A 57,003-nucleotide genomic window follows, 5' to 3' on the forward strand; every position below is an offset into this window, starting at 1 on the left:
CGACCCGCAGCACTCAGATCCCTCATGGGTGAAAACCTGGCGCAACATCAAGCCGATCATGGATAACTTCCCGGAATATCTGCCGAACCCGTATCTGCAGTATTACCTGATGCCAAATCAGATTGTTGAGCATCAAAACCCGGATTATACCCGTGCCAACGAAGTGATGAACGGGCGCGAGAAAAAGCTGTTTGCAGCCGCCGAAGAGTATAAGCGTACCGGGATTTTGTCCGATGCCTTCCACGTCGGCGTGCACGGCGAGTTTATTGTCGATGTGGCCCGTTCGCTGGCGTTCAACCTGCGTCAGCGCCATCTGGTGATGGTCGAAAACCGGGGGGCGATCACTAACCTGCCGTACGACGCGGTAGTGGAAGTCCCGGCCTATATTACCTCCGAAGGGCCTGAGCCGATCCGCGTGGGCCAGGTGCCACTGTTCCACCAGACGTTGCTGCAACAACAGCTCGCCTCTGAGCAACTGCTGGTAGAAGCGACCATCGAAGGCAGCTACGAAAAGGCACTGCAGGCATTCACCCTGAACCGTACCGTGCCGACGATGGAACATGCAAAAGCCATTCTCGATGAGATGATCGAGGCCAACCGCGACTACTGGCCCGCGCTGCAAAAAGCCTGGCAGGACGGCGAAGCGGTGAAAAAATAGGGGGTTGCTCGCGAGTTGAACGTGGTTTGCTTGTCGGTGTCAGATAAAACACCGACAATCCTTTTTTAAGGAAAAAATGGAGGCACCCATGTCCACCTCATATTTTGTCGCAGCCGACTGGCTTCTCGAACATAGCGACGACCCGGAAGTGCAAATCCTCGACGCGCGCATGGCCCCGCCAGGGCAGGAGCATCGCGACGTTCCCGCTGAATACCGCGCCGGACATCTTCCGGGCGCGGTCTTTTTTGATATCGAAGCCCTCTCCGATCACACCTCTCCCCTGCCCCATATGATGCCGCGCCCGGAAGCTTTTGCCGTGGCCATGCGTGAGCTGGGCGTGAGCCGCGATAAACATCTGGTGGTTTACGATGAGGGCAATCTGTTCTCCGCTCCGCGCGCATGGTGGATGCTGAAAACCTTCGGCGTAGAGAATGTGTCTATTCTGGCCGGTGGCCTGGCAGGCTGGCAGCGCAATGAACTGCCGCTTCAGCAGGGGGATGTCGCTCTGCCGGAAGGCGACTTTGACGCGACGCTGGACCCAAACGCCGTGAAACGTCTCACCGACGTTCTGCTGGTGAGCCACGAGAAAACGGCGCAAATTGTCGATGCCCGACCGGCGCCACGCTTTGCAGCCCAGGCTGATGAACCCCGTCCAGGCCTGAAACGCGGACACATTCCCGGCGCACTCAACGTGCCGTGGGGCGATCTGGTATTTGAAGGCGAGCTGAAAACCACCGATGAACTGAGCGAGATTTTTGCCCGCCAGGGGGTGGATTTGCATAAGCCTGTGGTTGCCAGCTGTGGCTCCGGCGTGACCGCCTGCGTGGTGATTCTGGCGCTGGCAACGCTCGGCGTGACCGACGTGACGCTGTACGACGGTGCATGGAGTGAATGGGGCGCCCGGGACGATCTGCCGATTGAACCTGCTCAGTAATGGATAACCGACTGGCAACACTGCTCACGCGCGGGGAGTCCCTGACCCGCGCGGAATATCGCGTCCTGGCCCATCTCACGGAGCATCCGCTGCTGGTGGGCAATATCACGGTACGCGAGCTGGCGCAGGCGACCTTTGTCTCGACGGCCACTATTATGCGCCTATGTCAGAAGCTGGGGTTTAGCGGCTTTAGCGAATTCATCTGGCACTGCAAACAGCTGCTGACCGACACACCGCACATTGCGGCGCAGGCGCAGGATTTGCCTCACCTGCCCGCCCTGTTCAGCCAGTTTATCGCCAACTATCAGCAGACGTTTCAGTGGGTCACGGAAGAGAAGCGCCGTCAGTTTGCCACGCTGCTGCGCGAGAAAGAGAGTTTCTTTCTCTACGGTGCCGGGTTTTCCTATTTGTTCGCGGAGTACCTGACGAAAAAGCTGCAGGTGCTGGGCAAAACGGCCTTTATCTCCGGGCCGGGCGACAGCCGGAATATTTTTCTGAGCAACGCCGCGCGTTACCAGGTGTTTATCGCGGTGTCGCGCAGCGGTGAAACAGAGCAGGTGCTGGATAAAGCGCGGATCGCCAAAAACGTCGGCATGACGGTGATTGCCTTTACCCGTGCGTCAGCGAATACGCTTGCCGGGATGGCGGATTTGCATTTCGCATTGTATGACGAAGCCGTCCATTATGCCGCCGAGGCCGCAGGCGTGACGTCATTTGAATCGAATCTGGTTTTGCTGATGGATTTGTTACTGCTGGAAGCAACGGGGTGAGTGCTCACCCCGAGAATATTAAATAATGCGGGTGGTTTTCAGATCGCGCAGGAATCCGCCCCAGCGACGTTCATAGAACGGCGTGATGTGCTCGGTAATAAAGTGGCTAATGCCCTTCTCACCTTTCACGACCTGGCAGATATCAATCGGCTCATCGCCCGGCAGCGTGTCGGTCGCAACGCTTCCCGCCGCCTGAATGATCTCGTCGATGTCGCCATCGGCTTCAATCCCAATCAGTAGCACGGGCTGTTCTTCTGCGCTCTCTTTGATAGAGCACAGAAACGCGCGTTTCACCGGCTTGATGGTTTTAAACAGAGTGGTCAGAGAGTCGATCATCTGCGTCGGAGGCTCAGCCACTTCAGACAACAGCAGCGTTTCGCCACCCTCCAGCACTTCCTGCGTGCTGAGCGGGTTGCCCTCTTCGCCAATCAGATGGCTGATTTCACGCGGGGTAAACTCTTTCCCGGTCGGCAGTTTGGCGTTGAGGAAGAGCGTTTCACCGAGCGTCATTTCAAACAGCGTGCGCACGGGCATGACGACAAACGCCTGTTCGTCTTCCACCGCTTGCTGCAGGGCTTCCAGCGAGGTGAAAAACGGGATAACAGACGTGCCGTCGTCTTTTTCCCAGTGCAGCAGATCCAGCGCGCTGTCTTCCACAACCTGCTCGCCTTCAGCCGCCGTTCCCGGAACCCAGACGGTGGACTCCAGCAGGGTACGGAAAAATGCCGGACGGTGGGCTGGCTCAGTGGCCGCCTGCTCCAGCAGGGTTTCTAATTCGTTTTTGGTTTCGGACATAGTTTCGTTACGTTAATCGCCCGGCGGCGCAGCGCTTGCACGGGCCTACGGGGTTTGTAGGCCGGGCAGCGGCTACGCCACCCGGCAGGACGACTACTCAGCAGTCAACAAATTCGCAATCGTACGCACACCCAGACCGGTAGCGCCCGCAGACCACTGTTCCACGCCCGCTTTGCGGTAGGTGGCGGAGCAGTCGATGTGCAGCCAGCCTTCGTGATAGTTCTCAACGAAGTGGGACAGGAAGCCTGCGGCGGTGCTTGCGCCAGCCGGATACGCTGCGCTTGCGGTGTTGTTCAGCTCGGCAAAGTTAGACGGCAACTGGCTGCGGTGGAATTCCGCCAGCGGCAGACGCCAGAAAGGTTCGTTCTCAGCGGCGGCGCTCGCCAGCAGGCGTGCGGCCAGTTTGTCGTCGAAGCTGAACAGCGCGTGATAGTCATTACCCAGAGCGGTTTTCGCCGCCCCCGTCAGGGTCGCCATATCGATGATCAGCTCAGGTTTCTGCGCAGAGGCATCAATCAGACCATCCGCCAGCACCAGACGGCCTTCGGCGTCGGTGTTCATCACTTCGACATTTTTACCGTTACGGTAGCGAATGATATCGCCCAGCTTGAACGCATTACCGCTCACCATGTTGTCTGCACAGCACAGGTACAGTTTTACGCGCTTGTTCAGACCGCGGGTGATGGCGAATGCCAGTGCGCCGGTAATGGTTGCCGCGCCACCCATGTCGGACTTCATCGAGTCCATAAACGCGCTCTGCTTCAGGCTGTAACCGCCGGTATCAAAGGTAATGCCTTTGCCGACCAGACACGCGTAAACCGGCGCTTCTTTGTCGCCGGTCGGGTTGAAATCGAGAGCCAGCAGCACCGGTGGTCGCTCAGAGCCGCGACCCACGGTGTGAATCCCCATGTAGTTTTGCTCGCGCAGATCTTCACCTTTGGTGATGCGATAAGACATTTTATCGCCCGCGACTTTGCACAGCAGATCGACTGCGCGCTGCGCCAGCTGTTCAGGACCCAGCTCTTCCGCCGGAGCGTTAATGGTGTCGCGCACCCAGTCGATGATGGTCAGACGGTTTTCCAGCTCTTTCTGCGCGGATTCGTCGAGGTTTGCCCACTCGACTTTACGGGTGCCTTTCGGGCCTTTGTAACCCGCCCAGAATGCCCAGCTGCGATCCGTATCCCAGCCTTCTCCGGCCAGAGTGACATGCTTGATGCCCAGGCCGTCAATTTTACGCGCGGCGCGCTGGATCAGACCCAAATCGTCGGAATCGTTCAGATGCAGGGTGATGCCGTCATTGTTGATGCTGTAGGTGGCTTTGTCGCCCCAGCGTGCGTCAGCAGGCTGTGTAGAGAGCGTAATTTTCATCGCTTCGGTCATTTTATTTTTCCTTATTCGCAACGAGCAAACGGGCCGCCAGAAGGCAGCCCGTATGATCTTTCTTTCTGTTAGTCTGCTTCATCTAACCAGACTAACAGAATCGCCTCCAGAATTTTTTCATTGGATGCGCTGGGATCATCGTCAAAATCTTCCAGATCGCAGATCCACTGATGCATATCGGTGAATCGTACGGTCTTCGGATCCAGATCCGGGTTGGCGTCGTACAGCGCCTCGCCGATTTCGCGGCTGTCGGTCCACTTCAGTCCCATACTACCCCCTGTTAATGCTCACGCGCATGGTTGATAGTGTAACGCGGGATTTCGACCACCAGGTCTTCATCGGTGACGCGCGCCTGGCAGCTTAAACGGCTGTCTGGCTCCAGACCCCATGCTTTATCCAGCATGTCGTCTTCGTCTTCGGTGCTTTCCGCGAGGGAGTCAAAACCTTCACGCACGATGCAGTGGCAGGTGGTGCAGGCACAGGATTTTTCACAGGCGTGTTCCACTTCGATACCGTTGCGCAGGGCAACGTCGAGGATGGTTTCGCCGGTCTCAGCTTCCAGAACTGCACCATCCGGACAGAGGTCCGCATGAGGCAGAAAAACAATCTTTGGCATATTAAACCTCGTCCACGGACTGGCCTTTCAGCGCGACACGGACAGACTGGTCCATGCGGCGAGCGGCGAAATCCTGGGTTTGTTTATCAACTTTTTTAATCGCTTGTTCTATTGCGTCAGCGTCATCGCCAACCGCCACTGCGCGTAGCTGCGCAACGGCGTCGTCAATGGCCTGGCGCTCTGCGGCACTTAACAGCGCGGCATCGGCAGTGAGTGCGCCTTCCAGACTTTCCAGCACGCGCGCGGCTTCCACTTTCTGTTCCGCCAGCATACGTGCCTTCACATCCTGTTCGGCATAGCTCATTGAATCCTGAATCATGGAGGCGATTTCGCCGTCGGTCAGACCGTAAGACGGTTTCACCTGGATGGATGACTCCACGCCGGTCGATTTTTCCATCGCCGTGACGCTGAGCAGACCATCGGCATCCACCTGGAAGGTGACGCGGATATGCGCCCCGCCCGCTGGCAGTGCAGGAATACCGCGCAGCGCGAAGCGCGCCAGCGAACGGCAATCCTGGACCAGCTCGCGCTCGCCCTGCATCACGTGGATAGACATCGCAGTCTGGCCATCTTTGAAAGTGGTGAACTCCTGCGCGCGCGCCACGGGAATAGTGGTGTTACGGGGGATCACTTTCTCGACCAGGCCGCCCATGGTTTCCAGCCCCAGAGAGAGCGGAATCACATCGAGCAGCAGCATTTCGCTGTCCGGCTTGTTACCGACCAGAATATCCGCCTGAATCGCGGCCCCAATCGCCACCACTTTATCCGGGTCGATGGAGGTGAGCGGCGTGCGACCAAAGAATTCACCCACGCGTTCACGCACCAGCGGTACGCGCGTTGAGCCGCCGACCATCACCACTTCCAGCACTTCGCTCGCGTCGACGTTGGCGTCTTTCAGCGCACGACGACAGGCCAGCAACGTGCGTTTTACAAGCGCAGCAATCAGTTCGTTGAACTGCTCGCGGGTGATTTCGCCGCGCCAGCCCGCCACGTCAACGGTGACAGACTGTGCATCGCTAAGCGCAATTTTAGCGTCGATAGCGGCATCCAGCAGTTCGCGCTGAACGCGCACGTCGCTGCGATCGGGAATGCCCGCCTGCTCGCGAATGTAATCCGCCAGCAGGTGGTCGAAGTCATCGCCGCCGAGGGCTGAATCGCCGCCGGTCGCCAGCACTTCAAATACGCCACGGCTGAGGCGCAGAATGGAGATATCAAAGGTGCCGCCGCCGAGATCGTAAACGGCAATCACCCCTTCCTGGCCGGAATCGAGACCGTAAGCAATCGCCGCAGCGGTTGGTTCGTTGAGCAAGCGCAGCACATGCAGGCCCGCCAGACGCGCAGCGTCTTTCGTGCCCTGACGCTGGGCGTCGTCGAAATAGGCTGGCACGGTGATAACAACGCCATCCAGTTCGCCTTCGAGCGTCTCGGTCGCGCGCGCCGCGAGCGCTTTGAGAATATCGGCAGAGACGCGAACCGGGTTGAGCAACCCGGCGTCGGTGGCAATCATCGGCAGGCCGTTAACACTGGCCTGAAGCTGATACGGCAGATGCGGGTAACGCGTTTGAATATCGGCCAGCGAGCGGCCCATCATCCGTTTTACCGAACTGATGGTATTGGCCGGATCTTTCGCGGCATTGGCGCGCGCGTCATATCCCACCGAATGGCCCTGCTGCTGGTAGTAAACGACAGAGGGCAGCAGATGACGCCCTTCGGCGTCTGCCAGCGTTTCCGCCTGGCCGCTGCGTACGGTCGCTACGAGGGAATTGGTGGTGCCTAAATCAATGCCCACCGCCAGACGACGCTGGTGCGGTGCGGCGCTCAGACCAGGCTCACTAATTTGTAATAAGGCCATGTTAAGCTTCCAAAATCAGAAATCGAGCAGCTTTTCTTCGAGTTGTTCAGCACTGCTTCGCAGTTTATCGAGAAAACGCAGCTTGCGTACAGTATCTGCCGCTACGTCCCACGTCTCGTTATTCAGTTGTTCAACCATCTGCTGATGGCGGGTATCGAACATCGCTTTCACCCGTTTGATGAAGCTTTCAAGACGCACTTCGTCTTTCGCCTGTTCGATCTCATCCAGCTCTTCGCGAAGCTCCAGCTGTTCCATCAGGAAAGCGGTGTCGCGTACCGTGTGTTGTTCACTTGCTAGATCAAAACCGTGCAGCGAGAGCAGATATTCCGCACGCGCTAAGGGGTTGCGCAGCGTTTGCCACGCCTGATTAATGGTGGCTGACTGCGAAACGGCAGCCAGTTGCTCCGCCTGGGACCCGCTGGCAAATTTATCAGGATGGAATTGACGTTGCAGATCCTGAAAACGAACCGTCAGGGCCTGGATATCGATCGGGTACTGGGCGGGCAACCCGAAGAGGGTGAAGTAATCCATAACAATCTCAGGGTTAGCCAGTTAGAACAAACCCCACACGTAGCCAGGCCACGGTGGGGTTTCGGTTAACGCGCAGTTAAACGTGGAAGCTTTCGCCGCAACCGCACTCGTCTTTTACGTTCGGGTTAGTGAATTTAAACCCTTCGTTCAGGCCTTCTTTAACGAAGTCCAGCTGAGTGCCGTTGAGGAATTGCAGGCTCTTGCCATCGACTACTACCTTCACGCCTTTGTCTTCAAACACGGTGTCATCAGTCGCCGGTGCATCAACAAATTCCAGTACATAAGCCATCCCGGAACAGCCGGAGGTACGTACGCCCAGTCGCAGGCCAAAGCCTTTACCACGGTTCGCCAGAAAGGCGCTTACTCGCGCGGCAGCGCTGTCGCTAAGGGTAATCGACATAACAAAACCTCAACTCTTCTTATTTCGCTTCACGTTTGCTTTTGTAATCCGCAATAGCGGCTTTGATCGCGTCTTCTGCCAGAATAGAACAGTGAATTTTCACCGGTGGCAGTTCGAGTTCGTCAGCAATATCGGTATTTTTAATTGCCTGTGCTTCGTCCAGAGACTTGCCCTTCACCCACTCGGTGACCAGGGAGCTGGAAGCGATAGCAGAACCGCAACCGTAAGTCTTGAAACGCGCGTCTTCAATGATACCTTCATTGTTGACTTTAATCTGCAACTTCATCACGTCGCCACATGCTGGCGCGCCAACCATGCCGCTACCAACGCTTTCGTCGCTGTTGTCGAAAGAGCCAACGTTGCGTGGGTTCTCGTAATGATCAATAACTTTTTCGCTGTAAGCCATGTTGAATTCTCCTTCGTACCGATTAGTGATGTGACCATTCAATGCTGTTCAGATCCACGCCCTGTTTGAACATTTCCCACAGTGGAGAAAGGTCACGCAGACGGCCAATGGAGTTACGAACCAGCTTGATGGTGTAGTCAATCTCTTCTTCGGTAGTGAAGCGACCTAAAGAGAAACGGATAGAACTGTGTGCCAGCTCGTCGGTCATGCCCAGTGCACGCAGCACGTAGGATGGCTCGAGGCTTGCAGAAGTACAGGCAGAACCGGAAGAGACCGCGAGGTCTTTCAGCGCCATAATCAGCGATTCGCCTTCAACATAGTTGAAGCTGACGTTGAGAATGTTCGGAGCGCCCTGCTCGAGATCGCCGTTCAGATACACTTCTTCCATATCTTTCACGCCGTCCCACAGACGGTTACGCAGCGTGCGCAGGCGCGCCATCTCGCTTTCCATCTCTTCTTTCGCGATACGGTAGGCTTCGCCCATGCCCACGATCTGGTGAACAGGCAGAGTTCCTGAACGCATGCCGCGCTCATGACCGCCGCCGTGCATCTGTGCTTCGATGCGGATACGTGGTTTACGACGAACGTACAGCGCGCCGATACCTTTCGGACCATAAATTTTGTGGCCGGAGAAGGACATCAGGTCCACTTTCAGCTGGCTCAGATCGATAGGCAGTTTGCCCACGCTCTGGGTCGCGTCAACGTGATAGATGATGCCGCGCGCACGGCAGAGTTCGCCGATAGTCGCGATATCCTGAACCACGCCGATTTCGTTATTAACGTGCATGATGGACACCAGAATGGTGTCGTCACGCATTGCCGCTTCGAGCTCTTTCAGGTCGATAATACCGTTGCTCTGAGGGGCGAGATAGGTGACGTCAAAACCTTCACGCTCAAGCTGGCGACAGGTGTCCAGCACGGCTTTGTGTTCGGTTTTGCTGGTGATAATGTGCTTGCCTTTTTTCTGATAGAAGTTGGCAGCGCCTTTGATCGCCAGGTTGTCGGATTCGGTTGCACCGGAGGTGAAAACAATTTCACGCGGGTCGGCGCCAACCAGCTCAGCAATCTGATTACGGGCGATATCAACCGCCTCTTCAGCATGCCAGCCAAAACGGTGAGAACGGGAAGCTGGGTTACCAAAGTTTCCGTCCAGGGTCAGACACTGCATCATTTTCTCGGCAACACGCGGGTCCACCGGCGTGGTTGCGGAGTAATCGAGATAGATCGGTAATTTCATTGCTCTATAAACTCCGTACATCGCTTCAATGCAAGGAATCAGGCTAACCGGCTGGATGTACGGCCGAGTACACGGGGCAACGGGTGCCCCGGCCTGATTCGAAAAATCTTATCGTTTTTTTACGCGCGCAGTTTAACGTCGATTGCGTCTTGCGCGCGGGTGCTGCGTTGGTTTTCGTGATTATGCTGGCGGCCAGACACTTCCATAACTTCCTGGTTATTAACCAGTTCACCGAGGGTGATGTTATTCAGGAAGCCGGTCAGACGGTCGCTCAGATCGCGCCACAGCGCATGGGTCAGGCATTTATCGCCGCCCTGACAGCCGCCTTTGCCCTGGCAACGGGTCGCATCAACAGACTCATCAACAGCACTAATGACTTCGCCAACTGCAATACTGCCCGCGTCTTTACCCAGCAGATATCCGCCGCCTGGGCCGCGAACGCTGGAAACCAGTCCATTTTTACGCAATCTGGAGAACAGCTGTTCCAGATAAGAGAGGGAAATACCCTGACGTTCAGAAATATCAGCCAACGGAACCGGGCCCGATTCAGAGTTGAGCGCAACGTCCAGCATCGCGGTCACAGCATAACGCCCTTTAGATGTCAGTCTCATGTCTTACTTAACCTCAAACTCGCCCCTGCCCGGGGTTTTTTATTGTAAAATGGGGGGTATTGCATAGCAGGGCCAAGTCTGACATTCCCGACTAAATTGGTCAACTATTTACTTGACTGTTTTAGTCAAGTATTTAGCCTTATGTGCGCTCTACGCCTTGTCGGGTGGCGCTTTGCTCACCCGACTGACCAGAACGTCGGCCCGCTCAAGCGAAGCGCAGCCGGGCAATCAGGCGTTACTGTTGCTTATTCTTCTGCTCAATAATCGACGCCAGCATCCCGCGCAGAATGTTCAGCTCCTGCGTTTCCGGGCGGGCGCGGGTAAACAGACGGCGCAGCTTGTTCATCACCTGGCCTGGATGCGACGCGCGAATAAAGCCCGTCGTCAGCAGCGTTTGCTCAAGATGTTCGTAGAAACGCTCTAAATCGTCCACCAGCGGATACGCGGCGTCTTCTTCCTGCTCCGGGGTGACGCCTTTTTCCTGGGTCGCCAGCCACGCCATACGCACTTCGTAGGCAATAACCTGCACCGCCATCGCCAGGTTCAGGGAGCTGTATTCCGGATTCGCGGCAATCGCCACGTGGTAATGACACTTCTGCAGCTCGTCGTTGGTCAGGCCAACGCGTTCACGGCCAAACACCAGTGCGATCGGCGCCTGCTGGGCTTCAGCAACGCTTTTCAGGCCACATTCGCGCGGATCGAGCATTGGCCACGGCAGCGTACGTGAACGTGCGCTGGTGCCGACGACCAGGCTACAGCCCGCCAGCGCTTCATCAAGGGTATCGACGATCTGAGCATTGCCGATCACGTCGCTCGCCCCTGCTGCCAGTGCAATGGCCTGCGAGTCTGGTTTAACCAGCGGATTGACCAGCCACAGATTGGTTAAACCCATGGTTTTCATTGCGCGGGCGACAGAGCCCATATTGCCGGTGTGCGATGTTTCGACCAGTACGATTCGGATGTTTTGCAGCATAATTAGTTTTGTCTGAAGCCAGTGTCTGAAGAATATTCGGCCATATTATCATAAACGAGAGACATGATCCGAACTCGCTGCTATACTCTGGGCCGTTTTCGTTTCCCCTGTTCTTTAACATCCAGTGAGAGTAACCGATGCAACATCCTATGTTGACCATCGCCGTGCGCGCAGCGCGCAAGGCGGGTAATGTAATTGCCAAACACTACGAAACTCCAGATTCTGTAGAAACCAGCCAGAAAGGCAGCAATGACTTTGTGACTAACGTCGATAAAGCCGCAGAAGCGATTATTATCGAAACCATTCGCAAATCTTACCCGCAGCACACCATCATCACCGAAGAAAGCGGTGAACACGCAGGCGAAGATCAGGATGTTCAATGGGTAATCGATCCACTGGATGGCACCACCAACTTCGTTAAACGCCTTCCTCATTTCTCTGTTTCAATCGCTGTACGCATCAAAGGCCGTACTGAAGTGGCCGTTGTTTACGATCCAATGCGTAACGAACTGTTCACGGCTACCCGTGGTCAGGGCGCACAGCTGAACGGCTACCGTCTGCGTGGCAGCAACTCTCGCGATCTGGATGGCACGATTCTGGCGACCGGTTTCCCGTTCAAGGCGAAACAGCACGCTCAGACCTACATGAAAATCCTCGGCAAGCTCTACACCGAATGCGCGGATTTCCGTCGCACCGGTTCTGCTGCGCTGGATCTGGCCTACGTTGCCGCTGGCCGCGTTGATGGTTATTTCGAAATCGCGCTGAAGCCGTGGGATTTTGCTGCAGGCGAGCTGATTGCCCGTGAAGCAGGCGCACTGGTTTGCGATTTCACCGGCGGTCACAACTACATGCTGAGCGGTAACATCGTGGCCGGTAACCCGCGTGTCGTGAAAGCTATGCTGGCAAACATGCGTGACGAACTGAGTGAAGCGCTGAAGCGTTAATTCCGTCTGTTGTGCCCGGTGGCACTGCACTTCCCGGGCCTACGATCCTGTAGGCCGGATAAGTGCAGTGCCATCGTTCGTTTTATAACGGCCGCAACCCCCGCCCTACCGGCACTGCACTGATCCACATCGTCACCGCCGCCACCAGTAAAATCACCCCGCCCGCTAACGCCAGCGTCGTCCAGCCAACCTGACGCCACAGTACCGGCGTTGTGTTGCCGCTCAGTTTGACCGCCAGCTGGCGAAAACTGTGGACCAGCAATGCCAGCGAGGTAATCGTCAGTGACGTTCCCGCCGCCATCGCCAGCGCGGAGACCACGCCCCAGCTAAATACACCAATCACCTTACTGAACAGCAGCACCATGATCGCCCCGGAACAGGGCCGCATTCCCATCGACAGAATAATCATCAGCCGCGCGCGCCAGTCATCTGTGCCCTGTAGCTGCTCCTGCGTCGGCAGATGTTGATGCCCGCAGCCGCAGTGTGCGTCGTGAACATGATGCGCCGTGAAGGCTTTAAACGTTGGTTTTCGTAGTAATGCCCGCAGTCTTTTGATCGCCCGCCAGCAGAGCAGCACCCCCAGCACGCCCACCAGCGCATAACTGCCCTTCTCCAGCCAGAAGCTGCTCATGTGCAGCTGTCGGGCAGGCAGTTGCAGCACCGTCAGCACCACAACCACCAGCGCAATCGCCACCAGCCCCTGCAACAACGAAGAGGCAAGCGTTAAACCGATACTCGATTTGAGCTTTGAAGGGTGAGTCGCAAGCCAGGTGGTGATGACGATCTTCCCGTGCCCTGGCCCCAGGGCATGCAGCACACCGTACAAAAAGCTGAAGATCAGCAGCGAGCCGCCCGCTTTGGTCGGGTTTTCCGCCACGGCCTTGAGCAGCCCGCTCATTTGCTGATTCACGTCGCGCTGCCAGAGGATGCTTTTCATCATCACCTGCGGCCACGCCTGCCAGAGCCATAACGCCCCGATGGCCGCTAAGATCAGAAACAGTGCCAGCGGCCACAGGTGCAGCCAGCGGCGTTTTTTGCTGAGTGAAGTGGAGATCACTGACATTGCACGGTCACCTGCTGCGCAAACTGTTTACCCAAATCCATGTCTTCCGGCGGCGCATCCGCTTTATCGAGAGAGAGCGCAAAATTCATCGTCTCTTCGCTGGGTTTTGGCGTATGGACCGCAATCTTGCAACGCTTTTGCAGCGCCGCGGGCAGCGTTGCGTCTTTGTCTTCGGCATAACTCATGTCGACGTAGTAGCTCGGGTCAAAGGTTGAAAACGTATACTTCTGCCCAGCCAACGGCTGAGGTTCGGCCAGCGGCAGAATAAAGGTTAACACCGCCTGGTGTCCGTCGCGCTCCATGCCGTAGGTCGTGGGGCGATTAAGAAATTTCACTTTCTGGCCGTTGTGCCAGAACTCGGTGAAATAGTGCTGACCGAGTACATTGGCCATCACTTCCGCCGCCAGTTTTTTCCAGATCTCATCGCCCGGTTTCGCATCGCCCGCGTCATAGAGTAGATCGGCTGATGTAATTTCATCCATCGTCCAGCGCATTTTCAGCCCGCTCAGATGCGTATCGTCTGCGACAATCTCCGTCTGCAGGCTGATAAAACTGTGAGGATGCGCGACGGCGGCAGAAGATAAAACCGCCAAAAATAGCGCCGTGGCGCTGTGTTTAACTATTTGCATCGATTCCTCACGTCAAAAATTCTGTGATGTTCTCCCGCATTCCTGACGGAAAGACCCACGGGTGCGCTTTCCTGCGCACATCCTTTAGCTATTCTTATCGAATACTCCTACTGGATACCCGACAGATGATGACGACCCTCGAAAACCCATCTGTGCTTTCCAGTTCGCAGCGCCGCTGCCAGGTGCTTTTGATGCTTTACCTGCCAGGTATTGCCGTGACCCCGCAAAGTATTGTTGATATCAATGGGGTGGACGACGACATTGCACGGCAAGATATAGCCGAGACACGCGATGAGATCCAGCGCTATCACCGGCTGAACATCGTGACGCATCATGACGGCAGCTACCGAATTGAAGGTACGACGCTCGATCAACGTTTATGCCTGCTGCACTGGTTGCGACGGGCATTGCGGCTGTGTCCGCATTTTATTACACAACAGTTTACCCCGGCGCTCAAAACCGAGCTTAAACAACTCGGCATTGCGCGTACGCTGTATGACGATACCAATCTGCGCGCGCTGATCAACTTCTGTTCGCGCCGCCTGCAGCGCCACTTCGAGTGCCGCGACGTGCAGTTTTTGCAGCTCTATCTGCAGTATTGCCTGATCCAGCATCATCTGGGGCAGACGCCGCAGTTCTCCGCTGTTCAGCGCCACTGGGCGCATTCGCGCGGTGAATATCTGGCAGCTCAGGAGATCGTCCGCCACTGGCAGCGCCGCGTGCGGCAAAGCCCCCATGCCGATGAGCCGCTGTTTCTGTCGCTGCTGTTTATGATGCTGCGCACGCCCGATCCGCTGCGCGATGCGCATCAACTGGATCAACGCCTGCGCCACGCCATCTCGCGAATGATCGGGCGCTTTCGCGGGCAAACAGGAATGCGCTTTAGCGACGAACAGGGGCTGACGGATCAGCTGTACATCCATCTTTCCCAGGCGCTGGACCGCTCGCTGTTTGGCGTTGGTATCGACAACAGTCTGCCCGAAGAGATCGGTCGCCTCTATCCGCGCCTGATGCGTACTACCCGGGATGTGCTGTTTGAAGTGGAGGCAGAATTTGGCCTGCGGTTTTCCGATGAGGAGATGAGCCTGGTGGCGGTGATTTTCGGCGCCTGGCTGATGCAGGAGACCGACCTGCATGAAAAACAGGTGGTGCTGTTAACGGGCGATGATAAAGCCTGCGAAGTGATGATTGAGGAGCAGCTGCGCGAGCTGACGCTGCTGCCGCTGAATATCCGCTATGTGTCGCTCCAGACGTTTCAGAAGGACGGCGCACCGCGCGAAGCGGCGCTGATTATTACTCCGTACCCTACCGCCCTGCCGCTGTTCTCGCCGCCGCTCATTCATGCCGTAGAGACGTTGAATGCGCAGCAGCAGGAACATATACGCGCCATGCTGGAATCATAACGCTTCGCTGCGCGCTGCCACTTTGGGACGAACCACCATCGCCGGCAGCGCCACCAGCGCCATCACCCAGAACACGCCGTGGCCGAGGTGCTGATAGAGGAAGCCCGCAAACACCGTCATCACGGCGATACTGCCGCCCATCGCCACCGCCGAATAGACCGCCTGGAGACGAATCACTTCGCTGCCCTGACGCGCAGCAATGTAGCGCATCGCCGCCAGATGGCACACGGTAAAGGTACCGCAGTGCAGGATCTGAGCCACAATCAGCCAGGGGAGATCGGTGGTCCAGCCCATAATGCCCCAACGCAACACACCGCAGACGGCGGAGAGCAGCAGCAGATCGCGCGCACCAAAACGGCGGAACAGCTTCTTGCTGAGAGCAAAGATAATGACTTCCGCCACCACGCCGAGCGACCAGAGATAACCCACCGCCGACGCGGAATACCCCGCCCCCTGCCAGTAGATAGCGCTAAAACCGTAGTAGGCCGCGTGAGCGCCCTGCAACAGACAGACGCAGGCCAGAAAACGCCAGCTCTGTTTAATCAGTGAACGCCAGGCGGCCCAGCCGGTGCTCTCCTGGTGACGGCTTTCGCCCTGCGGTTTCACCGACGGCTGCAGCAACATCCCCAGCAGCATTGAGGCAATACCGACGCTTAACAGCGCCAGAATCGCCCGATAGTCGTAGAGACTGACCAGTTTGCCCACCAGCGCCGAGCCAATCACAAAGGCGATGGACCCCCACAGGCGCACGCGTCCGTAGTCCATCGTCACCTGTTTTTGCCAGGTGTTCGCCAGCGCGTCCGTCAGCGGTACCAGCGGCGAAAAGAAGAGGTTAAAACCGACCATCACCACCATCAGCCACGCAAACTGCTGATTCACCCAGAAGCCCGCGAGGAACACCAGCGTCAGCAGCGCGAGGATGCGCATGGCCTTAATCAACAGAGAGGGATCGCTGACGCGCGGTGCAATCAGCAGGCTGCCCAGGAATCGCGCCACCAGGCCTGCACCCAGCAGAATGCCGATGGTTTCCGGCGTCAGGCCGATACCTTTGAGCCAGACGCTCCAGAAAGGCAGAAAAATACCGTAGCTAAAAAAGTAGGTAAAATAGCTGAGCGCCAGCCAGCGCGTGGAATGCAAACCCATGAATCCCTCCCGTTTTGGAGGCGCTAGTCTGGCGCTAAAAAGTGGCTGACGCAAGCGGCTATTAACAGCTGATTAACAGGAATTTGCCGTTGATTCGGCGGCAATTTCTGTGGCTAAACGGGTGCGCTCATCCTGGGCTAACGCCGTTAAATCAGGTTGTCCGGCGTGATGACGGGCATTCACCGGATGGCGCTGAGGTTCGCGGCATAAGCGTGCTTCACCCGACATTCGAAACAGCATCAGCCACGGAGTTTGCGATGATATTGTGATAACCATCACATTACCTCTGACAGACAGCGCCTGTTTATTCGCTTCTGAAACGCTTACGCCGACGGATTATCGAGATTGCATTCAGGCCGCCAAAAGCGGGAAGGAGGCGAAATGCACGAGGTCATGGAGCAGACTTGCAAAGGGTTAAGCGGCTGATAATTTGGTCTTATGGCGGAGTTACCGGTTGTGTATTAGCTTTATGATAAGCCCCATCCAATAACGAGCCTGCCATGAACACTCTACGCTATTTCGATTTCGGACAGTCCCGCCCGCTGGTACTGCTGATCGCACGTATCGCGATTGTTGTGTTGTTTATTATTTTTGGTATTCCGAAAATGACCGGTTTTGATGGAACGGTGCAATATATGACCTCGCTCGGCGCACCGATGCCGATGCTGGCAGCCATTATTGCGGTGATCATGGAAGTGCCCGCCGCGATTCTGATTGTGCTTGGGTTCTTCACCCGGCCACTGGCGCTGCTCTTTGTCCTCTATACGCTTGGGACAGCGGTGATTGGTCACCACTACTGGGATATGAGCGGTGATGCGGTTATGCCTAACATGATTAACTTCTACAAGAATATCAGCATTGCCGGCGCGTTTTTGTTGCTGGCCGTAACCGGGCCGGGGGCGATATCCATCGACCGTCGCTAGATAACATAAAGGCCGCTTACGCGGCCTTTATTATTTCTGCGAGCAGAATTACGCGTAGACAGGGAAACGTGCGCAGATATCGAGCACTTTACCTTTAACACGTTCAATCACAGCTTCATCGTTGATGTTATCGAGAACATCACACATCCAGCCAGCCAGCTCTTTCACTTCCGCTTCTTTGAAACCGCGGCGAGTGACAGCCGGAGAACCGATACGGATACCGGAGGTCACAAACGGGCTCTTCGGATCGTTTGGTACGCTGTTTTTGTTAACGGTGATGTTAGCACGGCCCAGCGCGGCATCGGCTTCTTTACCGGTCAGGTTTTTATCAACCAGATCCAGCAGGAACAGGTGGTTCTCAGTGCCGCCAGAAACCACTTTGTAACCGCGGTTCAGGAACACTTCCACCATCGCTTTCGCGTTTTTCGCCACTTGTTGCTGGTAAACTTTGAACTCTGGCTCCATCGCTTCTTTCAGGGCAACGGCTTTCGCTGCGATAACGTGCATCAGCGGGCCGCCCTGAGCGCTTGGGAAGACGGCAGAGTTCAGTTTCTTGTACAGATCTTCGTCACCACCTTTCGCCAGGATCAGGCCGCCGCGCGGACCTGCCAGGGTTTTGTGGGTCGTGGTAGTGACAACGTGTGCATGTGGAACCGGGTTCGGGTAAACGCCTGCTGCGATCAGACCGGCGACGTGCGCCATATCAACGAACAGGTATGCGCCGATGCTGTCTGCGATTTCACGCATTTTTGCCCAGTCAACCACGCCGGAGTAAGCAGAGAAACCGCCGATGATCATCTTCGGTTTATGGGTCTGCGCCTGCTTCGCCATGTCTTCGTAGTCAATTTTACCGGACTCATCAATACCGTAAGGGATGATGTTGTACAGTTTACCGGAGAAGTTGACCGGGGAACCGTGAGTCAGGTGGCCACCTTGCGCCAGATTCATACCGAGAACGGTATCGCCCGGCTGCAGCAGCGCGGTGTAAACCGCGAAGTTCGCCTGAGAACCAGAGTGCGGCTGTACGTTCGCGTAGTCTGCGCCAAACAGCTCTTTAGCACGGTCAATCGCCAGTTGTTCAACGATATCAACGTATTCGCAACCGCCGTAGTAGCGTTTGCCCGGGTAACCTTCTGCATATTTGTTGGTCAGCTGAGAACCCTGCGCCTGCATTACGCGCGGGCTGGTGTAGTTCTCGGAGGCGATCAGTTCGATGTGCTCTTCCTGACGTACTTTTTCCTGCTCCATAGCCTGCCACAGTTCGGCATCATAATCGGCAATGTTCATTTCACGCTTTAACATCCGCATCTCCTGACTCAGCTAACAATAAAATTTTGGCCTGAAAAGGCTGTCCTGATAGACGACGGGCAACAGTATAACCGAATAGTGTTGCGATAACAGGTCTTGACAAAGGATTTTACGCAAACGTTTACCTACCCGCCACGCAAGGGTTTGAGGAATAAAGACCTCGCGATTTTCAATGGATTTCTTTTCAGGTTTGTGATGCAACTATTTCATCATGCAAAGAACCATTTACAAAGCAGGGATATTTTTTATAAGATGCATTTAAAATACATCATTAGAGTAACAATCGAAGGAAGTTGCTATGTTAGACGCTCAAACCATCGCTACCGTTAAAGCCACTATTCCCCTGCTGGTCGAAACCGGACCGAAACTCACCGCCCATTTTTACGATCGCATGTTCGCTCACAACCCGGAGCTGAAAGAGATTTTCAATATGAGCAATCAGCGCAACGGCGATCAGCGCGAGGCGCTGTTTAACGCCATCGCCGCGTATGCCAGCAATATTGAAAATCTGGCCGCGCTGCTGCCTGCGGTTGAGAAAATTGCCCAGAAGCACACCAGTTTCCAGATTAAACCTGAGCAGTACGATATCGTCGGCAGCCACCTGCTGGCGACGCTCGACGAGATGTTCAGCCCAGGCCAGGAAGTGCTGGACGCCTGGGGCAAAGCCTACGGCGTGCTGGCGAATGTGTTTATCAATCGTGAAGCGCAAATCTACAGCGAGCACGCGACGAAAAACGGCGGCTGGGAAGGCACGCGCGCGTTCCGTATCGCCGATAAAAAACCGCGCAGTGCCCTGATCACCAGCTTTGAATTTGAACCCGTCGACGGCAAACCAGTTGCGGATTATCAGCCGGGTCAGTATCTCGGCGTATGGCTGAAACCCGAAGGGTTCCCGCATCAGGAAATTCGTCAGTACTCTCTGACGCGTAAAGCGAATGGAAAAGGCTATCGTATTGCGGTGAAACGTGAAGACGGCGGTCAGGTTTCTCACTGGCTGCATAATCACGCCAGCGTCGGCGATGTGGTGCATCTGGCGGCACCGGCGGGTGATTTCTTTATGGCGGTAGAAGCGAACACGCCTGTCACGCTGATTTCAGCGGGTGTCGGCCAAACGCCGATGCTGGCGATGCTCGATACCCTCGCAGCGGCAAACCACAGCGCGCAGGTGAACTGGTTCCACGCGGCGGAAAACGGCCAGGTGCATGCCTTTGCGCAAGAAGTTAAAACGCTGGGTGCCACGCTGCCGCGCTTCACCTCTCACATCTGGTATAACAAACCGGAAAGCGATGACGTGTTTGATAGCGCAGGGCTGATGGATTTACGGACTCAGGAAGGGGCGTTCAGCGATCCGGCCATGCAGTTTTATCTCTGCGGTCCGGTCGGCTTTATGCAGTTTGCCGCGAAGCAGCTGGTTGAATTGGGCGTTAAAGCAGAGCAGATCCATTACGAATGCTTTGGTCCACACAAAGTGCTGTAACGCAAAAAGCCCCTTTCAGAGGGGCTTTTTATTACGCCTGGCAGTTCGCTCTACCCGGCCTGTGACATCGACGCCGGCTTAAATCGCCGCGTCGTCTTCTTCACCGGTACGAATGCGGATGACACGCGCCACGTCAAAGACGAAGATCTTGCCGTCACCGATTTTACCGGTCTGTGCCGTGCGGATAATGGTATCCACGCAGGTATCGACGATATCGTCAGTCACCACAATTTCGATTTTCACTTTCGGCAGGAAATCCACCATGTACTCTGCGCCACGGTACAACTCGGTATGACCTTTCTGGCGACCAAAGCCTTTCACTTCGGTGACTGTCATCCCGGTGATACCGACTTCCGCCAGCGCTTCACGCACATCATCCAGTTTGAAAGGTTTAATAATCGCATCAATCTTTTTCATGGTGGGTCCTTAAACGCTCGCCTGTCTGTAGCCTTGTAATCGATTGCTCACAGTATCATAGTCAGTCAAATTTTGCGGTACTACTCTTTAAAATCGTTCGCTTCCAGCTCATGCCGCGACAGCAGTTTGTAGAACTCAGTGCGGTTACGCCCGGCCATACGCGCAGCGTGGGTGACGTTACCCTTGGTGATCTGCAGCAGCTTACGCAGATAGTTGAGTTCGAACTGGTTACGCGCCTCGACAAACGTGGGCAGCGCGGTATTTTCCCCTTCCAGCGCCTGATCCACCAGCGCATCGCTGATCACCGGCGAAGAGGTAAGCGCCACGCACTGCTCAATCACGTTGACCAGTTGACGCACATTGCCCGGCCAGCTGGCGGTCATCAGGCGTTTCATGGCGTCGGTGGAAAACGCGCGCACGAAGGGTTTGTGACGATCGGCTGACTGGCGCAAAAGATGGTTCGCCAGCAGGGGAATATCTTCGGAACGTTCCGCCAGAGCGGGGATTTTCAGGTTTACGACATTAAGACGGTAGTAGAGATCTTCACGAAACTCTTTGCGCTCCATCGCTTTCGGCAGGTCGCGGTGCGTGGCCGAAATGATGCGCACATTAATATCGATATCCCGGTTGCTGCCGAGTGGGCGCACTTTGCGCTCCTGCAACACGCGCAGCAGTTTGACCTGCAGCGGCGCAGGCATATCACCAATTTCATCAAGAAACAGCGTGCCACCTTCCGCCGCCTGGAACAGCCCTTCACGGCTGCTGACCGCGCCGGTAAAGGCCCCACGCGCATGACCAAAAAGCTCAGACTCCAGCAGCTGTTCCGGCAGCGCGCCGCAGTTGATGGCGATAAAGGCATTTTTACTGCGCGGGCTGGCGTTGTGGATGGCCTGGGCCAGAATCTCTTTCCCGGTACCGCTCTGGCCGTTGATCAGCAGGCTGACGTCCGACTGGGCCACCATCCGCGCCTGCTCCAGCAAGCGGAGCATCACCGGGCTGCGGGTCACAATGGATTCGCGCCACTTCTCATCCACCGACGGCGCGGAGTGTTCCAGCGCATCGTCGATGGCTTTGTACAGCGCGTCTTTGTCCACCGGCTTGGTCAGGAAGCTAAACACCCCCTGCTGTGTGGCGGCGACCGCGTCCGGAATCGATCCGTGGGCGGTGAGGATAATCACCGGCATTCCAGGCTGCAGCTTCTGAATTTCCACAAACAGCTGCATCCCGTCCATCTCGTCCATGCGCAGATCGCTAATCACCAGATCGACCTTCTCGCGCCCCAGCGCTTTCAGTCCTTCAGCGCCGCTTTCGGCGGTGACCACGCTGTAGCCTTCGCTGACCAGACGCATTCCCAGCAGCTTGAGCAGGCCGGGATCGTCATCCACCAGCAGGAGATGGGCAGGTTTGCGGCTTGTCATGGCTTCACATCCTCTTGTTTCGGCGTCTCGCTCTCCTGCTCCGGCGTTTTCGCGGGCTGCGCAGTGCCTTTCGTATTATCCGGCAAATAGTTGCTGGACGGCTTGCGGGTGGAGAGCTGACGTTCGATATCCGTCAGGTTTTCCAGCTTGCGGGTGGTGGTATCAAGCTGGGAACGTAAGTATTGCTGCTGCTGGCGCAGGGTATCCAGTTCGCCGTCGGCGGACTGTTGCAGTTTGCTGTAGCGGAAGCGCTCTTCGGCGAGCTGCAGCTGTAGCACCTGCCCGTCACGCCACAGCTGATACAGAGGGCGGATCTGCGCCGGGATCTGCGGGCTGAGCGCATCCATCCGCGACGTATTGTTGCGACGCTCTACGGGATTAATTTTGGCATTGGCCAGCAGAATGCCGCGCTTAAAGGTGTCCTGCCAGGTGTCGTCGGCCCACTGATGCGCCTGCGCGCGCGCCACAGCTGGCGCGAGACGCTCGGCGCAATCCATGCCGCGCAGCCAGAACAGCGGGTTCGATTCGACATCATGGCCGTTGAGCTGCCAGATATCATCGCAATCGGTGGAGAGGAAATCGGCAAGCTGATGTTCAGGTAATTTATCTTCTTGTTTATCGCTGATCGCACTTTTTGGCGTGTGCGCCACGCAGCCCGCCAGCAGCAGACATGGCAGACCTAAGCGTAAAATTTTACTGGAAAACGTCGCGTTAACCGCGCGGAAAAAGACGTGTGACATACTCACCAGACTTAGATTCATTTCATTGATTTTTCCGGCTCAAGGGGCAGCTCAATGCGAAAACAGACATCAGCGCGATCGTCGTGGGAGATATATAACTCCCCGTGCATCCGCCGTATGCAATCGCGGGCAATGCTTAAGCCCAAACCGCTCCCTTTAACCGCACCTTTTCGCTGATGACTTCCCTGGAAAAAGGGCTCAAAAATCATCTTCTGTTCGTCATCCGGGATGGGACTACCGGTGTTGGCGACGTCAATACAGACCCGTGAATTGTGGGTAAAACTGCGAATATAAATGTTACCGGATTCAGTACCATAGTGCACCGCATTGGAATAAAGATTATCCAGCACACTCATTAATAGCATAGGTTCGGCAAAACAGACCGGCTCCTGGAGATCCAGGTCGGTATGCATCATTTTAGCTCGCGCAGGCAGGCTGTGGGCAGAGAGCACCATATCCACCAGCGGCTCAATCTCGACGTTTTCCAGCTCGACGGCACCGTCGGCCAGTTTGCGGTTGTAATCAAGCAGTTGCTCAATCAGCTTCTGCAGATTGCGGCTGCTGTCATCGAGAATCTCAACAATTTCTTTTTGCTCGGGGGTCAGCGGCCCCGCCACTTCGTCAGCCAGCAACTCGGTGCCTTCGCGCATACTGGCGAGCGGCGTTTTCAGCTCATGAGAGATATGACGTAAAAACTGGTGGCGCTGTGATTCCAGCCACTGAAGGCGCTCGGAGAGCCAGATGATGCGCTGACCGACGGATCGCAGCTCACGCGGGCCTTTAAACACCACGGTGTTGCCGAGGGATTTGCCCTCCCCCAGACGGTTAATCATCCGTTCGATGCCCTTCACCGGGCCGATGATCATTCGGGTAAACAGCAGCACCAGACCGAGGCTGACCAGAAACAGCACCAGCGCCTGCCAGCCAAAGAACTGACCGCGTTCGGCGATCTCCTGCTGAAGCTGTTGTCCGCGAGAGAATATAACGGTGCGCGTGGACTGCACCATCTCGGTATTGGCGTTAGCAAAGGCTTCGAGGCGTGCGGTCGCGACCTCGTCCGGCCCGCTGTTTTTGCACTGCAGCTGCGCCAGATCGTTAAGATCCTGACGCAGCGCCTGATAGAGTTTGTCGTCAGGGAGAACGCCCGCATGTGCGTCCAGCATTTCGCTGTAGCGCTTGCGCTGGTTCTGATAGACCTTCGCCAGCGTGCGGTCGTCGAGCACGCAATACTGGCGGTAGCTACGCTCCATTTCCAGCGCGGCATTGGTCATCGCCTCGCTGCGGCGGGCATCGATCAGCGTTGTGCGGTTGGTTTGCGCCGCCTGAGCGCTGAGGGCATTGAGGCTCTGCCACGCCTGCCAGGCCAGAACCAGCAAGGGTAACAGGATCAGCAGGAATGCCATCATAACGAGCTGTCGCAGGGAGCGAGGGAAAATTGACCAGCGTTTCAACGCATGACTCTCTCAATGTGGGTGTTGAGTGATGCTAACTGAGTCAGCCCGTCAGATACAACAAAGCCGGGTAAAAACCCGGCTTTGTTGCGAAAAGAGGCGGTGCCTTACTCGACGTTTCGCCCTGGGTCTGATAAAGCATCGCTATAATCAGTAGTTGGACGGCAGGCACCTTGTTGTGCGTCATTCGAAGTTTATGTAGCGCGTCCCGAAGGGGCTGACATAAGAGGGTGAATGAGCCACTGGTTAATATTATGCAACAGCCGTGCCAGAATGCAAAACAAATTATTATCATCATGATATTTAACACATTTATGGCAAAACAACGTTAGTTGCTGACTGAACGATTTCCAGGCTAAGTGTCGCTAATTAGATACACCTTCTCATCACTCTTACGCACCCATTTAAAATCAACGAGTTACATGTCTCCTTTTGGCGACACGGTTGTTATGCGTTTGTCGCATTTTTGCGACAAAAAAAGCCCGATGGCGCTAGCGCTCACCGGGCCTCCAATTTAAGCCTTTTGAAAGCCGGGCAAACACAGTGCCGCCAGGCATTGACAGGCTGATTAACCTAACTGCTTACGCGCATTGCGGAAGATACGCATCCACGGGCTGTCTTCGCCCCAGTTTTCCGGGTGCCAGGAGTTGCTGACGGTACGGAATACACGCTCCGGGTGCGGCATCATGATGGTGGCGCGGCCGCTTTCGCTGGTCACGGCGGTAATACCGTTTGCTGAGCCGTTAGGGTTTGCCGGGTAGGTTTCCGTCACTTTGCCGAAGTGATCGACGAAGCGCAGTGCCACCAGCCCTTTGCTTTCGAGCGTAGCCAGATGCGCAGCATCGCGCACTTCCACCTGCCCTTCACCGTGTGAAACCGCAATCGGCATCTGCGAGCCCACCATTCCCTGCAGCAGCAGAGACGGGCTTTGGGTCACTTCAACCAGGCTAAAGCGCGCTTCGAAGCGGTCGGACTGGTTACGCACAAAGCGCGGCCAGGCGTCGCTGCCAGGGATCAGCTCACGCAGATTCGACATCATCTGGCAGCCGTTACACACGCCCAACGCCAGCGTCTGCGGACGGTGGAAGAAGGTTTCGAACTCATCGCGCACGCGATTGTTGAACAGAATGGATTTAGCCCAACCCTCACCTGCCCCCAGCACGTCGCCGTAAGAGAAGCCGCCGCAGGCAACCAGTGCCTGGAAATCGTCCAGCCCGGTGCGCCCAGCCAGCAGGTCGCTCATGTGGACGTCGATAGCGTCAAAGCCCGCACGGTGGAACGCTGCCGCCATTTCCACGTGGGAGTTCACGCCCTGCTCGCGCAGAACCGCCACTTTCGGACGCGCACCGGTCGCAATGTAAGGTGCCGCCACGTCTTCGTTAATGTCGAAGGAGAGCTTCACGTTCAGACCCGGATCGCTGTCATTCGCTTTGGCTTCATGTTCCTGATCGGCGCACTCAGGGTTATCGCGCAGACGCTGCATCTGCCAGGTGGTTTCGGCCCACCACATACGCAACGTGGAGCGGCTTTCGCTGAACACCGCGTGACCGTCCGCTTCAATCACGAAGCGATCGCCGCTGACGGCTTTACCCAGATAGTGTACGCAATCCGCCAGACCATGCTGCGCCAGCAGCGCTTCAACGGCATCGCGGTCAGCAGCACGAACCTGAATGACCGCGCCCAGCTCTTCGTTAAACAGCGCCGCCAGACGGTCGTCGCCCAGCGAAGCGATATCTGCTTCCACACCGCAGTGGCCGGTGAAAGCCATCTCAGCCAGTGTCACCAGCAGGCCGCCGTCAGAACGGTCGTGATAGGCCAGCAGTTTGCGATCCGCCACCAGCGCCTGAATAGCGTCGTAGAAGCCTTTCAGTTGCGCCACGTCGCGCACATCTGCCGGTTTGTCGCCCAGTTGACGATAAACCTGCGCCAGCGCGGTCGCCCCGAGAGCGTTGTGGCCTTTACCGAGATCAATCAGCAGCAGGGCGTTATCTTCCGTAGCCAACTGTGGCGTGATGGTGTGACGCACATCTTCCACGCGGGCAAAAGCGGTGATAACCAGCGACAGCGGAGAGGTCATTTCGCGCTGCTCGTTGCCCTCCTGCCAGCGGGTTTTCATCGACATAGAATCTTTGCCGACCGGAATGGTGAGACCCAGCGCCGGACAAAGTTCTTCGCCGACCGCTTTTACGGCTTCATACAGACCCGCGTCTTCGCCTGGGTGCCCGGCTGCGGCCATCCAGTTCGCGGAGAGTTTGATGCGTTTGATATCGCCAATCTGGGTCGCAGCGATGTTGGTCAGCGCTTCGCCGACCGCCAGACGGGCAGAGGCGGCGAAGTCCAGCAGTGCAACCGGGGTACGTTCGCCCAGCGCCATCGCTTCGCCGTAGTAGCTGTCGAGGCTCGCCGTGGTCACCGCGCAGTTCGCCACCGGGATCTGCCATGGGCCAACCATCTGATCGCGGGCCACCATACCGGTCACCGAGCGGTCGCCGATGGTCACGAGGAAGGTTTTTTCCGCTACCGCCGGAAGGTGCAGGACGCGATTCACGGCATCAGCAATGGCGATCCCGCGCACATCCAGCGCTTTGCCCGCAGCTTTACGGGTTTGCACGTTGCGGGTCATCTTCGGCGTTTTGCCCAGCAGCACGTCAAGCGGCAGATCAATCGGCTGATTGTCGAAGTGCGGATCGTTCATGGTCAGATGCAGCTCTTCCGTCGCTTCACCAATGACCGCGTACGGTGCGCGCTCGCGGCGGCACAGTTCGTCGAACAGCGGCAACTGGTCCGGAGAGACCGCCAGCACGTAGCGTTCCTGGGATTCATTACACCAGATTTCCAGCGGGCTCATGCCTGGCTCATCGCTCAGGATATCGCGCAGATTGAAACGCCCCCCGCGGCCGCCGTCGCTCACTAGCTCCGGCATGGCGTTAGAGAGACCGCCCGCACCGACGTCGTGAATGAACAGAATAGGGTTGGCATCGCCAAGCTGCCAGCAGCGGTCGATCACCTCCTGGCAACGACGCTCCATTTCAGGGTTGTCGCGCTGTACGGAAGCAAAATCGAGGTCTGCGTCAGACTGACCAGAGGCCATCGAAGAGGCCGCCCCGCCGCCCAGACCGATGTTCATTGCCGGGCCGCCGAGAACGATCAGTTTCGCGCCGACGGTGATCTCACCTTTCTGCACGTGATCGGCGCGAATATTGCCGATCCCGCCTGCCAGCATGATGGGCTTGTGGTAGCCGCGCAGCTCTTCGCCGTTGTGGCTGTCGACCTTCTCTTCATAGGTACGGAAGTAGCCGTTCAGCGCCGGGCGACCAAATTCGTTGTTAAACGCCGCCCCGCCCAGTGGGCCTTCGGTCATGATGTCTAGCGCAGTGACAATGCGCTCTGGCTTGCCGAAATCTTCTTCCCACGGCTGTTCAAAGCCAGGAATACGCAGGTTAGAGACGGAGAAACCGACCAGGCCCGCTTTTGGTTTTGCCCCACGTCCGGTTGCGCCTTCGTCACGGATTTCGCCGCCGGAACCGGTGGCTGCACCCGGCCATGGCGAAATCGCCGTCGGGTGGTTGTGCGTTTCCACTTTCATCAGGATATGCGCAGGCTCCTGATGGAATGCATAGCGCCCTGCTTCGCGATCGGCGAAGAAGCGGCCCACCTCAGAACCTTCCATCACCGCCGCGTTGTCTTTATAGGCAGACAAGACGTGGTCAGGCGTTTGTTCCATGGTGTTTTTGATCATTTTAAACAGCGACTTCGGCTGTTCTTCGCCGTCGATAACCCAGTCGGCGTTGAAAATCTTATGGCGGCAGTGCTCGGAGTTGGCCTGCGCGAACATATAGAGTTCGATGTCGTTCGGGTTGCGGTTCAGCTTCACGAACGCATCCTGCAGGTAGTCAATCTCGTCATCTGCCAGCGCCAGACCCAGACGCAGGTTGGCATCAATCAGCGCCTGGCGGCCTTCACCCAGCAGATCCACGCTCTGAACGGGCGCAGGCTGATGGTGAGAGAACAGCTGTTGTGCATCATCCAGCGACGCGAAGACGCTTTCCATCATGCGGTCGTGCAGCTCAGCGGTAACGGCCTGCCATTGTTCAGCGGTCAACGTCGAGGCTTCAACGTAATACGCCACGCCGCGCTCCAGACGATTAATCTGGCTCAGGCCGCAGTTGTGGGCAATGTCAGTGGCTTTAGAAGACCAGGGGGAGATGGTGCCAGGGCGAGGCGTCGCAAGGATCAGTTTGCCGGTTGGCGTATGGCTGCTCAGGCTCGGGCCATACTTGAGCAGACGTTCAAGCTGCTCGCGCTGCTGCGCATCTAAGGGAGCATTCAGGTCAGCAAAATGGACATACTCAGCGTAAATATTGCTTACCGGAAGGTCGGCAGCCTGAAAACGTGCCAGCAGTTTGTTGATACGGAAGGCAGACAGTGCAGGCGAACCACGCAGAATTTCCATCATAAGTCTCTCGTCTTCGAAGCGCCTGAGGCGCTTACAGTGTGCGCAAGGGGAAAACGGGCGTCATTATAGAGAATCCTGAGCGCCGACGAAACCGTTTGCGTCGAAATAAAATCATCTCGCATTTTTATCCATAGGTGTGACCTGTCTCTCTAATTTGTTGCCAACTGTCGTAAGTTTGCGCAAAATGCCGCTCAATCAATGGCAAACCTTATTCTTAACATGGCTACAGCACACTGAGGCAACGCACGGCGCAGAGAATTAACTAATTGAAAAAATTAAAGATTAATTATCTGCTCATCGGCATTGTAACCTTGCTGCTGGCAGCGGCCCTGTGGCCTTCAATCCCCTGGTTCGGCAAAGCCGAAAACCGTATCGCCGCGATCCAGTCGCGGGGGGAGCTGCGTGTCAGTACCATCAGCTCTCCGCTGACCTACAACAACGTTAACGGCAAAATTACCGGTCTCGATTACGAGCTGGCGCAGCAGTTTGCCGACTACCTGGGCGTAAAACTCAAAATCACTGTTCGCCAGAATATCAGCCAGCTGTTTGACGACCTGGATAACGGCGATGCCGATATGCTCGCCGCCGGGCTGGTCTATAACAGCGAGCGCAGCAAGAACTATCAGCCAGGGCCGACCTACTACTCCGTTTCTCAGCAACTTGTCTATCGCGTGGGCGGAGTGCGCCCGCGTACGCTTGCTGCCCTTAACGATCAGCAGCTCACCATCGCGCCAGGCCATGTGGTGATTGACGATTTGCGCTCCCTGAAAGAGAAGAAATACCCGGATCTCAGCTGGAAGGTCGATGACAAACTCGGCACTACGGCCCTACTGGAACAGGTAAAAGATAAAAAGCTGGCGTACACCATCGCCGATTCCGTGGCGATCAGTCTATTCCAGCGCGTGCATCCGGAGCTGGCCGTGGCGCTGGACGTGACCGACGAACAGCCCGTCACCTGGTTTAGCCCTCTCGACGAAGATCAAACCCTCGCCGCCGCGATCCTCGATTTCTTCAATTCGATGAATGAAGACGGTACCCTCGCGCGGCTTGAGGAGAAATATCTCGGTCACGGCGGCGATTTCGATTACGTCGATACCCGCAGCTTCCTGCGCGCGGTCGACAGTGTGCTGCCGGAACTCCAGCCGCTGTTCGAGAAATACGCCCAGGCGATCGACTGGCGCCTGCTGGCGGCAATTTCTTATCAAGAATCTCACTGGGACGCCCAGGCGACCTCACCCACCGGCGTGCGTGGCCTGATGATGCTCACCAAGAATACGGCGCAAAGTCTCGGCCTGACGGATCGCACCGACGCGGAACAGAGCATTAGCGGCGGCGCGCGTTATCTGCAGGATATGATGGCGAAAGTACCGGAAACGGTGCCGGAAGAGGAGCGGATCTGGTTTGCACTGGCGGCATACAACATGGGTTACGCGCATATGCTCGACGCCCGCGCGTTGACCGCCAAGACCAAAGGCAATCCTGACAGCTGGTCTGACGTAAAACAGCGTCTGCCGCTGCTGAGCCAGAAGCCCTGGTACAATAAACTCACGTACGGGTATGCGCGCGGCCACGAAGCCTACGCGTATGTGGAAAATATCCGCAAGTATCAGATAAGCCTGGAAGGTTATCTGCAGGAGAAAGAGAAGGAAGTGATGGAGGCTGAGCAGCTGGCGCAGAGCTATCCGGTGGTATCACCGAATGAGCTTAATCACCCGACGACTTCAATTCTGCCTTTTGTTGCTTTTTCTGCTGACGGCGCATTCGAAAGAAATCGCTTAGTAGCCCCGAACACTCTGGTGCAAGTACCCCACCGATAATCTGGACCTGGTGGTTCATGCCCGGATGACCGAGTACGTCCATTAAGGAACCCGCCGCGCCTGTCTTTTCATCCCGCGCGCCATACACCAGCGTCCCGATGCGGCTGTGCACCATCGCACCAGAACACATCACGCAGGGTTCCAGCGTGACATACAGCGTTGTATCCAGCAAACGGTAGTTCTGCAGTACCAGCCCGCCCTGACGCAGAGCCATGATTTCGGCATGCGCAGTCGGATCGTGGCGACCTATCGGACGGTTCCACCCTTCGCCAATCACCTGATTGTTATGCACCAGAACGGCACCCACGGGCACTTCGCCCTCATCCCAGGCGCGTTTTGCAAGGGAAAGCGCATGGCGCATCCAGTATTCATGATTGAGTTCAAGGTCAGACAACGAAAGGTACTCCAGTCGGAAAGCGGGCGGCATTATACACACCCGTTATGATTAACACTATTCCAGTTGCTGAAGTTCGCCTGAAGGGGTAACGCGCCAGCGGTGCTGGCAGAAATAGAGCAGCGGGTTGTCCTGCTTGCTGTCGCTGTAGCCGCTGTAAAGGCGCAGCGGCGTGCCGATTTTTTTCTCCAGTTGCACCACTTTCTCGTGCCCCAGACAGCGCAGCGTCAGCACCCATCCGCCGTAGGCGCGCCCCATTTGAGTGGCAATCAGATTCACGCGCGGCAACCACGGCGTGTCAAAATAGACCTGCTCCACCAGCGGCTGCGGCGAGCCGGTGATAAGCCAGATATCGGCGTCACTGGCGTTGAGGTACTCCGTCAGCCGGTCCTGAACCACCGGAAACGCGGTGACGTGCCCGCGAAACCAGTGGACGAAATCCTGTTGCAGCTGGCTGAGCCGCGCATCGCTGTGCCCAAAGGTGCAGCCCCATAACAGCAGGCTCATTGGCCAGCGCGCCGCGCGCCCTTTTATCAACAGTGCGATCCCGATGATCGGCAAAAGTGGCAGCACGAGCAGTGCGTTCAAGGGCTGGCGACGCAACAGATAGCGCATAAAACTGCCAAACATATCCTGCTGATGAAGCGTTCCATCCAAATCGAAAAAGACAACGCGGCGCTCGTGATTAACCAAACCTTACTCCTCTGGATCGTGGAATCCTAACAGCCAGGTAAACAAGAACCCGGCGATAATCGCTACCAAACAGCCTAACAGATAGAGCGTGACTTTTCCGGTCACGATGGTTAATGCCAGCGGTAAACCGGAGATCCCGAAAGTAATAACGGTAGCCACTTTCCAGTAGCTGATCAACGCCCCGCCCATCGCTCCGCCCAGACAGGCCGCGAGGAAAGGTTTGCCAAGCGGCAGCGTGACGCCGAAAATCAGCGGCTCACCGATGCCCAGCAATCCAACCGGCAATGCACCTTTGATCACCTTTTTCAGCCGTTCGTTGCGTGTTTTCAGCAGGATAGCAATCGCAGCACCGACCTGCCCCATCCCTGCCATCGACAGAATCGGCAGCAGCGCGTTGTAGCCGTGCGCCTGCACAAGCTCCACGTGAATAGGCACCAGCCCCTGATGCAGCCCGGTTAACACCAGCGGCAGGAAGGTACCGGACAGCACCGCCCCCACCAGCAAGCCACCACGATCGATAGCCATCGACGCCCCGTGCGCAATCGCCTCGGAGATCCAGCCGCCTAACGGCTGCAAGGCCACAATCGCCAGCGTACCGGTGATCAGGGTGGTCAGCAGTGGATTGAGGATCAACTCAATCGAGCCCGGCAGCAGGCTGCGCAGACGCTTCTCGACCCAGCACATCAGGGCGACGACCAGCAGCACCGCGATGACACCGCCGCGTCCGGGCTGGAGCGCTTCGCCAAACAGGGTGATTTGCGCCAGCTGCGGGCTGGAGAGGATCCCCGCCATCACGCCGCCCATCGCCATCGAACCGCCGTAGACTTTCGCCGCGTTGACGCCCACCAGAATGTTCATGATGGCAAACACCGCGCTACCAAAGATGCCCAGAATCCCAAGCAGGTTTGGATAATGGGTCGCAAAATCGCCGACGATATCCGGGCGTTTGAGGATATTGATAATCCCGGTAATCAGACCCGACGCGATAAACGCCGGGATCAGGGGAATAAAGACGTTGGCCAACTGGCGCAGCGCATCGCTCATCGGGGCTTTGTATTTGGCTTTGGCCTGCGCTTTGTTGCGATCCACATCGCCTAAAACCTCAGCGCTTTCACCGATCATCAGCGCACGCATCGCATCAACGACCTGCGCGGCTTTGCCCGGCCCGACAATCAGCTGGTGCTGTGCGCCCTGCTTTACGTAGCCGCTGACGCCGGGGAGCTTTTTCAGACGCGCCAGATCGAGCTGGCCGTCGTCCTGAACTTCGACCCGCACGCGCGTCATGCAGTTTTCGAGACGGCGGATGTTTTTCTCCCCGCCAATCCCTTGCAAGATGTCGCTGGCGAGCACTGCTGTTTTTTCCATATACGCCTCAGTTTTAGTTTTGTAATGCAGCCCGCAAGAATCCCTGATGGGCTTCCAGTTTTGCGCGTGCCGCTGTGGCGTCCAGTCCGCTCAGAATCATCAGAATGGCCGGTTTAACGTCGTGATCGGTTTGTTGGAGAACAGCTTCAGCCTCTTCACGGCTGGCGCCGGTGGCTTCCACAACCATACGGCAGGCACGATCCACCAGCTTGATGTTGGTGGCTTTCATGTCCACCATCAGGTTCTGGTAGACCTTGCCGAATTTCACCATTGCCCCCGTGGAGATCATGTTGAGTACCAGCTTTTGCGCGGTGCCCGATTTCAGGCGCGTCGATCCGGTCAGCGCTTCTGGCCCCACGACAGGAGAGATGGCAATCGCCGCAACCTGTGCAATCGGCGAACCGGGATTACAGGAGATCGCTACCGTCGTGCAGCCCAGCTGTTTGGCATATTCCAGACCGCCGATGACATAAGGCGTGCGCCCGGATGCCGCCAGGCCGACTACCAGATCGTTTTTTGTCAGGCTCAGGGCGGCGAGATCATTCGCGCCCAGCTGTTTATCGTCCTCAGCCCCTTCGACCGCTTTCAACAGCGCCCCCGGCCCACCGGCAATCAGCCCAATCACCAGACCGTGCGGCACGCCAAAGGTCGGCGGACATTCAGAGGCATCCAGTACCCCGAGACGTCCGCTGGTCCCTGCCCCCATGTAAATAATGCGTCCACCGGCTTTCAGCGCGGCGGCGGCGGCATCAACGGCTTTTGCCACCTCAGGCAATGTCTCTTTCACTGCCAGCGCGACCAGCGTATCCTGTTGATTAAAACGGTTAACAAGATCGAGCGTGGAGAGCGCATCGAGATCCATGGTTTGCGGATTACGGGTTTCTGAAACGAGTGAGCCAAGATTCATTTTTTGTCCCTCAGGAATTTTTAATTCATATTAACCGTACTATAATGGAATATAAAATTCATTCAGGCGAGCAAAATTCTGTTTTGCAGCAGCAATCACATTTCGCCAGGAGGCGTATGAACTGTTTAATTCGTATTCGCCAGCGGTACGCGGGCTTTGCCCAGAGCGATAAAAAACTGGCGGATTTCCTGCTTTCCCAGCCCGATCATGCGCGTCATCTCAGTTCTCAGCAGCTGGCAAGCGAAGCGGGCGTGAGCCAGTCCAGCGTGGTGAAATTCGCGCAAAAAATTGGTTTTAAAGGTTTTCCGGCACTAAAACTGGCGATCAGCGAAGCGCTGGTCAACAATCCAAATCCGCAATCCATGCCGTTGCACAATCAGATTCGCGGCGACGATCCGATGCGTCTGGTCGGTGAAAAGCTGATCAAAGAGAACGTGACGGCGATGCACGCTACGCTTGACGTGAACAGCGAAGAGAAGCTGCTTGAGAGCGTGGCGATGCTGCGCGCGGCGCGGCGAATTATTCTGACCGGCATTGGCGCATCGGGGCTGGTGGCACGTAATTTTGGCTGGAAACTGACTAAGATCGGCTATAACGCCGTGGTTGAACAGGACATGCACGCCCTGCTGTCTACCGTGCAGGCGATGGACCCGAATGATTTGCTGTTAGCCATCTCCTATTCCGGAGAACGTCGGGAGATCAATCTGGCGTCTGATGAAACGCTGCGCGTCGGGGGTAAAATCCTGGCGATTACCGGTTTTAACCCGAATGCCCTGCAGCAGCGGGCCACGCGCTGCTTGTACACCATTGCCGAAGAACAGGCCACCCGCAGCGCGGCGATTTCCTCTACCAGCGCCCAGATGATGCTGACGGATCTGCTCTTTGTGGCACTGGTACAGCAGGATCTGGAACATGCGCCGGGACGCATTCGTCACAGCGAAGAGCTGGTAAAAAAACTGGTTTGAGCAGGGAATGAGCGTATAATGCCCGCCCTGTTTGTGATGTTTCTGAGATTTTCCTGATGGCGCTGTTAATCACCAAAAAATGCATCAATTGCGATATGTGCGAACCCGAATGCCCTAACGAGGCCATTTCAATGGGTGACAGCATTTATGAGATTAACAGCGATCGCTGCACCGAGTGCATCGGCCATTACGAAACGCCGACCTGTCAGAAAGTGTGCCCGATCCCTAACACCATTCTCAAAGATCCGGCCCATGCCGAATCAGAAGAGCAGCTGTGGGATAAGTTCGTGCAGCTGCATCACGCGGACAAACTCTAGCTTTCGATGATCACCGTGGCGCAGGCGTAATGACGTTCATCCGCCAGCGTAACGTGCATATGGTTCACACCGAGTCTTTCTGCAAGCTTTTGCGCCTCGCCCCATAACCGCAGACGGGGTTTGCCCAGCTCATCGTTAAACACTTCGAACTGATTAAACGCCAGCCCGTTACGAATCCCGGTCCCGAAGGCTTTCGCCGCTGCTTCTTTTACCGCAAAGCGCTTCGCCAGAAAACGCACCGGCTGCTGGTGCGCTTCCCAGATGGCCCATTCGTTGTCGCTGAGCACCCGTTTTGCCAGGCGATCGCCACTACGGGCGATCACCGCTTCGATACGGGCAATCTCAACGATGTCCGTGCCTAAGCCCAGAATCGCCATTACTGACGCGCTTCCAGCATCAGACGTTTCATCTCGGCAACGGCCTCTTTCAGACCGCTCATCACCGCGCGACCGATAATCGCGTGGCCGATATTTAGCTCATGCATTTCCGGGATCTGAGCGATCGCCTTGACGTTGTGATAGGTCAGGCCGTGACCGGCGTTGACTTTCAGACCCAGGCTCGCGGCATAGCGGGCTGCGTTGGCAATGCGATCCAGTTCTTTGGCCTGGATGGCTTCGTCTTTGGCATCCGCATAGCAACCGGTATGAATTTCGATGTACGGCGCACCGACTTCCGCAGCGGCCTTGATCTGTTCAACATCCGCATCGATAAACAGGGAAACCAGGATACCGGCAGCGGCGAGGCGTTTGCAGGCCTCCTGCATTTTGTCACGCTGACCGGCGACATCCAGCCCGCCTTCGGTGGTCACTTCCTGACGTTTTTCCGGCACCAGGCAGCAGAAATGCGGCTGGGTTTCACAGGCGATCGCCAGCATCTCTTCCGTAACCGCCATCTCCAGATTCATGCGCGTGTCCAGCGTCTGGCGCAGGATGCGTACGTCACGATCGGTGATGTGGCGACGGTCTTCACGCAGGTGAACGGTAATGCCGTCGGCGCCAGCCTGCTCGGCGATAAATGCCGCCTGAACCGGATCAGGATAAGCCGTACCGCGCGCATTACGCAGCGTGGCAATGTGATCGATGTTGACGCCTAACAGTAATTCAGCCATGACAATCCTCGGTTTTCTCATTGTTCATTAACGCTTTGGCACAAACTGCCTGAATAATTCGCGGCTCTTTAAGGGCTTGCCTCCAAGATACGGCTTGAGGGCAATTCGGGTAAAGCGTTTTGCCGCGCGTAAGGTATCCTGGTCAGGAAATTCTCGCTCATAGAGCGCCCTGAGATGCCGCCCGGTGAACGTTGTGTTGTCGATCACCACGCTGGCAATAAACCCCTTCTCTTCGCGATAGCGATAGGTCATGGCGTCCTCTACGGATTCGCCGCTTCCCGCGCAATGCAAAAAATCGACGCCGTAACCGAGGTGACCAAGCAGCGCCAGCTCAAACCGGCGTAATGCGGGTTCGGGTGTGCCTGTTGCGCCAGCCAGCGCCTGGATGCAGTGCAGATAATCGAAAAAGAGTTCTGAGAAGCGTGTTTCGTGTTCAAGGACGCGTGAGATGAGTTCGTTGACGTACAAACCGCTATAGAGCGTGATGCCTGACAGAGGAAGCGCCAGGGAGACGGCTTCGGCACTGCGCAGGGTTTTGACTTCGCCGCGTCCGCCAAAACGAACCAACAGCGGGGTGAAGGGTTGTAACGCGCCCTTCAGGTTAGAGCGTTTGGAACGTGCGCCTTTTGCAACCAGGCGCACGCGACCCGACTCTTCCGTGAAGACGTCCAGCATCAGGCTGGTTTCGCTCCACGGACGGCTGTGAAGGACAAAGGCTCGCTGCCATCCATCCACGATGTTGTGTCTTAGACGTCGTCGCCGTAACCGAGACTACGCAGGGCGCGCTCGTCATCAGCCCAGCCTGATTTCACCTTCACCCACAGCTCCAGGTGAACCGGTGCTTCGAACATCTCCTGCATGTCTTTACGCGCTTCGATGCCGATGGTTTTGATTTTGGCGCCTTTGTTGCCAATCACCATCTTCTTCTGCCCTTCTCGCTCAACGAGGATCAGCCCGTTGATGTCGTACCCGCCACGCTCGTTGGTCTGGAAACGTTCGATTTCCACGGTAACGGAGTACGGCAGTTCGGCACCGAGGAAACGCATCAGTTTTTCACGGATGATTTCAGAGGCCATAAAGCGCTGGGAACGGTCGGTGATGTAATCTTCCGGGAAGTGATGGATCGCTTCCGGCAGATGTTTACGCACGATACCGGCGATGGTATCGACGTTCATGCCCGTTTCCGCAGACAGGGGAACGATGTCGAGGAAGTTCATCTGGCTTGCCAGGAACTGCAGGTGCGGCAGCAAATCGGCTTTTTCCTGCACGTTATCAACTTTGTTGACCGCAAGAATCACCGGTGATTTGCCATCGCGCAGTTTGTTCAGAACCATCTCATCATCTGGCGTCCAGCGGGTGCCTTCCACCACGAAGATGATCAATTCAACATCACCGATAGAGCTGCTCGCCGCTTTGTTCATCAGGCGGTTGATGGCACGCTTCTCTTCCATATGCAGGCCTGGGGTATCGACGTAAATCGCCTGATACGCGCCTTCCGTGTGGATGCCGACGATACGGTGACGCGTGGTTTGCGCCTTACGGGAGGTAATGGATATTTTCTGCCCAAGCAGATTATTCAGCAGGGTTGATTTGCCGACGTTAGGACGTCCGACAATGGCAACAAAACCGCAGTAACTCTTTTCTTCGCTCATTCCAGCTCCAGCATTTTTAACGCCTGTTCGGCGGCAGCCTGTTCCGCCTTGCGACGGCTAGAACCTGTGCCAACCACCGGTTCACTCAGGCCGCTAACCTGGCAATGGATGGTAAATTCCTGATCGTGTGCTTCGCCGCGCACCTGCACCACCAGATAAGATGGCAGCGGGAGGTGGCGACCCTGCAGATATTCCTGCAAACGAGTCTTAGGATCTTTTTGTTTATCGCCTGGGCTTATTTCGTCCAGACGCGTTTGATACCAGTTCAGAATGAGTTGCTCTACCGTCTGAATATCGCTGTCGAGGAAAACACCACCGATTAATGCTTCGACAGTATCCGCGAGAATTGATTCACGGCGAAAACCACCGCTTTTCAGTTCACCCGGTCCAAGTCGCAGGCATTCGCCCAGTTCAAACTCACGTGCAATCTCGGCAAGCGTGTTGCCGCGCACCAGCGTTGCGCGCATACGGCTCATATCACCTTCATCCACACGAGGGAAACGGTGATAAAGCGCATTTGCGATCACGTAACTTAAAATGGAGTCACCTAAAAACTCGAGGCGCTCATTGTGTTTGCTGCTGGCACTGCGGTGGGTTAATGCCTGTTGCAACAACTCCTGATGCTGAAAAGTGTAGCCCAGCTTCCGTTGAAGCCGATTAATTACGATGGGGTTCATGCGATACCAGTAAATGAATGCGTCAAAAATGCAGCACACGAAACCGACCTGATAAGACCAACGCGGTTTCGTGTGCCGTGGCACTGAGTCAGCGCCAACCTTAAACTTCGGGGGAATATTCTATACGCAACGACAGGGTATGTCGTTAGCCAGGAGAGATTATCTCTTAAATAATTCACGTAACCCTCATTTAAGAGGGTTACGTGAGCAATTATCAGGAATTAATGGATTCCGCCAATGCGATTCAGACGAACGCCGGTCGGCCACTCCCCTTCCTGTTTTTCGAAACTCATCCAGATCGCGGTCGCTTTACCGACCAGATTCGCTTCCGGAACAAAGCCCCAGTAACGGCTGTCCGCAGAGTTGTCGCGGTTATCACCCATCATGAAGTAATGTCCTGGCGGAACGATCCAGGTGGCGAGCTGCTGGCCTGGCTGCTGGTAGTACATACCCAGCTGATCCTGCGCGATCGGAACCGTCAAAATGCGATGCGTCACGTCACCCAGGGTCTCTTTACGCTCAACCAGACGAATTCCGTTCTCTTTGGTTTCGCCTTTCGGCATCTGGAAGAAACCGCTGGTCGCTTCGCCCCCGTTACGACGGGCAAAGGTCTGCACAAAGTCGCTCGGCTCCACGTTGGAATAGGTGATCGGCAGCGCGTTCTCACACGCCGTACCGGAGCTACAGCCCGGCTGTACGGTCACTTCTTTCGCGACAGGGTCGTAACTCACTTTATCGCCTGGCAAGCCGACGGCACGCTTGATGTAATCCAGACGCGGATCTTCAGGGTATTTGAAGACCACGATATCACCGCGTTTTGGATGACCGGTTTCGATTAACGTTTTCTGATAGATAGGATCTTTAATGCCATAGGCATATTTCTCTACCAGAATAAAATCGCCAATCAGCAGCGTAGGCATCATCGAACCGGACGGGATCTGAAAAGGTTCGTAAATAAACGAACGCACCACCAGAACAATCGCCAGAACCGGGAATACGGAAGCCCCTGTTTCCAGCCAGCCCGGTTTCGGGCTGACTTTCTTCATGGTTTTCGCATCCAGCTGTTCACCCGTAATAGACTGACGTTCGCGACGTTTCGGGGCGAAGATAAACTTATCCAGACACCACAACAGCCCCGTCACCAGGGTCGCTATGACCAGGATCAGGGCAAACATGTTCGCCATGCCAACTCCTTAAGGATTATTTTCCGTCTTTACCCACGTGCAGAATGGCAAGGAACGCTTCCTGCGGCAGCTCAACGTTACCGACCTGCTTCATACGTTTTTTACCATCTTTCTGTTTCTGCAACAGTTTCTTCTTACGGCTTACGTCGCCGCCGTAGCATTTCGCCAGGACGTTTTTACGCAGCTGTTTCACCGTAGAGCGGGCAATGATGTGGTTGCCGATGGCGGCCTGAATCGCGATATCAAATTGCTGACGCGGGATCAGCTCTTTCATTTTCTCGACCAGTTCACGGCCACGGTACGGCGCGTTATCGTTGTGGGTGATCAGCGCCAGCGCATCAACACGCTCGCCGTTGATCAGCACATCCACACGCACCATGTTGGACGCCTGGAATCGTTTAAAGTTGTAGTCCAGCGACGCGTAGCCACGAGAGGTAGACTTCAGACGGTCGAAGAAGTCGAGCACCACTTCCGCCATCGGGATTTCATAGGTCAGCGCCACCTGGTTACCGTGGTAAACCATGTTGGTCTGCACGCCACGCTTCTCGATACAGAGCGTAATGACGTTGCCCAGGAACTCCTGCGGCAGCAGCATGTGACACTCCGCGATTGGCTCACGCAGCTCTTCAATATTGTTCAGCGGCGGCAGCTTGGAGGGGCTGTCGACGTAGATAACGTCTTTGTTGGTGGTCTGGACTTCATACACTACGGTCGGTGCCGTGGTGATCAGATCCAGATCGTATTCACGCTCAAGACGCTCCTGAATGATCTCCATGTGCAGCAGACCCAGGAAGCCACAGCGGAAGCCGAAGCCCAGCGCGGTAGAGCTTTCTGGTTCATAGAACAGGGAAGCATCGTTCAGGCTCAGCTTGCCGAGCGCATCACGGAAGTTTTCGTAATCGTCAGAGCTGACCGGGAACAGGCCCGCGTAAACCTGAGGCTTCACTTTTTTGAAGCCTGGCAGCGCTTTATCAGCCGGATTACGTGCCTGAGTCAGGGTATCGCCTACTGGCGCGCCCAGGATGTCTTTGATGGCGCAAACCAGCCAGCCAACTTCGCCGCATTTCAGTTCAGTACGATCAACCTGTTTCGGCGTGAAGATACCCAGACGGTCAGCGTTGTACACCTGACCGGTGCTCATCACTTTGATTTTGTCGCCTTTACGCATGGTGCCGTTTTTAATACGCACCAGCGATACCACGCCAAGGTAGTTATCGAACCAGGAGTCGATGATCAGCGCCTGCAGCGGCGCATCTGCGTCACCTTCTGGTGCCGGGATATCACGTACCAGACGCTCCAGCACATCAGGAACACCGACACCGGTCTTCGCCGAGCAGCGCACTGCGTCTGTGGCGTCAATACCGACAATGTCTTCAATCTCTTCCGCCACGCGCTCTGGATCGGCAGCCGGCAGGTCGATTTTGTTAAGCACCGGCACCACTTCGAGATCCATTTCCATCGCGGTGTAGCAGTTGGCCAGGGTCTGAGCTTCTACGCCCTGCCCGGCATCAACCACCAGCAGCGCGCCTTCGCAGGCTGCCAGCGAACGAGAAACTTCATAAGAGAAGTCAACGTGGCCTGGGGTGTCGATGAAATTCAGTTGATATGTTTCACCATCAAGGGCTTTGTAGTCGAGCGTTACGCTCTGCGCTTTGATGGTGATACCACGTTCGCGTTCCAGGTCCATGGAGTCCAGTACCTGGGCTTCCATTTCACGATCAGACAGGCCACCGCAAATCTGGATAATACGGTCAGAAAGCGTCGACTTACCGTGGTCAATGTGAGCAATGATCGAAAAGTTACGTATGTTCTTCATATAGTTAAATAATTATGCCTTACGAATTCCTGGAGGCCGCTGTTCTTAGCCTGACGTTTTTCAGTGCGAAAACGCAGCATTCTACACTACATCTTCGTCACCAGGAAATGCTGTTAAAGCCAAGCATAGTGTCAGAGAAGGACGTTTTGTTTTATGGGATGTAAATAAAGATAAAGCCCGATGAATTATCGGGCTTCTGAAGAGAGCGTTTCGACACGCAGCATGTCTGGCGGAAGCCCCACGCTGAGGATAACGGGCTGCCAGGCTTCTTTCTCAGCAAGCTTTTGAGAAAAGCCGCGCGCCAGCATAAAACCGCCCACGCCGCCCAGCACTCCGCCGCTCATCGCAGCGAGATCGGTGCCAAACAGCATCTGGAAAATTCCGGCGACCACAAACAAGCCCACCAGCGGGGAGAGATACACCAGCATGGCGGACCCCAGCAGGCTGCCTTCAGCAATCCCCAGTTCCACCTTTTGCCCAACAGTAAGCGGTTCTGCACTTGGCACAGAGATGGTGTGCGTGGTTTGCGGCCCCAGCTTATTCAGCACCCGGCTACCGCAGCCAGCGCGCGAGGCGCAGCTGTTGCATGACGCTTTCACGTCACAGCTCACCAGCGCAACACCATTTTGCCACGAGACAACGGTGGCCCATTCTTTGATCATTGTGCGGCCCTGAATTTAATGCTGTCAGCGATGCGCTTCGCCGTCTGCGGTGGCAGTTCGCCCACAATCGTGATTTCGGCGTTATCCCGCAGCGTCGTACTCACGGTCCGGCGTCCGGTACGAAGCATTTGCTCGCTGCTGTTAGCTGACGCCCGATTGATGTTCACCGAGAAGCTGAACAAGCCGTCGGAATAGAGACGCGACTCGACCGGCGTTTCAATGGTCGGAAGCTGACGGCGGCTACTGGATATCTCGCTGAAACCTTGTGGGATCCACGCTGGCACCCAGTTGAAATTCACCGTATCGCCCGCAGGCACTGACAGAAGCGGCGGAAGGCTCGCTTTCGCCAGATTCTGCATACTGTTACCCACCTGACCATTCACCGTAAAGGAAATCACGCGGAACTGCTCCAGCGTTTCGCCGTCCCGATCGAGGAGATCGACACGCATTGGCAGTTTGCTCTCCGCATCCATCCACACGATGTAGCTATAGCGTGTGCCGTCTCTTGCCACGACGCGAATCACTTCACAAAGCCGATCCGCAATGCGCGTACGGCCAACGGAAATGAAATCGTAGTAAGGCGACAGACGTTTGAAGTCGGTATAAACGAGGGCCGGGAGTGAGTCGACAATGTAATCGCCATTAAGCGTAAACGGCTCAAGGCCTGGCTCAAAGTAGCTGATTTCATTACCGCGCTGTACAACCTCACGGCGCGGGCCGTCGAGTTGTAAAAGCTGGGCGAGCGGCTGGTTATCAAGACGGGCATGGCGGTAGCGTAACGACTCTACACCTTGCTTGTTGATACTGATAAAGGCCAACTCGTAGTTGAGTGACTGGCTCGCCATATTCATCTGCTGCAACAACGCCCCGGACGATAAATCAGCCGAGGCGTTGGTAGAGAAGAACAGGCTACCCGCCACTAAGGACATGGCGCACCAAAGTTGCTTCATTACTGCGATTGCGTTCCTAAAGTTTGGTTTCCTGGCACTTGCACACCAGCCTGCTGGGTCTGTGCCTGCTCAAACTGGAGCTGCTCAGAGTGCAAACGACGCTGCAACTCATAGTCCTGCAGCATCGCATTAATGCGACGACGCTGTTCCTGGACCTGCTGTTGCTGGCCCGGGCTGACTGAGGCATCGGCAGATGGCACACCCAAGCTAACCGGACTTGCTTTACCCATCATCGGCAGTGTATTGAACACTGGCGCTTCAGGCTGCTGGTTAGCTTCTGATTGACCGTTATAGTGCTGGACGCCAACGATAACTGCAAGCGATACGCATGCAGCCACGCCCATTTGGGTTAATTGGCTCGCCCACGGGCGCACTTTTTTCCAGAATGGCATCTTCTGCCATTGATGTGGCGCAGGTTGAGCTTCAGGGATCAGCGGAGTGGTCTGATGTACAGGCTCGTTCTCAATTGCCGCCATTACGCGTGCTGAGATATCGAAATGGAGAACATCGCCCGTATCACCACGCATAGAGTCGCGGATGAGATGGTAACTCTCCCAGGTCTTTTGCATCTCGGGAGAGTGAGAGAGCTCGTTGAGCAGCTCACTGTCCAGCGTTTCACCATCCATTAAAGCGGAAAGTTTTTCTTTCTGCATGCCTAATACCTTTTCCAGTATCCCGCTATCGTCAACGCCTGATAAGCGGTTGAACTTTATTATCAATAGCTTCTCGCGCACGGAAGATTCGCGAACGAACCGTTCCGACCGGACAGTCCATGATAGCCGCTATCTCTTCATAGCTAAGTCCATCAAGCTCCCGCAAGGTAATTGCCATGCGTAAATCTTCCGGGAGTGCCTCGATCGTGCGAAAAACGATTTGTCTCAGTTCTTCTGACAACATTAAGTTCTCAGGGTTCGAAATTTCTTTCAATGCGCCGCCGCTTTCGAAGTTTTCAGCGTCTATTGCGTCCACATCCGTTGAAGGCGGACGACGGCCCTGAGCGACCAGATAATTCTTTGCTGTATTGACTGCAATACGATACAGCCAGGTGTAAAAAGCACTATCCCCCCGGAAAGAATCCAGCGCGCGATAGGCCTTTATGAAAGACTCTTGCACTACATCAGGAACATCTCCTGACGGTACATAGCGGGATACCAGACTCGCCACTTTATGCTGATAGCGAACCACCAGTAAGTTAAAGGCTTTCTGATCTCCCTTCTGGACCCGTTCAACCAGGACCTGGTCCGTTAACTGCTCGCTCATCCGAGGTAATGTCTCCCCAAACCTAAATTCCACGCGTTATCGAAACGCCACTCTAAAAACACTGCAATGTGAGCAAGCACGAGGTTAGAGGGTCTATTCATCAATAAGTTCCGTTACGCGTCTGTTTTTGTCCATCGTGTCGCAGACTGTTCATTTTCTCTCATTATAAGTCTGTTAACGATACGTACCCAATTTCTGATGAGAAATGGTATTTTTGCTGCCAGAAGAGTACCGCAACACAGGGTTTATTTCACCACATAATCTGAAGCTAACGATCTGCTTCGCAAAATATTTTCGTTCTTTTACGCCTTTTTTGAGGTTGTGTTTAAGTTTAGGCTGCGCAACAGCATTCAAAAAAAACGTGCGATTCATCGCATTCTGGTGCTATTCTGGCCAAACACTGTTTAGTAAATTAAACAAACATCATGAACACAACTCCAGAACTGCATTGTGATGTACTGATTATTGGCAGCGGCGCTGCCGGGCTCTCTCTGGCGCTTCGACTGGCCTCGCATCAGAAAGTGATCGTACTGAGTAAAGGGCCGATGAGCGAAGGCTCGACGTTCTATGCTCAGGGCGGTATTGCTGCGGTATTTGATGAAACGGACAGCATTGCGTCGCACGTGGAAGACACGCTGATCGCTGGCGCAGGCATTGTCGATGAACACGCCGCGGAATTTGTGGCCAGCAACGCCCGTCACTGTGTGCAATGGCTTATCGATCAGGGCGTTTTGTTCGATACGCACGTTCAACCGAATGGCGAAGAGGGGTATCACCTCACCCGTGAAGGCGGGCATAGCCACCGCCGCATCCTGCACGCAGCAGATGCAACGGGCAAAGAGGTCGAAACCACTTTAGTCGCTCAGGCACGGAATCACCCCAATATTCAGGTACTTGAACGCTGCAATGCGGTGGACCTGATTATCTCCGATAAAATTGGTCTGCCGGGCACGCGACGCGTTGTGGGAGCGTGGGTCTGGAACCGGAATAAAGAGACGGTTGAGACCTGTCAGGCTAAATCGGTGGTGCTGGCAACAGGCGGCGCATCGAAGGTGTATCAGTACACGACGAATCCGGATATCTCTTCAGGAGACGGGATCGCCATGGCGTGGCGTGCAGGTTGCCGCGTCGCCAATCTGGAGTTTAACCAGTTCCACCCGACCGCCCTGTTCCATCCGCAGGCGCGTAATTTCCTGCTTACCGAAGCCCTGCGTGGTGAAGGCGCGCATCTCAAGCGTCCCGACGGCACGCGCTTTATGCCAGACTTCGACCCGCGTGGTGAACTGGCCCCGCGCGATATCGTCGCTCGTGCCATTGACCACGAAATGAAACGTCTCGGCGTCGACTGTATGTATCTCGACATCAGCCACAAGCCCGCCGATTTTGTGCGCCAGCACTTCCCGACTATCTATGAAAAATTGCTGGGGCTTGGGATTGATCTCACCAAAGAGCCGGTGCCAATCGTCCCTGCGGCGCACTATACCTGCGGCGGCGTGATGGTGGACGATCATGGCCGTACGGACGTGGATGGTCTGTACGCCATCGGTGAGGTGAGTTATACCGGGCTTCACGGTGCGAACCGTATGGCGTCAAATTCGCTGCTGGAGTGCCTGGTTTACGGCTGGTCTGCCGCAGAAGATATCATCAAACGGATGCCCTACGCCCGTGAGGTGGCACACCTGCCTGCCTGGGATGAAAGCCGGGTGGATAATCCGGATGAACTGGTGGTCATCCAGCACAACTGGCATGAACTGCGGCTCTTTATGTGGGATTACGTCGGAATTGTACGCACCACCAAACGTCTGGAGCGCGCCCTACGCCGGATTACGATGCTGCAGCAGGAAATTGACGAGTATTACGCCAATTTCCGCGTATCTAACAATCTGCTGGAGCTGCGCAATCTGGTCCAAGTGGCGGAGCTGATTGTCCGCTGTGCGATGATGCGCAAAGAGAGTCGGGGCCTGCATTACACGCTGGACTACCCCGATCAACTGGCGGAGTCTGGTCCGTCGGTGCTGTCCCCTCTCATTCACATAAACAGATAAAATGCCTGGGTCAGCGCCGTGTAGGCTTCGGAATAGCGCTGATCTGGCCCGCGAATCACCATCCTGTCGCTAAAGCACTCACCCTCTTTTGGGGAGAGTGCTAATAAAACGCGGTGCGGGAGTCTTGCTTCGTTATCGGCGATATCTGTTCGCAGGCGTAAGTACCAGCCGATATCGAGCGCTTTTTTGATAAACGCATTACCGGTACTTTCGGGCAGAACTACGCAGAAAAATCCCTCTTCTGAGATTAAATTCGCCGCCGCCATTAACAGGGCGGTATGATCCAGCGAACCGGTGTATCGCGCCTGATCGCGTTCCGGCGTCGCGCAGTCGACGCCAGGCTCAAAGTAAGGCGGGTTGCTGACTATCAGATCGTAGCGCGCCGTTTGCTCCGGCGCCCACGTGAGGATATCGGCGCATTCCACCTGAACGCGAGACGCCCACGGCGATTCGGCGGCATTCTCGCTGGCCTGACTGGCGGCCTGCGCATCAAGTTCAACAGCATCGATGGTGACGTGCTGCTCCGTGCGTTGCGCCAGCATCAGCGCCAGTAATCCACTTCCACTACCAATATCCAGAATTCGCTTAACCTTCGCGACGGGCGCCCACGCTCCCAGTAATATACCGTCAGTGCCGACTTTCATCGCACAGCGATCGTGGGCTACAAAGAACTGTTTAAACGTAAAACCATCGCGGCGCAGCTGCGCTTTGGGTTGAGACATGTCAAAGCAACCTTCTTAAATAAAACCGGATTAGCATAGGTGAAAGCGAAGGGGTGGAAAAGGGATATCCACAAACAGATGAAGATTGCAGCCATAACGTCTATAATCAGCGCCCCACACAGAGGTAGAACATGACTGTAACGACTTTTTCCGAACTTGAACTCGATGAGTGCCTGCTGGAAGCTCTCCAGAATAAAGGCTTCACACGCCCAACTGCCATCCAGGCGGCTGCTATTCCGCCTGCGTTAGAAGGCCGTGATGTACTCGGTTCTGCGCCGACAGGCACCGGTAAAACGGCGGCATACCTGCTGCCCGTCTTGCAGCATCTGATCGATTTCCCTCGCAAGAAATCTGGCCCACCGCGCATTCTTATCCTGACCCCAACACGTGAACTGGCCGTGCAGGTGGCAGAACATGCGCGTGAACTGGCCGCGAATACGCATCTGGATATCGCCACCATCACCGGCGGTGTTGCCTATATGAACCACGCCGAAGTGTTCAGTGAGAACCAGGATATCGTGGTGGCGACAACCGGACGCCTGATGCAGTACATCAAAGAAGAAAACTTTGACTGCCGTGCGGTGGAAACGCTGATCCTCGATGAAGCTGACCGCATGCTCGAACTCGGTTTTGCGCAGGACATCGAACACATTGCGGGCGAAACGCGCTGGCGCAAACAGACGATGCTGTTCTCCGCCACCCTGGAAGGTGATGCAATTAAAGACTTCGCTGAGCGTCTGCTCAACGAACCAGCGGAAGTATCTGCGACGCCATCCACGCGCGAGCGCAAAAAGATTCACCAGTGGTATTACCGTGCCGATAACCTTGAGCACAAAGTCGAGCTGCTGAAACATCTTCTGAAACAAGATGATACCACCCGTACCATCGTGTTTGTGCGTAAGCGCGAGCGTGTGCATGAGCTGGCGAACATGCTGCGTTCAGCCGGTATCGATAACTGCTATCTTGAAGGCGATATGCCTCAGGTGAAGCGTACCGAGGGGATTAAGCGTCTGACTGAAGGTCGCGTCAATGTGCTGGTTGCCACCGACGTCGCAGCGCGCGGTATCGATATCCCTGATGTCAGCCATGTCATTAACTTTGACATGCCGCGTACCGGTGACACCTACCTGCACCGTATCGGTCGTACCGGCCGTGCGGGTCGTAAAGGGATCGCTATCTCGCTGGTAGAAGCACACGACTACATGCTGCTGCTGAAAGTTGGCCGCTATATCGAAGAGCCATTGAAAGCTCGCGTCATTGACGAACTGCGTCCAACCACGCGCCCACCGAGCGAGAAGATGACGGGCAAACCGTCCAAGAAAGTGCTCGCAAAACGCGAAGAGAAGAAAAAAGAGCAAGCGAAAGAGAAGCCGCGCGTGAAGAACCGCCATCGCGATGCAAAAAACATTGGTAAGCGCCGTAAGCCAAGCGGTACGCCGCCAACGTCGCAGAACGAAGAGTAAAAAAAAGCCGGGTTAATCACCCGGCTTTTTTATTCCCCCAAAACCTCAAGACTTACAGACTTTCAGTAAAGGTACGCGCGATAACGTCACGCTGCTGTTCAGGGGTCAGAGAGTTGAAGCGTACCGCGTAGCCAGAAACACGGATAGTCAGCTGCGGGTATTTTTCTGGGTTCTTAACCGCATCTTCCAGGGTTTCACGACGCAGAACGTTAACGTTCAGGTGCTGACCGCCTTCCACGCGAACTTCCGGCTGGATGTCCATTGGGATCTCGCGGTATTCGATTTCACCCAGTTTGTTGACCGGAACGATTTCGTCTTCAGCAAAACCGGCTTTCGCAACCACACAACGTGCTTCGCCTTTTTCGCTGTCCAGCAGCCAGAAAGAGTTCAGCAGGTCGTCGTTTGCAGCTTTAGTAATTTGGATACCTGTAATCATGTCATGCCTCCAGGGCTACATTAATTAATGAATGTCGGCCTCTCGCGGCCAATTGGTAAAACCATTGTTGCTTGAGTGTATATATATCAGCCGGCACCCCATGATTCTTTGATTTAAATCAACAAAAACCGCAACCACACAAATAGTGTGGTTTGATTTTGTTGTTTCAGATCAATTTTACAGAGCCGATTTCCTGCCCTGATTTGAGTCTTTCAAATAAAATTGAAAGACTTAGCTGTAAATGTCGCGCGAAATATTGCTCCCTTCCCTGAAAGGGTTAAGCTAGGCGCAATTGAGATATGCAGGAGAGCATGATGACGACCCCTTTGACATGGCATGACGTGCTGGCAGACGAAAAGCAACAGCCTTATTTTGTGAATACGCTCAGTACCGTTGCGCAGGAGCGGCAATCCGGTCAAACGATCTATCCTCCCCAGAAGGATGTGTTTAATGCCTTTCGTTACACCGAACTGAATGATGTGAAAGTGGTCATTCTGGGTCAGGATCCCTACCACGGCCCTGGACAGGCGCACGGTCTGGCATTTTCGGTTCGTCCTGGGATCGCAACACCCCCTTCCCTGCTGAATATGTATAAAGAGCTGGAAGGATCGATGCCAGGCTTTAGTCGTCCGGCGCACGGTTATCTTGAAAGCTGGGCGCGTCAAGGGGTGCTTCTGCTCAATACCGTGTTAACGGTTCGCGCGGGACAAGCTCACTCACACGCCAGCCTGGGCTGGGAGACCTTTACGGATAAAGTCATCAGCCTTATCAATGAACATTGTGAAGGCGTGGTGTTTTTACTGTGGGGCGCACATGCGCAGAAGAAAGGGGCGATTATCGATGCCCAGCGTCATCATGTTCTGAAAGCGCCGCATCCCTCTCCACTGTCAGCTCACCGCGGATTTTTTGGCTGTAACCACTTTGTTCTGACCAATGAATGGCTGAAAAAACGCAATGAAGCGCCAATCGACTGGATGCCCGTGTTACCGGCTGAAAGCGAGTGATTTTTCGGAAGGGATAAAAATAATTATGCCCGGCTATCACCGGGCATAATTGTAGACAAGGCAATATTATGCTTTGTTCTGACGCCACCATTCAGCCAGCAGGACGCCGGTTGCAACGGAAACGTTGAGGCTTTCTACTTTACCTGTTCCGTCGATTGAGACGCTCAGGTCGGCAGTAGAGAGCGCGGCATCGGACAGACCATCACGTTCTTGACCCAGTACCAATACCATTTTGCGCGGCAGCGTCGCTTTGAACAGCGGCGTACCTTTATGGCTGGAGGTGGTCACGATGGAGTAACCCGCCTGGCGGAACTCTTCGATGGCATCCAGAACGCTTTCGCCAGTAATCGGCTGCACATGTTCCGCACCGCCTTCGGCTGTACGAATCGCGGCACCGGATTCGACAATCGCCGCATCCTGCAACAACACACCTTTCACGCCGAAATGGGCGCAGCTACGCATCATCGCACCCAGGTTGTGCGGGTTGCCCACATCTTCCAGTGCCAGTACGCAGTCATCGGCATCAGCCTGGCTGACCCATTGCTGCACCGTGGTGCCGTTACGTTTTTTGATCAGGAAGCAGACGCCGCCGTGATGTTCAGTACCGGATGCTTTGGTCAGCTCCGCATCATCTACCACATGGTAGGCTTTACGGTTTGCTGCCATCCAGCGCAGGGCCTCTTTGAAACGCGGCGTGACGCTCTGGATAAACCAGGCGCGAACGATGCATTCAGGACGGCTCTGGAACAGGGCCTGACAGGCGTTCTCGCCATAGACGCGGGTCTCTTCTGCGCGTTGACGGCGCAGGACTTCCGGATCGATAAAGCTCTTACCACTGATTCCGCCGTGATCGGCTTTTGCCGGTGCCTCTTCACCCGGTGCACGGGAAACGGTGCGCCAAGGGGATGCATCACGAGGGAAATCATCGCGTGGACGGTCATCGCGACGGCGATCGTCACGCTTACGGTCATCACGTTTGCGGTCATCACCGCGGTTATTTCTGTCATCGCGGGCGGGGCGACGGCCACCGTCTGCACGAGATGGTCCCGGACGGCCCCCACCCTTTCCGGTACGCGGATTTTGGGTGCGTTTGTCAGAATCATCATCACTGCGGACATACATCACTTTGACCTTGCCGCTTTTATTCTTCAGTTCGTCGTTCATGCTTTTCTCCACCAGCGCTGCGCGAAGCGCGCAGATTACCCGATGTGTCAGCGCATAGCCATTATTTCATACAAAAGCCTGTGACTATTGTTCCCATTGAATAAAACGCATTGTCGTTTCAAACAAGCTCAATGATAATATGTAACATATCAGAAACATTATCGGCACTTTGCCGCTTTGTCCCACTGCTCTATCAGAGGTTAGTTATGAATACCGTATGTGCCAACTGCCAGGCTCTCAATCGCATTCCGGATGACCGAATTGATGATGGAGCGAAATGCGGGCGTTGCGGTCATGAGCTTTTCGATGGCGACGTGATTAACGCAACCGGTGAAACCCTCGATAAATTACTGAAAGACGATCTGCCGGTAGTCGTGGACTTCTGGGCACCCTGGTGCGGCCCATGCCGTAACTTTGCGCCTATTTTTGAAGATGTCGCCGAAGAGCGCAGCGGTAAAATGCGCTTTGTGAAGGTCAATACAGAAGCGGAACGCGAGCTGAGTGCACGATTCCGTATTCGCAGCATTCCCACCATCATGATTTTCAAAAAGGGTGAAGTCGTGGATATGCTCAACGGTGCCGTACCAAAGGCACCTTTCGAAAGCTGGCTGAACGAAACGCTCTGACAATCACGGGGCACTGCTTGTGCCCCGCTGTTCCCTCTGCGAGAATGGCGTTTTTTCTGCGCCTCTTCCATGACTGATAACGCCGTACTTCAATTGCGCGCCGAACGCCTGGCGCGTGCGACCCGCCCTTTTCTTGCCCGTGGCAACCGCATTCGTCGCTGCCAGCGCTGCCTGTTGCCGCTAAAACAGTGTCTGTGTGAGACGCTGGCTGCGAGCCACGCACAGAGCCGTTTCTGCCTGGTGATGTTTGACACCGAGCCGATGAAACCCAGCAATACCGGACGGTTAATCGCCGATATTCTGCCGAATACGGCCGCGTTTCAGTGGTCCCGCACCGAGCCGCCGCAGGCACTGCTCGATCTGGTCGCCAGTACCGATTATCAACCCATGGTGGTGTTTCCCGCCTCCTATGCCGGTGAAAGCCGCAAGGTAATCTCCGCGCCGCCCACCGGCAAACCGCCGCTGTTTATTATGCTGGACGGTACCTGGACCGAAGCGCGAAAAATGTTCCGCAAAAGCCCGTATCTGGATGCACTGCCGGTGATCTCCGTCGATCTGTCCCGCGTGTCAGCCTATCGGCTGCGTGAAGCCCATGCCGAGGGACAATATTGTACGGCGGAGGTGGCTATCGCCCTGTTAGATCTGGCGAATGACACCGAGGCTGCCAGCGCCCTGGGCCGCCATTTTTCCTGTTTCCGCGAGCGTTACCTGGCAGGAAAACCCACACATCAGGCCAGCATCACAGCAGAAGAGCCGGAAAGCGTTTAAAATCATCAGGTCACTCGCGTTAACAGGAGACTTGTATGAGCCAGCGAGGGCTAGAAGCGCTACTCCGCCCTAAATCCATCGCCGTGATCGGAGCCTCAATGAAGCCCGATCGCGCCGGATATTTAATGATGCGCAACCTGCTAGCCGGGGGCTTTAATGGCCCTGTCATGCCTGTCACTCCCGCTTATAAAGCCGTTCAGGGCGTCCTCGCCTGGCCGGACATACAGAGCCTGCCGTTTGTCCCCGATCTTGCCATCCTGTGTACGCACGCCAAACGCAATCTCGCCCTGCTCGACGCGCTGGGTGAGAAAGGTTGTAAAACCTGCATTATTCTCTCTTCGCCGCCAGAACAGCAGGCCGAACTGCTGGCTAGCGCGAGCCGGTACCAGATGCGTTTGCTTGGGCCTAATAGTCTGGGATTGCTGGCGCCGTGGCAGGGACTTAATGCCAGCTTTTCTCCTGTGCCGATTCGAAAAGGTAAACTGGCGTTTATCTCTCAGTCTGCCGCCGTGTCCAACACTATTCTTGACTGGGCGCAGCAGCGTGAAATGGGCTTTTCATATTTCATCGCGCTGGGCGATAGCCTGGATATTGATGTCGACGAGCTGCTCGATTTCCTCGCGCGCGACAGTAAAACCAGCGCGATACTTCTCTATCTGGAACACTTGACTGATGCCCGGCGTTTTGTTTCTGCTGCGCGTAGCGCATCACGTAATAAACCGATTCTGGTGATCAAAAGTGGCCGTAGTCCCGCAGCGCAGAAATTGTTGCACTCTCACTCAGGCATGGACCCGGCCTGGGATGCGGCCATTCAGCGCGCTGGTTTGCTGCGCGTGCAGGATACCCATGAGCTTTTCTCGGCCGTAGAAACCCTGAGCCATATGCGCCCGTTGCGTGGCGAAAGGCTGATGATTTTAAGTAACGGTGCGGCCCCCGCAGCGCTCGCCCTCGATGAGCTGTGGTTGCGTAACGGGAAACTTGCCACCCTGAGTGATGAGACCATTCAGCGGCTTAAAGAAGCACTGCCTGCCAGCGTCACGCCGGGAAACCCGCTGGATCTGCGGGATGATGCCAGTAGCGAGCGCTATATCAACGCTATCTCCCTGTTGCTGGATAGCCAGGATTTTGACGCGCTGATGGTGATTCATTCCCCCAGCGCCGTCGCTCCCGGTAGTCAAAGCGCACGCGCGCTGATTGATGCCGTCAAAAACCATCCACGTGGCAAATATGTCACGCTGTTAACCAACTGGTGCGGAGAATACTCCTCTCAGGAAGCACGGCGTTTGTTCAGCGAGGCAGGACTGCCCACCTACCGCACGCCGGAAGGCACCATTACTGCGTTTATGCACATGGTGGAGTACCGCCGCAACCAAAAGCAACTGCGTGAAACGCCCGCATTGCCCGGCAATCTGGCCGCTAATGCGACCGAAGCGCACAACCTGTTACGCCAGGCCATTGAGGACGGTGCGTCTTCTCTGGATACCCATGAAGTACGCCCCATTCTGGATGCCTATGGTATGCAGACTTTACCCACCTGGATTGCGAGCGACAGCGCCGAGGCGGTGCATATTGCCGAACAGATTGGTTATCCGGTGGCGTTAAAACTGCGTTCGCCAGATATTCCGCATAAGTCGGATGTGCAGGGGGTAATGCTTTATCTGCGCACCGCGGCGGAAGTGCAGCAGGCCGCCGAGGCGATTTTTGATCGCGTAAAAATGGCCTGGCCGCAGGCGCGAGTTCACGGGCTTCTGGTACAGAGCATGGCGAATCGCGCCGGAGCGCAGGAATTACGAGTCGTGGTTGAACACGATCCGGTCTTTGGCCCGTTGATTATGCTGGGTGAAGGCGGTGTGGAGTGGCGACCGGCAGAACAGGCCGTGGTTGCCCTGCCGCCGTTGAACATGAATCTGGCTCGTTATCTGGTGATTCAGGCCATTAAGAGCAAAAAGATCCGCGGTCGCAGCGCGCTCCAGCCTTTAGATATTATCGGGCTGAGCCAGTTTCTGGTCCAGGTCTCTAACCTGATCGTCGATTGTGCTGAGATTCAGCGGCTGGATATTCATCCGCTGCTGGCGTCGGGCAATGAATTTATCGCCCTGGATGTCACACTGGATATCGCGCCCTTTACAGGTGATCGCGAAAGCAGACTGGCCATTCGCCCGTATCCTCTGCAACTGGAAGAGTGGGTGGAGATGAAAAATGGCGAGCAGGTGCTGTTTCGCCCGATCCTGCCCGAAGATGAACCGCAGCTGCGAGCCTTTATCGCTCAGGTGACAAAAGAAGATTTGTACTATCGCTACTTTAGCGAAATCAGCGAATTTACCCATGAAGATTTAGCCAATATGACCCAGATCGACTACGATCGGGAAATGGCATTTGTTGCTATTCGCCATCGTGATGAAGGTGATGAGATCCTGGGTGTCACGCGGGCAATTTCCGATCCTGACAACGTGGATGCCGAGTTTGCCGTGCTGGTCCGCTCCGATCTGAAAGGCCTTGGTCTCGGTCGGCGTTTACTGGAAAAACTGATTGGCTATACCCGAGATCACGGTTTGCTCTGCCTGAATGGCATTACTATGCCGAATAACCGCGGCATGATTACCCTGGCGCGTAAACTCGGATTCGACGTAGATATTCAGCTGGATGAGGGAATTGTCGCCCTCTCGCTCCGCCTGGCATCGACGTCTGCTCAAGAGTAAGGTACTGGAAATGTTGACCACTTTCGTCAGTTCTGGTGGTATCATTGTCCGCTTATGTTGTCTGCAGATGCCAGATAACCCTTCAATGAACAGAGAAGATACGCACTGTGATGTTGTCAAAATTTAAGCGTAATAAACATCAACAACACCTTGCTCAACTACCGAAGATTTCTCAGTCAGTTGATGATGTCGAGTTCTTTTATGCTCCCGCCCATTTCAGGGAGACGCTTCTGGAAAAGATTGCGAGTGCCACGCAACGTATTTGCATTGTGGCGCTTTATCTCGAACAGGATGAAGGTGGACGCGCAATTTTAAGCGCGGTCTATGAAGCTAAACGCCAGCGCCCGGAACTGGACGTTCGTATACTGGTTGACTGGCACCGTGCGCAGCGTGGCCGAATTGGCGCTGCCGCATCCAACACCAATGCCGACTGGTACTGCCGTATGGCACAGGAAAACCCAGGCGTTGACGTCCGTGTGTATGGTGTTCCTGTCAATACGCGCGAAGCCCTGGGCGTTCTGCATTTCAAAGGATTCATCATTGATGACAGCGTGCTGTACAGCGGCGCCAGCCTCAATGACGTTTACTTGCATCAGCTCGATAAGTATCGCTACGACCGCTACCATCTGATTCGCAATGCGCAGATGGCGGACATCATGTTTAACTGGGTCGATCAAAACCTGGTTCATGGTCGTGGCGTCAATCGTCTTGACGATCCGAATCGTCCAAAAAGCCCGGAAATCAAAAACGACATCCGCCTTTTCCGTCAGGAATTGCGCGATGCGGTTTATCATTTCCAGGGAGACGCAAATAATGAACAGCTGTCCGTTACGCCACTGGTCGGGCTGGGAAAATCCAGCCTGCTGAACAAGACCATCTATCATCTGATGCCGTGTACTGAGCAGAAGCTGACGATCTGTACGCCGTACTTCAACTTACCGGCAATCCTGGTGCGTAATATTATCCAGCTGCTGCGCGATGGTAAAAAAGTCGAAATCATCGTTGGGGATAAAACCGCGAACGACTTCTTTATTCCGGAAGATCAGCCGTTCAAAATTATCGGTGCGTTGCCCTATCTTTATGAAATCAACCTGCGTCGCTTCCTGAGCCGCCTGCAGTATTACGTCAACACCGATCAACTGGTGGTGCGCCTCTGGAAAGACGAAGACAACAGCTATCATTTGAAGGGGATGTGGGTTGATGATGACTGGATGCTGCTGACCGGGAATAACCTCAACCCGCGCGCCTGGCGCCTGGATCTGGAAAACGCCATTCTGATCCACGATCCGCGACATGAGCTTTCAGCCCAGCGTGAACGTGAACTTGAGCTGATTCGTACCCATACGACTACCGTTCGCCATTACCGCGATCTGCAAAGCATTGCGGACTACCCGGTGAAAGTGCGTAAGCTTATCCGCCGTTTACGCCGTATTCGTATTGACCGTCTGATTAGCCGCATTCTGTAACGACCAGGCCCTGTCAGTGACGGGGCTTTTTTTTGGAGTCTGTTATGCGCGTTTTGCTCCTGCTCATTTCCCTATTACTTTCAGGCTGCAGTCATATGGCTAATGACAGCTGGCAGGGTCAGGATAAAGCCCAGCACTTTATCGCCTCAGCGATGCTTTCCGCCGCCGGTAATGAATACGCGCAGCACCAGGGTGTGAGCCGCGATCGCAGCGCCGTTTACGGATTCATGTTCTCCGTCAGTCTGGGTGCCTCGAAAGAGTTATGGGACAGCCGCCCTGCAGGGAGCGGCTGGAGCTGGAAAGATTTT

The 57,003-nt window shown here is 55.5% G+C and carries 57 protein-coding genes and 1 pseudogene (2 of these 58 running past the window's edge); 18 read left to right on the forward strand and 40 right to left on the reverse strand.

Translation table 11 applies throughout. The features are described from left to right. The 3 genes from ACB496_RS16165 to ACB496_RS16175 form a co-directional block, all read left to right on the forward strand. On the forward strand, nt 1–658 hold the final stretch of the coding sequence (locus ACB496_RS16165) for a 6-phospho-alpha-glucosidase (protein WP_107703114.1). It extends 710 nt beyond the left edge of the window; the window shows 658 of its 1,368 coding nt (coding positions 711–1,368); its start codon lies off the left edge, out of view; the stop codon is at nt 656–658. An 88-nt stretch (nt 659–746) separates the two neighbouring features. After that, nucleotides 747–1,592: a 3-mercaptopyruvate sulfurtransferase gene (gene sseA, locus ACB496_RS16170; protein WP_181826661.1), complete on the forward strand. Its 846-nt coding sequence runs from the start codon at nt 747–749 to the stop codon at nt 1,590–1,592. Then, the gene (locus tag ACB496_RS16175) at nt 1,592–2,362 is read left to right on the forward strand and encodes a MurR/RpiR family transcriptional regulator (protein ID WP_129035579.1); all 771 of its coding nucleotides are present in this window, start codon (nt 1,592–1,594) and stop codon (nt 2,360–2,362) included. Before sseA ends, ACB496_RS16175 begins: the two co-directional genes overlap by 1 nt. A gap of 18 nt (nt 2,363–2,380) precedes the next feature. Here ACB496_RS16175 and sseB read toward each other — a convergent pair whose 3' ends face one another. The 11 genes from sseB to trmJ form a co-directional block, all read right to left on the reverse strand. Next, nucleotides 2,381–3,157, reverse strand: a complete 777-nt coding sequence (gene sseB, locus ACB496_RS16180) for an enhanced serine sensitivity protein SseB (RefSeq protein ID WP_371973071.1) — start codon at nt 3,155–3,157, stop codon at nt 2,381–2,383. Nucleotides 3,158–3,250: 93 nt separating this feature from the next. Beyond that, complete coding sequence (gene pepB / locus ACB496_RS16185) at nt 3,251–4,537, reverse strand: aminopeptidase PepB (protein ID WP_100779312.1); 1,287 nt, start codon at nt 4,535–4,537, stop codon at nt 3,251–3,253. 68 nt (nt 4,538–4,605) lie between these two features. Then, nucleotides 4,606–4,806 (reverse strand): Fe-S cluster assembly protein IscX, encoded by a 201-nt coding sequence (iscX, locus tag ACB496_RS16190; protein WP_371973072.1) that lies wholly within the window; start codon nt 4,804–4,806, stop codon nt 4,606–4,608. Between the two features lie 11 nt (nt 4,807–4,817). Beyond that, entirely contained in the window at nt 4,818–5,153 is a 336-nt protein-coding gene (gene fdx, locus ACB496_RS16195) for an ISC system 2Fe-2S type ferredoxin (protein ID WP_100779310.1), read from the reverse strand. 1 nt (nt 5,154) lies between these two features. Continuing rightward, entirely contained in the window at nt 5,155–7,005 is a 1,851-nt protein-coding gene (gene hscA, locus ACB496_RS16200) for a Fe-S protein assembly chaperone HscA (protein ID WP_371973073.1), read from the reverse strand. Between the two features lie 15 nt (nt 7,006–7,020). Continuing rightward, nucleotides 7,021–7,536: a co-chaperone HscB gene (hscB, locus tag ACB496_RS16205; RefSeq protein ID WP_312070262.1), complete on the reverse strand. Its 516-nt coding sequence runs from the start codon at nt 7,534–7,536 to the stop codon at nt 7,021–7,023. Between the two features lie 76 nt (nt 7,537–7,612). Next, nucleotides 7,613–7,936, reverse strand: coding sequence for an iron-sulfur cluster assembly protein IscA (gene iscA / locus ACB496_RS16210; RefSeq protein ID WP_100779307.1), 324 nt, complete (start codon nt 7,934–7,936; stop codon nt 7,613–7,615). A 19-nt stretch (nt 7,937–7,955) separates the two neighbouring features. Next, entirely contained in the window at nt 7,956–8,342 is a 387-nt protein-coding gene (iscU, locus tag ACB496_RS16215) for a Fe-S cluster assembly scaffold IscU (RefSeq protein WP_005120408.1), read from the reverse strand. A gap of 22 nt (nt 8,343–8,364) precedes the next feature. Next, nucleotides 8,365–9,579: an IscS subfamily cysteine desulfurase gene (locus ACB496_RS16220; RefSeq protein ID WP_100779306.1), complete on the reverse strand. Its 1,215-nt coding sequence runs from the start codon at nt 9,577–9,579 to the stop codon at nt 8,365–8,367. A 119-nt stretch (nt 9,580–9,698) separates the two neighbouring features. Further along, nucleotides 9,699–10,190: a Fe-S cluster assembly transcriptional regulator IscR gene (gene iscR, locus ACB496_RS16225; protein ID WP_100779305.1), complete on the reverse strand. Its 492-nt coding sequence runs from the start codon at nt 10,188–10,190 to the stop codon at nt 9,699–9,701. Between the two features lie 235 nt (nt 10,191–10,425). Continuing rightward, nucleotides 10,426–11,163 (reverse strand): tRNA (cytosine(32)/uridine(32)-2'-O)-methyltransferase TrmJ, encoded by a 738-nt coding sequence (gene trmJ / locus ACB496_RS16230; protein ID WP_100779304.1) that lies wholly within the window; start codon nt 11,161–11,163, stop codon nt 10,426–10,428. A gap of 137 nt (nt 11,164–11,300) precedes the next feature. Here trmJ and suhB point away from each other — a divergent pair, with 137 nt between their 5' ends. Then, nucleotides 11,301–12,107: an inositol-1-monophosphatase gene (gene suhB, locus ACB496_RS16235; RefSeq protein ID WP_100779303.1), complete on the forward strand. Its 807-nt coding sequence runs from the start codon at nt 11,301–11,303 to the stop codon at nt 12,105–12,107. 82 nt (nt 12,108–12,189) lie between these two features. On the opposite strand, the gene ACB496_RS16240 is transcribed toward suhB, so the two are convergent. Together ACB496_RS16240 and ACB496_RS16245 are read right to left on the reverse strand one after the other, a co-directional pair. Further along, nucleotides 12,190–13,170 (reverse strand): nickel/cobalt transporter, encoded by a 981-nt coding sequence (locus tag ACB496_RS16240; protein WP_371973074.1) that lies wholly within the window; start codon nt 13,168–13,170, stop codon nt 12,190–12,192. Beyond that, entirely contained in the window at nt 13,161–13,799 is a 639-nt protein-coding gene (locus tag ACB496_RS16245; protein WP_371973075.1) for a DUF1007 family protein, read from the reverse strand. Before ACB496_RS16245 ends, ACB496_RS16240 begins: the two co-directional genes overlap by 10 nt. Nucleotides 13,800–13,924: 125 nt before the next feature. Here ACB496_RS16245 and csiE point away from each other — a divergent pair, with 125 nt between their 5' ends. Then, the gene (gene csiE / locus ACB496_RS16250) at nt 13,925–15,202 is read left to right on the forward strand and encodes a stationary phase inducible protein CsiE (RefSeq protein WP_107703108.1); all 1,278 of its coding nucleotides are present in this window, start codon (nt 13,925–13,927) and stop codon (nt 15,200–15,202) included. Here csiE and ACB496_RS16255 read toward each other — a convergent pair. Continuing rightward, nucleotides 15,197–16,345 (reverse strand): 3-phenylpropionate MFS transporter, encoded by a 1,149-nt coding sequence (locus tag ACB496_RS16255; protein WP_123427064.1) that lies wholly within the window; start codon nt 16,343–16,345, stop codon nt 15,197–15,199. The genes csiE and ACB496_RS16255 overlap by 6 nt on opposite strands. A 72-nt stretch (nt 16,346–16,417) precedes the next feature. Next, entirely contained in the window at nt 16,418–16,621 is a 204-nt protein-coding gene (locus tag ACB496_RS16260) for a hypothetical protein (protein WP_371973076.1), read from the reverse strand. 224 nt (nt 16,622–16,845) lie between these two features. Between ACB496_RS16260 and ACB496_RS16265 the strand changes: the two genes are divergently transcribed. Further along, nucleotides 16,846–17,268 (forward strand): DoxX family protein, encoded by a 423-nt coding sequence (locus ACB496_RS16265; RefSeq protein ID WP_107703106.1) that lies wholly within the window; start codon nt 16,846–16,848, stop codon nt 17,266–17,268. Nucleotides 17,269–17,316: 48 nt separating this feature from the next. On the opposite strand, the gene glyA is transcribed toward ACB496_RS16265, so the two are convergent. Next, the gene (glyA, locus tag ACB496_RS16270) at nt 17,317–18,570 is read right to left on the reverse strand and encodes a serine hydroxymethyltransferase (protein WP_100779297.1); all 1,254 of its coding nucleotides are present in this window, start codon (nt 18,568–18,570) and stop codon (nt 17,317–17,319) included. Between the two features lie 304 nt (nt 18,571–18,874). Between glyA and hmpA the strand changes: the two genes are divergently transcribed. Beyond that, entirely contained in the window at nt 18,875–20,053 is a 1,179-nt protein-coding gene (gene hmpA / locus ACB496_RS16275; protein ID WP_371973077.1) for an NO-inducible flavohemoprotein, read from the forward strand. Between the two features lie 78 nt (nt 20,054–20,131). On the opposite strand, the gene glnB is transcribed toward hmpA, so the two are convergent. The 5 genes from glnB to purL form a co-directional block, all read right to left on the reverse strand. Next, entirely contained in the window at nt 20,132–20,470 is a 339-nt protein-coding gene (gene glnB, locus ACB496_RS16280; RefSeq protein WP_002914032.1) for a nitrogen regulatory protein P-II, read from the reverse strand. Between the two features lie 80 nt (nt 20,471–20,550). After that, the gene (glrR, locus tag ACB496_RS16285; protein ID WP_100779295.1) at nt 20,551–21,888 is read right to left on the reverse strand and encodes a two-component system response regulator GlrR; all 1,338 of its coding nucleotides are present in this window, start codon (nt 21,886–21,888) and stop codon (nt 20,551–20,553) included. After that, the gene (gene qseG, locus ACB496_RS16290; RefSeq protein ID WP_107703104.1) at nt 21,885–22,649 is read right to left on the reverse strand and encodes a two-component system QseEF-associated lipoprotein QseG; all 765 of its coding nucleotides are present in this window, start codon (nt 22,647–22,649) and stop codon (nt 21,885–21,887) included. Before qseG ends, glrR begins: the two co-directional genes overlap by 4 nt. Beyond that, entirely contained in the window at nt 22,646–24,079 is a 1,434-nt protein-coding gene (gene qseE / locus ACB496_RS16295; RefSeq protein ID WP_164971801.1) for a two component system sensor histidine kinase QseE/GlrK, read from the reverse strand. Before qseE ends, qseG begins: the two co-directional genes overlap by 4 nt. Nucleotides 24,080–24,647: 568 nt before the next feature. Continuing rightward, entirely contained in the window at nt 24,648–28,535 is a 3,888-nt protein-coding gene (gene purL, locus ACB496_RS16300) for a phosphoribosylformylglycinamidine synthase (RefSeq protein ID WP_231276575.1), read from the reverse strand. Nucleotides 28,536–28,786: 251 nt separating this feature from the next. Between purL and mltF the strand changes: the two are divergent. Next, nucleotides 28,787–30,352 (forward strand): annotated as a pseudogene (gene mltF, locus ACB496_RS16305) (membrane-bound lytic murein transglycosylase MltF); the annotation flags it as partial. Here mltF and tadA read toward each other — a convergent pair. From tadA to murQ, 4 genes are read right to left on the reverse strand one after another with little or no spacing between them, the layout of a single operon-like run. Beyond that, nucleotides 30,240–30,779: a tRNA adenosine(34) deaminase TadA gene (gene tadA, locus ACB496_RS16310; protein ID WP_107703097.1), complete on the reverse strand. Its 540-nt coding sequence runs from the start codon at nt 30,777–30,779 to the stop codon at nt 30,240–30,242. The pseudogene mltF and the gene tadA overlap by 113 nt on opposite strands. Nucleotides 30,780–30,803: 24 nt before the next feature. Next, nucleotides 30,804–31,439 carry a phosphatidylglycerophosphatase C gene (gene yfhb / locus ACB496_RS16315; RefSeq protein WP_100779289.1) on the reverse strand — a complete coding sequence of 212 codons (636 nt, stop codon included), beginning with the start codon at nt 31,437–31,439 and terminating at the stop codon, nt 30,804–30,806. Nucleotides 31,440–31,442: 3 nt separating this feature from the next. After that, nucleotides 31,443–32,804 carry a PTS transporter subunit EIIC gene (locus tag ACB496_RS16320; protein ID WP_371973078.1) on the reverse strand — a complete coding sequence of 454 codons (1,362 nt, stop codon included), beginning with the start codon at nt 32,802–32,804 and terminating at the stop codon, nt 31,443–31,445. Between the two features lie 13 nt (nt 32,805–32,817). After that, nucleotides 32,818–33,711, reverse strand: a complete 894-nt coding sequence (gene murQ, locus ACB496_RS16325) for an N-acetylmuramic acid 6-phosphate etherase (protein ID WP_371973079.1) — start codon at nt 33,709–33,711, stop codon at nt 32,818–32,820. A gap of 116 nt (nt 33,712–33,827) precedes the next feature. Between murQ and ACB496_RS16330 the strand changes: the two genes are divergently transcribed. Next, the gene (locus ACB496_RS16330; RefSeq protein WP_100779286.1) at nt 33,828–34,676 is read left to right on the forward strand and encodes a MurR/RpiR family transcriptional regulator; all 849 of its coding nucleotides are present in this window, start codon (nt 33,828–33,830) and stop codon (nt 34,674–34,676) included. A gap of 56 nt (nt 34,677–34,732) precedes the next feature. Further along, nucleotides 34,733–34,993, forward strand: coding sequence for a YfhL family 4Fe-4S dicluster ferredoxin (locus tag ACB496_RS16335; protein ID WP_100779285.1), 261 nt, complete (start codon nt 34,733–34,735; stop codon nt 34,991–34,993). Here the strand turns inward: ACB496_RS16335 and acpS are convergent. The 12 genes from acpS to rseD form a co-directional block, all read right to left on the reverse strand. Beyond that, a complete protein-coding gene (gene acpS / locus ACB496_RS16340; protein ID WP_100779284.1) occupies nt 34,990–35,370 on the reverse strand; it encodes a holo-ACP synthase in 381 nt (126 codons plus the stop codon). The genes ACB496_RS16335 and acpS overlap by 4 nt on opposite strands. Then, a complete protein-coding gene (pdxJ, locus tag ACB496_RS16345; RefSeq protein WP_371973080.1) occupies nt 35,370–36,101 on the reverse strand; it encodes a pyridoxine 5'-phosphate synthase in 732 nt (243 codons plus the stop codon). Before pdxJ ends, acpS begins: the two co-directional genes overlap by 1 nt. 27 nt (nt 36,102–36,128) lie before the next feature. Further along, nucleotides 36,129–36,836, reverse strand: coding sequence for a DNA repair protein RecO (gene recO / locus ACB496_RS16350; protein WP_102104996.1), 708 nt, complete (start codon nt 36,834–36,836; stop codon nt 36,129–36,131). A gap of 11 nt (nt 36,837–36,847) precedes the next feature. After that, the gene (era, locus tag ACB496_RS16355) at nt 36,848–37,753 is read right to left on the reverse strand and encodes a GTPase Era (protein WP_100779281.1); all 906 of its coding nucleotides are present in this window, start codon (nt 37,751–37,753) and stop codon (nt 36,848–36,850) included. Next, nucleotides 37,750–38,430: a ribonuclease III gene (gene rnc, locus ACB496_RS16360; protein ID WP_095284345.1), complete on the reverse strand. Its 681-nt coding sequence runs from the start codon at nt 38,428–38,430 to the stop codon at nt 37,750–37,752. The genes era and rnc overlap by 4 nt, the downstream gene beginning before the upstream one ends. Nucleotides 38,431–38,651: 221 nt before the next feature. Next, nucleotides 38,652–39,614 (reverse strand): signal peptidase I, encoded by a 963-nt coding sequence (lepB, locus tag ACB496_RS16365; protein WP_100779280.1) that lies wholly within the window; start codon nt 39,612–39,614, stop codon nt 38,652–38,654. Nucleotides 39,615–39,630: 16 nt separating this feature from the next. After that, entirely contained in the window at nt 39,631–41,430 is a 1,800-nt protein-coding gene (gene lepA, locus ACB496_RS16370; protein WP_100779279.1) for a translation elongation factor 4, read from the reverse strand. 185 nt (nt 41,431–41,615) lie between these two features. Beyond that, complete coding sequence (gene rseC, locus ACB496_RS16375) at nt 41,616–42,092, reverse strand: SoxR-reducing system protein RseC (RefSeq protein ID WP_102104997.1); 477 nt, start codon at nt 42,090–42,092, stop codon at nt 41,616–41,618. Further along, on the reverse strand, nt 42,089–43,042 hold the full coding sequence (gene rseB / locus ACB496_RS16380) for a sigma-E factor regulatory protein RseB (protein WP_100779277.1): 954 nt from the start codon (nt 43,040–43,042) through the stop codon (nt 42,089–42,091). Before rseB ends, rseC begins: the two co-directional genes overlap by 4 nt. Further along, a complete protein-coding gene (gene rseA / locus ACB496_RS16385; protein ID WP_100779276.1) occupies nt 43,042–43,695 on the reverse strand; it encodes an anti-sigma-E factor RseA in 654 nt (217 codons plus the stop codon). Before rseA ends, rseB begins: the two co-directional genes overlap by 1 nt. Before the next feature lie 31 nt (nt 43,696–43,726). Further along, a complete protein-coding gene (gene rpoE, locus ACB496_RS16390; protein ID WP_100779275.1) occupies nt 43,727–44,302 on the reverse strand; it encodes an RNA polymerase sigma factor RpoE in 576 nt (191 codons plus the stop codon). Next, nucleotides 44,299–44,403: a rpoE leader peptide RseD gene (gene rseD / locus ACB496_RS16395; RefSeq protein WP_228483504.1), complete on the reverse strand. Its 105-nt coding sequence runs from the start codon at nt 44,401–44,403 to the stop codon at nt 44,299–44,301. Before rseD ends, rpoE begins: the two co-directional genes overlap by 4 nt. A gap of 324 nt (nt 44,404–44,727) precedes the next feature. Between rseD and nadB the strand changes: the two genes are divergently transcribed. Then, the gene (gene nadB, locus ACB496_RS16400; protein ID WP_194513973.1) at nt 44,728–46,347 is read left to right on the forward strand and encodes an L-aspartate oxidase; all 1,620 of its coding nucleotides are present in this window, start codon (nt 44,728–44,730) and stop codon (nt 46,345–46,347) included. Here nadB and trmN read toward each other — a convergent pair. Further along, complete coding sequence (gene trmN, locus ACB496_RS16405; protein ID WP_102104999.1) at nt 46,332–47,069, reverse strand: tRNA(1)(Val) (adenine(37)-N(6))-methyltransferase TrmN; 738 nt, start codon at nt 47,067–47,069, stop codon at nt 46,332–46,334. The two genes, nadB and trmN, sit on opposite strands and share 16 nt — an antisense overlap. A 131-nt stretch (nt 47,070–47,200) precedes the next feature. Between trmN and srmB the strand changes: the two genes are divergently transcribed. Then, nucleotides 47,201–48,532, forward strand: coding sequence for an ATP-dependent RNA helicase SrmB (srmB, locus tag ACB496_RS16410; protein WP_371973081.1), 1,332 nt, complete (start codon nt 47,201–47,203; stop codon nt 48,530–48,532). A 52-nt stretch (nt 48,533–48,584) separates the two neighbouring features. On the opposite strand, the gene grcA is transcribed toward srmB, so the two are convergent. Next, complete coding sequence (gene grcA / locus ACB496_RS16415; RefSeq protein WP_100779271.1) at nt 48,585–48,968, reverse strand: autonomous glycyl radical cofactor GrcA; 384 nt, start codon at nt 48,966–48,968, stop codon at nt 48,585–48,587. Between the two features lie 314 nt (nt 48,969–49,282). On the opposite strand from grcA, the gene ung reads away from it, so the two are divergent. Continuing rightward, nucleotides 49,283–49,972, forward strand: a complete 690-nt coding sequence (gene ung, locus ACB496_RS16420) for a uracil-DNA glycosylase (RefSeq protein ID WP_102105000.1) — start codon at nt 49,283–49,285, stop codon at nt 49,970–49,972. Between the two features lie 66 nt (nt 49,973–50,038). Here the strand turns inward: ung and ACB496_RS16425 are convergent, their stop codons facing one another. Beyond that, nucleotides 50,039–51,136: a tRNA/rRNA methyltransferase gene (locus ACB496_RS16425; RefSeq protein WP_102105001.1), complete on the reverse strand. Its 1,098-nt coding sequence runs from the start codon at nt 51,134–51,136 to the stop codon at nt 50,039–50,041. A 206-nt stretch (nt 51,137–51,342) separates the two neighbouring features. On the opposite strand from ACB496_RS16425, the gene trxC reads away from it, so the two are divergent. The 5 genes from trxC to ACB496_RS16450 form a co-directional block, all read left to right on the forward strand. Next, nucleotides 51,343–51,762 carry a thioredoxin TrxC gene (trxC, locus tag ACB496_RS16430; RefSeq protein ID WP_100779268.1) on the forward strand — a complete coding sequence of 140 codons (420 nt, stop codon included), beginning with the start codon at nt 51,343–51,345 and terminating at the stop codon, nt 51,760–51,762. Nucleotides 51,763–51,831: 69 nt separating this feature from the next. Next, on the forward strand, nt 51,832–52,530 hold the full coding sequence (locus ACB496_RS16435) for a tRNA-uridine aminocarboxypropyltransferase (protein WP_371973082.1): 699 nt from the start codon (nt 51,832–51,834) through the stop codon (nt 52,528–52,530). A 35-nt stretch (nt 52,531–52,565) separates the two neighbouring features. Continuing rightward, nucleotides 52,566–55,229 (forward strand): GNAT family N-acetyltransferase, encoded by a 2,664-nt coding sequence (locus ACB496_RS16440; protein ID WP_371973083.1) that lies wholly within the window; start codon nt 52,566–52,568, stop codon nt 55,227–55,229. Nucleotides 55,230–55,339: 110 nt separating this feature from the next. Further along, nucleotides 55,340–56,695 (forward strand): CDP-diacylglycerol--serine O-phosphatidyltransferase, encoded by a 1,356-nt coding sequence (pssA, locus tag ACB496_RS16445; protein WP_100779265.1) that lies wholly within the window; start codon nt 55,340–55,342, stop codon nt 56,693–56,695. Between the two features lie 44 nt (nt 56,696–56,739). Next, nucleotides 56,740–57,003: the 5' portion of a YfiM family lipoprotein gene (locus ACB496_RS16450; RefSeq protein ID WP_100779264.1), read on the forward strand. 60 nt of this gene lie beyond the right edge of the window; the window shows 264 of its 324 coding nt (coding positions 1–264); its start codon is at nt 56,740–56,742; the stop codon falls past the right edge of the window.

It is taken from the genome of Lelliottia nimipressuralis (genome assembly GCF_041464075.1).
Lineage (GTDB): Bacteria > Pseudomonadota > Gammaproteobacteria > Enterobacterales > Enterobacteriaceae > Enterobacter > Enterobacter nimipressuralis.

Bases quoted from the DNA above. Each gene is read 5' to 3' on its own strand.
- trxC (WP_100779268.1), top strand. From the start codon at position 51,343: ATGAATACCGTATGTGCCAACTGCCAGGCTCTCAATCGCATTCCGGAT.
- murQ (WP_371973079.1), bottom strand. From the start codon at position 33,711: ATGAATCTTGGCTCACTCGTTTCAGAAACCCGTAATCCGCAAACCATG.
- nadB (WP_194513973.1), top strand. From the start codon at position 44,728: ATGAACACAACTCCAGAACTGCATTGTGATGTACTGATTATTGGCAGC.
- qseG (WP_107703104.1), bottom strand. From the start codon at position 22,649: ATGAATCTAAGTCTGGTGAGTATGTCACACGTCTTTTTCCGCGCGGTT.
- ACB496_RS16175 (WP_129035579.1), top strand. From the start codon at position 1,592: ATGGATAACCGACTGGCAACACTGCTCACGCGCGGGGAGTCCCTGACC.
- pssA (WP_100779265.1), top strand. From the start codon at position 55,340: ATGTTGTCAAAATTTAAGCGTAATAAACATCAACAACACCTTGCTCAA.
- tadA (WP_107703097.1), bottom strand. From the start codon at position 30,779: ATGCCGCCCGCTTTCCGACTGGAGTACCTTTCGTTGTCTGACCTTGAA.
- ACB496_RS16255 (WP_123427064.1), bottom strand. From the start codon at position 16,345: ATGGGTTTGCATTCCACGCGCTGGCTGGCGCTCAGCTATTTTACCTAC.
- grcA (WP_100779271.1), bottom strand. From the start codon at position 48,968: ATGATTACAGGTATCCAAATTACTAAAGCTGCAAACGACGACCTGCTG.
- glnB (WP_002914032.1), bottom strand. From the start codon at position 20,470: ATGAAAAAGATTGATGCGATTATTAAACCTTTCAAACTGGATGATGTG.
- rseC (WP_102104997.1), bottom strand. From the start codon at position 42,092: ATGATCAAAGAATGGGCCACCGTTGTCTCGTGGCAAAATGGTGTTGCG.
- rseA (WP_100779276.1), bottom strand. From the start codon at position 43,695: ATGCAGAAAGAAAAACTTTCCGCTTTAATGGATGGTGAAACGCTGGAC.
- trmJ (WP_100779304.1), bottom strand. From the start codon at position 11,163: ATGCTGCAAAACATCCGAATCGTACTGGTCGAAACATCGCACACCGGC.
- ACB496_RS16440 (WP_371973083.1), top strand. From the start codon at position 52,566: ATGAGCCAGCGAGGGCTAGAAGCGCTACTCCGCCCTAAATCCATCGCC.
- ACB496_RS16240 (WP_371973074.1), bottom strand. From the start codon at position 13,170: ATGTCAGTGATCTCCACTTCACTCAGCAAAAAACGCCGCTGGCTGCAC.
- iscA (WP_100779307.1), bottom strand. From the start codon at position 7,936: ATGTCGATTACCCTTAGCGACAGCGCTGCCGCGCGAGTAAGCGCCTTT.
- purL (WP_231276575.1), bottom strand. From the start codon at position 28,535: ATGATGGAAATTCTGCGTGGTTCGCCTGCACTGTCTGCCTTCCGTATC.
- glyA (WP_100779297.1), bottom strand. From the start codon at position 18,570: ATGTTAAAGCGTGAAATGAACATTGCCGATTATGATGCCGAACTGTGG.
- iscX (WP_371973072.1), bottom strand. From the start codon at position 4,806: ATGGGACTGAAGTGGACCGACAGCCGCGAAATCGGCGAGGCGCTGTAC.
- ACB496_RS16435 (WP_371973082.1), top strand. From the start codon at position 51,832: ATGACTGATAACGCCGTACTTCAATTGCGCGCCGAACGCCTGGCGCGT.
- hscB (WP_312070262.1), bottom strand. From the start codon at position 7,536: ATGGATTACTTCACCCTCTTCGGGTTGCCCGCCCAGTACCCGATCGAT.
- csiE (WP_107703108.1), top strand. From the start codon at position 13,925: ATGATGACGACCCTCGAAAACCCATCTGTGCTTTCCAGTTCGCAGCGC.
- ACB496_RS16245 (WP_371973075.1), bottom strand. From the start codon at position 13,799: ATGCAAATAGTTAAACACAGCGCCACGGCGCTATTTTTGGCGGTTTTA.
- ACB496_RS16265 (WP_107703106.1), top strand. From the start codon at position 16,846: ATGAACACTCTACGCTATTTCGATTTCGGACAGTCCCGCCCGCTGGTA.
- rseD (WP_228483504.1), bottom strand. From the start codon at position 44,403: ATGAATAGACCCTCTAACCTCGTGCTTGCTCACATTGCAGTGTTTTTA.
- lepB (WP_100779280.1), bottom strand. From the start codon at position 39,614: ATGGCGAACATGTTTGCCCTGATCCTGGTCATAGCGACCCTGGTGACG.
- srmB (WP_371973081.1), top strand. From the start codon at position 47,201: ATGACTGTAACGACTTTTTCCGAACTTGAACTCGATGAGTGCCTGCTG.
- hmpA (WP_371973077.1), top strand. From the start codon at position 18,875: ATGTTAGACGCTCAAACCATCGCTACCGTTAAAGCCACTATTCCCCTG.
- ACB496_RS16335 (WP_100779285.1), top strand. From the start codon at position 34,733: ATGGCGCTGTTAATCACCAAAAAATGCATCAATTGCGATATGTGCGAA.
- ung (WP_102105000.1), top strand. From the start codon at position 49,283: ATGACGACCCCTTTGACATGGCATGACGTGCTGGCAGACGAAAAGCAA.
- era (WP_100779281.1), bottom strand. From the start codon at position 37,753: ATGAGCGAAGAAAAGAGTTACTGCGGTTTTGTTGCCATTGTCGGACGT.
- iscU (WP_005120408.1), bottom strand. From the start codon at position 8,342: ATGGCTTACAGCGAAAAAGTTATTGATCATTACGAGAACCCACGCAAC.
- ACB496_RS16320 (WP_371973078.1), bottom strand. From the start codon at position 32,804: ATGGAAAAAACAGCAGTGCTCGCCAGCGACATCTTGCAAGGGATTGGC.
- iscR (WP_100779305.1), bottom strand. From the start codon at position 10,190: ATGAGACTGACATCTAAAGGGCGTTATGCTGTGACCGCGATGCTGGAC.
- suhB (WP_100779303.1), top strand. From the start codon at position 11,301: ATGCAACATCCTATGTTGACCATCGCCGTGCGCGCAGCGCGCAAGGCG.
- pepB (WP_100779312.1), bottom strand. From the start codon at position 4,537: ATGACCGAAGCGATGAAAATTACGCTCTCTACACAGCCTGCTGACGCA.
- ACB496_RS16330 (WP_100779286.1), top strand. From the start codon at position 33,828: ATGAACTGTTTAATTCGTATTCGCCAGCGGTACGCGGGCTTTGCCCAG.
- ACB496_RS16425 (WP_102105001.1), bottom strand. From the start codon at position 51,136: ATGAACGACGAACTGAAGAATAAAAGCGGCAAGGTCAAAGTGATGTAT.
- glrR (WP_100779295.1), bottom strand. From the start codon at position 21,888: ATGACAAGCCGCAAACCTGCCCATCTCCTGCTGGTGGATGACGATCCC.
- ACB496_RS16260 (WP_371973076.1), bottom strand. From the start codon at position 16,621: ATGGTTATCACAATATCATCGCAAACTCCGTGGCTGATGCTGTTTCGA.
- pdxJ (WP_371973080.1), bottom strand. From the start codon at position 36,101: ATGGCTGAATTACTGTTAGGCGTCAACATCGATCACATTGCCACGCTG.
- acpS (WP_100779284.1), bottom strand. From the start codon at position 35,370: ATGGCGATTCTGGGCTTAGGCACGGACATCGTTGAGATTGCCCGTATC.
- hscA (WP_371973073.1), bottom strand. From the start codon at position 7,005: ATGGCCTTATTACAAATTAGTGAGCCTGGTCTGAGCGCCGCACCGCAC.
- rnc (WP_095284345.1), bottom strand. From the start codon at position 38,430: ATGAACCCCATCGTAATTAATCGGCTTCAACGGAAGCTGGGCTACACT.
- ACB496_RS16220 (WP_100779306.1), bottom strand. From the start codon at position 9,579: ATGAAATTACCGATCTATCTCGATTACTCCGCAACCACGCCGGTGGAC.
- sseA (WP_181826661.1), top strand. From the start codon at position 747: ATGTCCACCTCATATTTTGTCGCAGCCGACTGGCTTCTCGAACATAGC.
- fdx (WP_100779310.1), bottom strand. From the start codon at position 5,153: ATGCCAAAGATTGTTTTTCTGCCTCATGCGGACCTCTGTCCGGATGGT.
- rseB (WP_100779277.1), bottom strand. From the start codon at position 43,042: ATGAAGCAACTTTGGTGCGCCATGTCCTTAGTGGCGGGTAGCCTGTTC.
- lepA (WP_100779279.1), bottom strand. From the start codon at position 41,430: ATGAAGAACATACGTAACTTTTCGATCATTGCTCACATTGACCACGGT.
- trmN (WP_102104999.1), bottom strand. From the start codon at position 47,069: ATGTCTCAACCCAAAGCGCAGCTGCGCCGCGATGGTTTTACGTTTAAA.
- sseB (WP_371973071.1), bottom strand. From the start codon at position 3,157: ATGTCCGAAACCAAAAACGAATTAGAAACCCTGCTGGAGCAGGCGGCC.
- rpoE (WP_100779275.1), bottom strand. From the start codon at position 44,302: ATGAGCGAGCAGTTAACGGACCAGGTCCTGGTTGAACGGGTCCAGAAG.